Here is a 57671-nt window from a genome sequence, read left to right as displayed (position 1 = left end):
AGAACGCGACCGGTTACTTAAAGTACTAGTATCCATGCCAGGAAGCGATTCCAGCAGCATTGCCGATATAACCGGTATCATCAACGGTAAAATCACTTATCGTTAATCATCTCCCTTAGCTTAAAAAATAAAAAAAATGTTTGTTCCAGGTATTCTTATTACCACGCTTACGTTTCCAGGTGTTGTTGTGCATGAATTTGCGCATCAGCTTTTTTGCCGGTTGTTTGGTGTTGCTATATTTGAAGTAAAATATTTCCAGGTGGACAATCCCGCTGGATACGTGATTCATGAAATACCGCGTAACCCATTACACCAGCTCGTGATCAGCATAGGCCCATTCATTGTAAACAGTCTGCTGGGATTAATTATTGCATTCCCCGCAGCCATCCCGGTAATAACCTTCGAATCGGGTACCGTGTTCGATTATGTGCTGCTTTATCTCGGTATCAGTATTGCCATGCATGCTTTCCCAAGTATTGGCGATGCAAAAAGTATGTGGTCTATTTTATGGCATGGTGAAAGTACGCCGCTGTGGCTGAAAATCATTGCTGTACCAGTAGCTGGCATTATTCTGCTCGGCGCCCTGGGTTCCTTCTTTTGGCTGGATCTTGCTTACGGCATCTTCGTCGCCATTGGATTACCGAAGATCATCATAGCGCTTTGTGCATGAAAAAGGGAGCGATGCAACATCGCTCCCCTATAAATTTATTCCGTTCTAACTGAACAGGTACAATACATCCTCTTTCGTCAGCTTCTTCACAAAACCACTGTCGTCGGAAATAATTTCCTTCACCAGTGATTTCTTACGTTCCTGCAGCTGCAATATCTTTTCTTCCACGGTGTCTTTACAGATCATGCGGTAAGCAAAAATATTCTTCGTTTGTCCGATACGGTGGGTACGGTCAATAGCTTGTTGCTCTACGGCCGGGTTCCACCACGGATCTACAATATACACATAGTCGGCAGCAGTAAGGTTCAGACCCACTCCACCGGCTTTCAGTGAAATAAGGAACACGCGGCATTCGTCGTTGTTCTGGAAGTTCTGAATAGCCTTTTCACGATCAACGGTGGAAGTGCTCCCATCAAAATACTCATAAGGTATTTTGAGATGCTGCATCCGGTCGCGGATCAATCCGAGCATACCCAGGAACTGCGAGAAGATCAGCACTTTGTGGTTGCCGATGTTTTCAGAAATTTCGCGGGTGAGTTCATGCAGCTTCACAGAATGGTTCGGATACTGTTCCGTATCATTCAGGATAGCTGGTGAGTCACAGATTTGCCGCAGCTTCATCAGACCTTGCAGAATGGTCAGCTGGGAGCGTTCCATGCCCTGATCTTCAATAACACCGAGGATCTTGGAGCGATAGGTATTCCGGTAGGCATCATAAATATGCCGTTGTTCCGCATCCATTTCGCAGAAAATGACGGTTTCTATTTTTTCCGGGAGATCTTTCGCTACCTGTTCTTTGGTACGGCGAAGGATAAACGGATAGATTAGCTTACGCAGATGTTCTTTTCTTTCTTCATCCTGGAATTTATCGATCGGCGTAGCAAATTCGTTACGGAAAAAGTCCACGCTGCCGAGCATTCCCGGGTTCAGGAAGTTCATCTGGGCATAAATATCGAAGGTATTATTCTGCATCGGGGTACCACTCAGCGCCAGCCTGTTCTTTGTCTGGAGCAGCTGTGCAGCTTTGGTTACTTTCGACTGCGGATTTTTAATGGCCTGTGATTCATCGAGGATGACATAATCAAACTCCAGTTTCATCAGCAGTTGAATATCGCTGCGAAGCGTACCATAAGTGGTAATGATGGCATCAAATTTACTCAGCTCTTCAGACGATTTCAATCGTGCCGGCCCGTGATGGATATGATGCCTGATATCAGGGGTGAATTTCCTGATTTCATTTTCCCAGTTATAGATCAGTGTAGTAGGACAAACAATCAGCGCCATTGTTTTACCGCCGTGCTTGTTCTTGTAATACTGCAGGAAGGTAAGCGCCTGGATGGTTTTACCCAACCCCATGTCGTCCGCGAGGATACCACCCCATTTGATATCATCAAGGTAGTTCAGCCACTGGAAACCGCTTTCCTGGTAGGGACGCAGGGTGGCTTGCAGGTTTTCCGGCAGGGCAATATTGCGGATTTCATCAAACTGCAGCAGTTTCCGGCGCTTTTGTTCAAGTTCCAATACTACTGCTTCATCATCAATAAATTCGTAGAGTTCATCGATGACGCTGAAGTTATATTTGCTGAGTTTAAGTCCTTTATCTTTTTCTTCCCCAACTTTGAAGAGGAGGGAGTATTTGCGCAGCCATTCTTCCGGCAACAGGCCCAGGGAGCCGTCTGCCAGCTGAACATAGTTCTGTTTGTTGGCCAGCGCATTTTTAATATCCTTGATGCTTACTTTCTGGTCGCCATACAATACTTCAATCTGTGCATCAAACCAGTCGATGCCGGAACTGATTTGTAAATTGGTAACCGGCTTATGCGAGCTGAATTTAAAGTTGCGCAGGTTATCGAACCCGAACACCCGCACATTCATTTCTTTCAGTGCATCGAAGAACAGGAAGAACCAGTTATTTTTCAGCGCTTCTTTAGCACGCAGGTAAAAATAATTGTGGTTATCGTGTTGCGCGAAGTTGGTATGTAAAGTGCGGAGTTTATTTACAAAAGTTTCTTCGGCTTCTTTATTCCGGTGGATAATGAGTACTTTATTTCCTTCCTGCACTGTGATCTTGCTCTCATCATTCCATTCTACTTCCTGGCCGCGGTAAGCGAATCCGGGTTGTATGATAAAGGTTTCGCCCAATTCTTTCAGAAATACCCGTGGCTCGGGCATTACATCTTTCAGTTCTGCCAGCAGTCCTTTATCGAACTGGATATCGTACTGACGGCTCAGCGGCAGCAGGTAGTCTTTCAGGTAAGCGGGCCAGTCTTTGTTAGCGATGCGCAGCTGACCGTTTTGACGGAAGAGTTCCACGTGCAGGGCATCCTGCGGGCTTTCAAACAGATAGATCATCTGTTTGTGCAGGAACAGCAACGGGCTTTCCCATTCGTTTTCAGATACATTCACCAGTTCACCTTCGATGGTCACGTAGCAGTTGATGTCTACATGCGTATCGCCGGTGTTGGTTTTAATGACCAGTTTGAGCCTGTCGGCGCCTATCTGCAGTTGTTGCAGGTTCTTTGTTTTAAACGCCTGCCGGTTGGGCAGTTCAAATACCAATCCATGTTCTGCCAGCTGTGGGAACAGTTTGGCGAGTTTAGGATGCAGGTATTCCAGCATCAGTTCTTTTGTTTCCGTGGGAAGTTCTTCTGCATTTTCGTGCGTTATATTTTCCCAGATACCGGCAAACGGAGAATTTTTGCTGAGGAATTTGCTGACTTCGCTGCCCTGTAATTTTCGTATAGGCGCTATCAGTTCCCGGTCTTTTTCCTTGAACTGGTAGAAGTCAACGTATTTAGTAAGATCCAGTTTGCTGGCCAGTGATACGAAGGCAGTTTGCTCTTCGTTAATTTCGCCGCTTACCAGGTCTATCTTGAAATAAGGGTATAATGTTTCGTTGGCGTTGAAAACCGCTGCCAACCGTTGTGTAATGGTAATGGTTTCTTCCGGTGGCGGGGGAGCTGTAACCGGTTGCCGGCTGCCTGCCGCGGCGCCATCTACCCGCTTGATGGTGGGGTCCAGTACACGTAAAAACGGTTTGCCGTCCATATAGGAGAAGGCAAACTTTCCGTCCAGGTCGTCGGTAAGAGAATAGCCGTATAAAGATAGCAGCTTGTTCTTTTCCTTGTCCCAGTTGCGGAGGGTATCGAAATAAAACGGGCCGTTTTTCTGCAGGAGTTGCAGGAAGAGGGCTGTTTTATGTACACACAGTGCATGTTCTGTTTCATCGCAGGTGCAATGCGTATCAAAAAACCGTTCTTCGTTCCGTTGAATGATCAGCGGGAACTCTTCTCCATTGACTTTCAGCAGGGCTTCTACCTTTTCATCTTTGGCCAGGCTTATTTTGGCGGGATGTTTCTTGGCAATTTCCTCTGCTTCTGCCAGTATAGTACCGGAGGTAAGCAGTTTAATAGATTTGATATCGATAGACTTCATTTTAATCAGCGTATGCTGCTGATCAAACTGTGTGTCGAAGCTCTCGAAATGATTTTTGTCCAGCATTTCCTGGAGCTGGAACAGTGCTGCCGCCTCGTGCCGGCAGATGTCGCCCAGGTTGTAAGGGCATTGGCACCGGATGGACATACCGGTAGTTTCTCCATACTTATTGATGGAAACACGGTAATAATTGGCATGTGTGTCGCTCTTAACGCGGAAGGTAGCTGTTTTCAGCACCGGGTCTGCCTCGATGAGCTCAACGCCCCCGGCCGAAAAAATACGCTTCCCCCTGCGGATCACTTCATCAGTGCCGTTGTTGTAAACATATTTTAGCAAATGGGGTAGCGACATACTATACGTTGTTGCCCGCTTTTTATTATCAGCAAAAGGGTTACTAGATATATCAAAAAAACTTAACAGCTGATAAAAAGGCAATCCACAAAAGTAAGCAGAAAATTTCTAATAACCCGCGGGTCACTCATTAAGAACCCGTTAACCGCTCTCCGTTTACTATGGCGGTGTAACGCGTATTTTTCAAGATAATTTTTTTTAAATATAGAAGCTTGTTTATCAATCGTTTACCGGATACGTTTCAGATATCTTTCCAGTGAAAAGTCGACAGCCTCCCTGGCGCCGGTTTTAATATATTTTCCAAAAGCGCCATACATCGCATCATAGCTTAACGGTTTTATGGCGGCATGCAGGGTATTAATTTCGTTGGCAGATAAAGGAATATTATTCGGATAACTGTACATCACTGATACAGTCTTCCTGTCGGAAGATACCTGTACCACATCACCCACAAGCAAACATCCCTTTCCGGCCGGCGAGTACAACACATTGCCGCCCTCAAAATGACCACCGCACAATATCAGCTGGATGTCGTCCCACAGCGGCAATTCATTGCCCGCCCATAATTTAATCACATCGTCGTGGCGCTGCAGCCATTGGGCATCCAGTTCGTGCACATAAACGGGAATGTTGCCAAAGGCATGACTCCATTCCACAATGGTGGAGAAATAATGCGGGTGGGAGAGGGCAATAGCCTTGATGCCGCCCAGTTTCTCAATAATATTAATCGTAGAGGCGTCGAGGTTAGCTATGCAATCCCAGAGGATATTCCCCGATGGAGTAATCAGTAAATGCGCCCGCTGCCCGATGGCAAAATCCGGCGTTGTGTAAATAGCATAAAGATCGGGCGCCACCATTTCTATAATATTACGGTGGGTTTGCCGCACCTGTTCCAGGGTCGTCCAGGCTTGTCCACCGGGATTTACATACTGCCGTTCATCTTCACAAATAGGGCAGCATGCCGGCGCCTTTTCTGTGGCATCATATTGCACCCCGCAGGTGCTGCAGATATAGTGTGTCATATCATCATCTTTAGAAAACAGAATATAGGATTTTTTGGTCAAAGCGAACAAGCCCGGCATAACAGAACTATTTGTTATTTCATGGATGCTCCAAAACTAGTCCACCTGGCTGACCAGCCCATGAAACGAAGCAGGCAAAAAAAAGTCCAATACAAAACACATTTTATCCATCGACTTCCCACGTCCCGCATCTTATTTTTGCATCACATTTTTAAACTCTTTTCTATGACAAACAACAACAAACTGGCATTCCTTATTCTTCGTATAGGCATTGGCGTATTATTCGCAATTTTTGGTATTATGAAAATTGCCGGCGGCGCCGGTACCTGGGAATTTCTTGGCGGCACCCTGAAAATAGTGGGTATTACTTTCTGGCCGGCGGTTTGGGGTTTTCTGGCTACCATGGCGGAATTCCTTGGCGGCATTGCACTGATCACCGGCTTCTTTGTACGGCCGGCGGCAATCGCCCTACTACTTACCATGGTGGTGGCAACGCTGTTTAAAATCACCAGCGGCGCGCCCTTTGCCGAAATTTCCTATCCGCTGACGATGTTACTGGTAACTATATCTTTCGCGCTGAACAAAGGTATCGCCCCAAAGGAGTAGGGCGCGAGTTTTGTCTTGGCTCAGGATTACGCTGATTATACTGATTTCTGGGATTTTATCCTTTGGATTTTTAAAATGATTAAGGGAGACATAAGCGAAAATATCCGCTTATGTCTCCCTTAATCTTTAAAATCAAATATGATCAAATCTTGGTAATCAGTATAATCAGCGTAATCCTGAGAAAGACAAAATCCGCGCTCACCCTGCAATGAGTTCCCCATCCCTGAACAGTGGCAGCACGTTGGCGCCGTCTGCAGTAAGACAGTAGTGAATATCTTTTTCCAGGCCGTACTGCGCAAGGCGTTTGTAGTGTGAGGCCTGTTTCATGAAGGTATAGATGTCGTGTTTAGCGGAGTGGTAAAGTGTTTCCGCGGCAATGGCGGAGTCGCAGTTTACATCAAAGTGTTCCTTGATACGGCTTACCACGGCGCCGGCAAACAGGGTATCTTCCATGTTTACACGGTCTTTCCAGGCAGCGCATCCGAGGATGACATTTTGGTTTTGTGCCACCAGGTAATCGCAAACGGCGCTGATGTTGGGGAAGGAACCGGTGATGATTTGTATGGCATCTTTAGCCATGTGGAGCAGCTTAGTACCGTTGGTGGTGGTAAGTACCAGCGTTTTATTTTCTACGAACTCGCGTGGATATTCAAAGGGAGAATTGCCGTATGCCAGTCCTTCTGCTATCCTGCCATCTCTTTCGCCGGCGGTGATACCGCTGATCGCGCGGCCGATGTTCACACATTCCTCCACACTGGCAACCGGTATTACCCGGGAAGCGCCGTTGTACAGGGCGGTGCAGATGGTAGAGGTAGCGCGCAGTACATCTATGATAACTACGATGCTGTTTTTTACATCAAACAAATGTAATAATGCCGGAGATAAACATACTTCCAGGCTGGGTTTGTTGCTATCTGTCATTCAGTTATGTTTTGCTTTAATCAAGGATTACCCGCCACTTTTCGCTCTCTGCATAATCCTTAATGGTATTATTTCTTTCCTGCAGGAGCCTGGTCATATATTTTTGCAGGTAGAGCCGCTCAAATACTTTTCCGAACCAGCCATAAGGGGCGCCAAAGTCCATAATATCAATCATCACCGTGGCGTTCTCTATTGGTTTAAAGTAATGTTCATGATTCATATGGGTAAAATCGCCGGCGGTCATCTCATCGGTAAAAAACTCGTTTTGACGCATAGCGGTGATTTTAGTGGTCAGTTCCCTCATTTTTCCCAGGTGCTTTGCTCTCCAGGTCACTGTTTCATTATAGGATATCAGGCCGTTGGTGCGGCCTTTTATCGCATCTTCCTGCCGGTGCGACATACTTCGCTTGTGCAGCGTAATGCTCCTGCTCAGGTCGTAGACCCGCTCCAGGGGAGCATAGATAACGGTAGTTAAATGAATAGTAGGCATAGATATGGTAATAAAATATAAAAATTCCGGTGCACCGAAAACTTTCCAGGCACCGAAATTAACAACTTTAACCGGCTATTCATACATATTCCTAGCTCAGGAAAGGCACTTTTACCACTTTTGCTTTCAGGGCCTTGTCTCTTACCGCAATAAAAATTTCTGTATCCTGTGCTGCAAAAGCCGTTTTCACATAGCCGAGACCGATAGCCTTCTGCATAGAGGGCGATTGAGTGCCCGAAGTTACGCGGCCAATTACATTACCTGCTGCATCCCTGATTTCGTAGTCGTGGCGGGGAATGCCTTTATCTACCATTTCAAAGCCTACCAGTTTTTTGCTAACACCTTCTGCTTTCTGTTTTGCGAATAACTCGCTGGAGGTAAATGGTTTGGTGAATTTGGTAATCCAACCCAAGCCTGCTTCCATTGGAGAAGTGGTATCGTCGATATCATTTCCGTAGAGGCAGAATCCCATTTCCAGGCGAAGTGTGTCACGTGCGCCCAAACCAATAGGCTTCAGGCCTTTAGGAGTACCTTCTGCGAAGATGGCATCCCAAATCTTATTGGCTGCTCCGTCGGTATCTTCAAAATAAATTTCGATGCCGCCTGCACCGGTGTACCCGGTGGCGCTGATCACTACATTTGGTACGCCTGCAAAGGTTCCTTTGGTAAAAGTGTAGTACTTCATGTTTACCAGGTCGGTTTCTGTAAGCGGCTGGAGGATGCTGGTAGCATTGGGTCCCTGGATGGCGAGGAGGCAGGTTTTATCGGAAATGTTGTGCATTTCCACTCCTTTGGTGTTGAACTGGGAAATCCAGTTCCAGTCTTTTTCAATATTACTGGCGTTTACCACCAGCATGTATACTTTATTTTCTTCGATACAATAAACGAGCAGGTCATCTACGATACCGCCTTCGTTGTTTGGCAGGCAGCTGTACTGCGCTTTCCCGGCAGTGAGCTTGGAAGCGTCATTGCTGGTAACACGCTGAATCAGGTCCAGCGCATTTTCGCCCTTTAAAATAAATTCGCCCATATGGCTTACATCAAACACACCGGCGTTGGTACGTACCGCCTGATGCTCATCGTTAATACCAGTGTAGGAAATAGGCATGTTGTAACCCGCAAAGGCAGCCATTTTGGCGCCCAGCGCAATGTGTTTCTCTGTAAAAGGCGTGTTTTTCATACTTTGTTTTTAAAACGGGGCAAAAATAGCGATTTGGAAATTATGAACGGTCAACATAAAACGGCGTATGACTGTTTTAAGACGAAAGGCATACATTATAAATACTTAAAATACAATGATATAGTCAAAAGAATTAACTGCCAATGTGCTTTGGGCCGTCTGTAATTCGTAATTTTGCTGCAACACCCAAAACAGATTCGCTGTGAAAAAGAAGACCTGGCTGTTACCATTGGTAGTTGTAACCATACACGTTCATGCCCAGAAAAAGGAAGACCGCAAAACAATTGGTAACCTGCAAACACACATCAGTTACCTGAGCAGCGACAAGCTGGAAGGCCGCAGTACCGGTGCTCCCGGCGAACAGCTGGCAGCCGCCTATATCTCTGCGCAAATGCAGAAAATTGGATTGACCCCTATGGGTGAGAATGGTTTTTTACAGGCTTTTACGGTAAAAGAAACCCGTGAACCGTCGGCAGACTGTCAGATGAGCATTGGCGGAAACAAGCTGGAAGCAGGTAAACAATTTGTGCCACTACCTTTCAGTGCCGGCAAATCGGCTAAAGGAGAAGCTATTCCGGGGGTGAACGAACCAGATAATATCTGGCTGATCAATGCAGCCGAACTGGATACCGACGGCCGGAAAAGCATGGCAGAACAGTATTTACAGCAAACTCAGACTGCCGAAAAATCCGGCGCCACCGGCGTGGTATTTTACAATGGCAAAGAAACGGCTCCCGAAGTAATGAAATGGCTGGCCGAACGTCCCAAAGCCGCCGGCATCCCGGCTGTATGGCTCAATGCCGACGTCAGCAAAAAACTGAGCGCTGATGATGCAGATGGATTTCCCATCCACATGCAGGTAGCCTTCAAAACTATAAAACGTAATGGTACCAACGTAATCGGCTATATCAACAATAAAGCTCCCAGAACCATTGTGATCGGCGCGCATTACGATTACCGCGGCTGGGAAATCACCGACAAAACGGAAGACAATGCCAGCGGCACCGCCGCCATGCTGGAAATAGCCCGCTTACTGAAAGGTTCCCGTCTTCATAACAACAATTATATTATTATCGCCTTTTCAGGGAAAGAACAGGGACTTTCCGGCTCTTCCTACTTTGCGTCCCACAGTACCGTAGATCTTTCGCAAGTGAACTACATGATTAATATGGATGGTGTCGGCACCCTGAACCCGGGTACGGCACTACAGATCGGCGGTACCGGCACATCGCCCGGATGGTCGGCCATTGTTCAGGAAGCTGCCGGCAAAGAGCTGCCACTGGTATATGATTCCAGCGGTATCAGCAACTCCGATCATGCATCTTTCTACAAAAAAAATATACCGGTACTCTATTTCTGCAAAAATACCTCCGCAGACAAGGTGAACTACGATGGCACCCTGCATGTGCTAAAGCTGGTGTACAACATCATCGACAAAACAAATAACAGGGATAAACTCGCGTTCAGCAGCATCCAGTGAGGTGCCCGAATTAGGATCGCTTCAAAATTTGCAGGTTACATATAAGTGCGAAATGTATATTTTCGCATAAATACGTCATTCGTAAAATTTCAATTTATCCCTGTAAATGGACGAGAAACTGGCGCTTATATACCGGTATTTCCAGCTGCTGGAGAGCTTTTCAGCAGATCCCGTTGAATTTGCCAGGATCTTTCATCCAAATATTATTCAGACTGAATATCCAAACCAGCTCTCGAATGAAATTAAACAACGGAACTTTGAGATCATGCTGGAAAGCATGGTTACCAATAAAATAATTTTGAAATCGCAGCACTTCAGTGTGCTGAAAGTAGTGGAATCAGGAAATACCCTGGTGGTAGAAGCCAAATGGACAGGGGAAATAGGCGTGGATGCCGGGCATTTCCGCCGGGGACAAATAATGAAAGCATTCATTTGCACCATCATAGAATTCCGCGACGGGAAAATTTACCGGCAACGCAACTATGATTGTTACGAACATTAAAGCTATGAGATTATGAAAAAAATATTATCACTACTGGGAGTTGCTTTGTTGCTGTTTGCGTGTAACCATACCCGTAACGATGAGCGCACCACCGACAGATCGGCCTATGACGTTATCACCGAAAAATGCTACGTGTACCGCGAGTTCAAGCCGGCCTCCAACCCGCTGACAGATTCCGTACTGCACTTGAGAAAGGAGCTGACGGATTACCTGGATCAGCACCAGTATAAAAGACATATGGCGGGAAAAGACAGCTTGCTTTTCCACCGCGAAAACGGCCAGGAAGTGATCATTGAGCTGCCCACCCCGCAGGATATCTGGGAACAAAGCACCATCATTGTTTTTGATCCGCAGAAAAATCCTTTGTTCGTAAATTTACACAAAGGCACTGCCCAACTGGAACATTACATTCAAGCAAAATAATCAGATAAGAGTTTGCCGATCATACAAAACATCAGACTAACTGTAGATGCAGTCGTATTTGGATATATTCCCAAAGAAGGCATCGTGGTGCTGCTGATCAAGCGTACCATTGAGCCCTACCTGCACAGCTGGGCGCTGCCCGGCGGCTTTGTGCTGGACGATGAAGCGCTGGAAGCAGCTGTTACCCGTGAGCTGCTGACAGAAGCCGGCGTAAATATCAACTACCTCGAACAGCTATATACTTTTGGTTTACCCGGCCGCGATCCGCGTGGAAGGGTAGTATCCATTGCTTACTTCGGACTGGTAAATCCCACCAATTTCAAACTGGCGGCCAGTTCCGATGCTGAAGACGCCAAATGGTTCAATATCAAAGACCTGCCAACGCTGGCTTTTGATCACGCTGCCATTATTGATATTGCCGTACAACGCCTCCGCAACAAGATCCGTTACGAGCCTATCGGCTTTGAACTGCTGGATAATAAATTCCCCATCGCCGACCTGGAAAAACTCTACGAAACCCTGCTGGACCGGCCTATCGACCGCCGCAATTTCCAGAAGAAGATTAATCATCTCGGGATATTGATTGCCCATAACGAAAAACAAAAACAGGTATCGCAGGGTAGGCCCGCGAAGCTGTTCAGCTTTGATGAAGCCAGGTATTTTAAGCTGAAGAAAGAAGGAATGACGTTTGAAATATAGACCCGGAGCTTCGTGCTGACCGATTAGGGATTGAACTGCCGGACACTTCCCCTACATGCCATTTTCCCTGCAATAATCCCTATATTAATATCCTGTAGCGACCGCATTTCCTATTTTGTGTATTTTTTACAAGAAATATTTTGGAAATACAGAAACGGTTTCTATATTTGTGTAACAATTACACAAAATAGCTCGGATATGCAAAACACAAAGCCCACAGGAGTTATTATCGCCCGGTTCCAAACGCCTTCTCTCCATGAAGGGCACCTGGAACTTATCCGCCAGGTGAAACAAAAGCACAACCGCGTACTTATCATACTCGGCGTTAGCCCGGTGAGAGGCAGTCGCAAAAACCCACTGGATTACTATACCCGTGAACGGATGATCAAACAGCAATTTCCGGAAATCATTGTACTGCCCCTGAGTGATCAGAAAAGCGATGATGTATGGTCACAGAAACTGGATGAACTGCTCAGCAACAACTTCCCGCACGAAAGCTTTTTGCTGTACGGCAGCCGCAACAGCTTTATGGATACCTACTCCGGCAAATATAAAACAGAAGCCCTACCTCCGGTACAGGATTATAACGCCACCGCCATGCGGGAAGCGATATCTGACAAGGTGTTTGATACGGAAGAATTCCGCGCCGGTATCATCTACAATACTTACAATCTCTTTCCTTCTGTATATGCTACCGTAGATATTGCATTGTTCAGGAACGATAAGAAAGAACTGTTGCTGGGCCGCAAGCCAAACGAAAACGTATGGCGTCTCCCGGGAGGTTTTTCCGACCCAACAGACGACAACTTCGAAATGGCCGCCGCCAGGGAGTTACAGGAAGAATGCGGCGCCGTGGAAACCGGCCCCATGCAATATGTAGCTTCCCTCAGGGTAAACGATTGGCGCTATCGCAGCGAAGTAAACAAAATCATCACCACACTGTTCAGTACGGACCTTATTTATGGCGAACCCACCGCTGGCGACGACTTACAGGAAATCCGCTGGATAACGGTAACGGATATACCTGGTTTAATTGCCAAAGGAGAGATCAATGATACACATATCCCCCTGCTGGCAAAACTGACCGAAAAATATATTGACTAAGACTAAAACTTTTGAGACATGACAAAGGAAAATCTCATCCTCCTGGCCGATGCTTATAAATATTCCCACCATAAACTGTACATTCCCGGTACACAATTCATTTACTCTTACCTGGAAAGCCGCGGCGGTAAATTTGAAGAAACTGTTTTCTATGGCCTACAATACTTTCTGAAAGAATACCTGAGTGGCGTGGTATTCACCAAAGAAAAACTGGACGAGGCCGAAACCATCCTCACAGAAGTGTTTGGCCGGAAAGATGTATTTGACCGCAGCCGCTTTGAATACATCATCGATAAATATGGCGGTAAACTCCCCGTTCGTATCAAAGCAGTGGCAGAAGGCACGGTAGTGCCTGTACGAAATGTGCTGATGACCATAGAAAACACCGACCCGGAATGCTTCTGGCTCACCAACTTTCTTGAAACACTGCTGATGCAGGTGTGGTATCCCTGCACCGTGGCTTCCGTATCCAGGGAAATAAAAAAAGTAGTAAAGAAATATTATGAAGAAACAGCCAGTGCAGCTGCCTTCGGCGGTATCGACTTTGTGCTGAACGACTTTGGATTCCGTGGCGCCAGCTCTGTTGAAAGCGCTGGTATCGGCGGAAGTGCCCACCTGGTAAGCTTTGCGGGCAGCGACACCATCCCCGGCTCCGTATTTGCAAAGAAATATTACGATGCCCCTGCCGCACCCGGTTTATCTATCCCGGCTACCGAACACTCCGTTGTTACGCTTCTTGGGGAAGAAGGAGAGCTGGAAATATTCAAACATATATTGGATAGCTATCCTACCGGTACCATCGCCTGTGTATCTGATTCCTACAACATTTTCAGGGCCTGTGAAGAATACTGGGGCACTGCTTTAAAAGAACAGATCCTCAAAAGAGAAGGCACGCTGGTAATCCGCCCTGATAGCGGTGACCCGGTACAAACCCTGCTCCGCATCTTCACCATCCTGATGGACAAATTCGGCTATAGTACCAACGAAAAAGGATTTAAAGTACTGCCTCCGCAGGTACGGGTGATTCAGGGCGACGGCATCAGTTACTCATCTATCCCCGGCATACTGGAAGCCCTGAAGCAGGCCGGCATCAGCGCAGAAAACCTGGTGTTGGGTATGGGAGGCGCCTTACTGCAACGTGTAAACCGTGACACCCAGGAATTTGCCCTCAAATGCGCTTACGCTGTGGTAAACGGGAAAGCCATCAATGTTCAGAAGATGCCCGTGGAACTGGATGCCAGCGGCCAGTTACGCACTTCTTTCAAAAAATCAAAAGCCGGAAAACTCAGACTCATAAAAGACAACAATACTTTCAAAACCGTGTCTGAAGAAGATGCACCTGCATCTGCCGACCTGTTACATACGGTATTTGAAAACGGTGAAGTAACGCTCAGCTACACCTTTGATGAAGTCAGAAAAACCGCAACACTATAAAGTATTCTTATTTCTTCCAACAGTGTTTTCCTCAGGAGGGTGTATCAGATCTACGATACACCCTCTGTTATTTTTGCATAATACGTATACAAAAAATCATCGCATTCCTTAACTTCATGGCATGTATTTACTCATCCCCGGCCGGCATCACCTGCTAACAGATTTTCAGTTCAAATACCTGAACCGCCTGATCAAATGTAAACTGGAAGGCGAAAAAGACGTATATGGCCAACCGTTAGTCGCACAGGAAATAGAAGGCGTGATCTTCGCAGTTACCTCCGCCAATCATTTAGGTACCAAACGGAACCCGGTGCCATTCTACCTCCGCGCCATGATTATCCAGGAATTTTCCAACTCCCTCGATGTGCCGGTATACGTGTATGGTATCGACGATGTAGGCGTGATCAATGATTTTACAGAATATACGGTAAAGACTATACGGCATTCCAGTGAAGGGATTCATTCCCTCACACCGGCCAATACCCTCGTTATTTGCTCCACTGCAGTAAAGGAGATGTACATCAAACATGGCTTCACCATACTGCCGGCAGAATGGGACCCGGAAAGCAACCAGTTCACACAACCCATGCCCTGGGATATTGTAAAGCTGGTAGCGCAAGCCGGCGACTGGCGAAAAAACAAAACCATTCTCGACCAGATGCACCCAGCCTCTTTCAAAATCTGGTCGCTCTACAATGTAGGGGACAAGGTGCAACATATCCTGAAAGACCCTATCATTGGCGCAGACGGCGATCTCACTGCCACACGTGACTACAACGTATACGTAAAACAAATGGACGACATCGCCGCCCAGAAATACCGGGAAACAGCTCCCTATATTCAGCCTGGCAACATCGGCGATATCGGCTGCGCCGTTGGTTCGTGGATAAAAATGGCCTGCGAGGATGATCGCCTGCATGAATGCGACTTCTACGGAATAGAGGTATCCCGTCATCTGTATGATATCTGTCTTCAAAGAAAACATAATGGTGAATTCGCCAACCCCTCCGTGTTCTTCTCGCAAAAAAATGCGGTGACCAGCCTCGTATTTGAAGCCGGCAGCATGAATACCATTCATACTTCCTCGCTCACCCATGAAATAGAATCATACGGTAGCCGGGAAGACCTGATCGCGTTTATACGTAACCGTTGCAATGAACTGGTTCCTGGAGGAGTATGGATAAACCGCGATGTAGTAGGACCGGAAAACAAAGACGAAATCATTTTGCTCTGGCTCAATGAAACCGATGGGGAAAATGATATCGCATTGCCTGAAAATGCAGGTACACATGAACTGGCGGCCTGGCTGGGAAAGCTGTCGACCAAAGCGCTGTTCACCCAGTTCGCGAAAGACTTTCGCCGTCAGGAAGGCTTTCAATTGCCCTATGAATGGATAACCATAGCAGGACAAACCTATGCGCAGCTATCCATGCAAAATGCGTGTGAATTCCTGTTCAAAAAAGATTATCACGATAACTGGCTCAGTGAGATGCATGAAACGTTTTGTTTCTGGAATTATGAAGACTGGAAAGCTGCCCTGGAAGAAGCCGGCCTGCGGCTGGATAATTTGTCTGCCACCTGGCGTAACGAGTGGATTGTGAATAACAGGCTGGAAGGTAAGGTACAATTGATGCGCCCGTGCAAAAATGGTGTACCCTTACCTATCCCTTTTCCTGTTTCGCATATGCTGCTTTTAGCAAGAAAATAATCTGTCACCGGGAAGTGGCTGTAAATCACTTTCCGGTACATCTCATAATCCATAGTCTTTCAGTGGAATTATTTTCGGCTGGTTATCCGCCACCAGCATATTTTCTGTCTGTTGATCGTTTTTTGGGAGAAGTGTCAGGAATAAATGTATTTGCTGCAAATATAAACTGTGGAGAGATAAATGGGGTTGTGAAAAGGAAAGAATTTATTGTTAAAATCAAAGAATTCCACAATTACTATAATGATGCAAATTGCCTGATATTATCGATAATAAATTTAGTTCGTCCTTTTTCCGAAAAATCCATATTTGCATCTATCCATTCATCCAGATAAATATTATTTATTAATTCTGTAAAAGATTTATGGAGATAATCTCTCACATCTTTATCTGCATTGTTTAATTCCTGCCAAATTGTGGTCCGATTGTTAAGAACATAAACAATATCCTCAAAGTCAGAACTTGTTCTTCCATCAGCTTTCCCTCGGTTTTTAAAAGCCTCCAGCTTGGTAGCAATGAAGTATTCAGGCTTAAATATCCTGATGATATAGTTTACATTCCCTTCAGGCTCCAATTGATAATCCATTGCAGTGGCAAATCCCTGCTTATACCACTTATTGGAGAACCCAAGAATTTCATCTGAAGTAGGCATCACATCTACAACGATACCGAGTACCTTATAACGGCATATTATCTTCGACTCCTGGTCATTGGAAAATCCCTTTTCTCTAAGTTTATCTTCCAATTGTTGATACCCTTTATAATTCAACAACTCAATCAAAATATCAACATCATTTGTCGGCCTTACTTCCTCTCCCTTCCTATCGGCATATAAAGAGACCGTCGCGCCTCCCACAAATACAACTTCCCGTTTTAATTCCTCCAAAGCGTTATAAACTGCTTTTATCCTGGTGATGTTTTCCCTATGACTCATATTAATATGATTTTTTTGAGCTCTTCTATAGCCAGCTTTTTTTCCCTGGATTTACCCACACGGATTATGTCGATACTTGCCAAAGCTTTATACAACTGGGCGTCTTCTTTTACAGCTTTCACTACTCCCTTATGTAATGGTTCAATTAGCATCCCTCTCATTGAGCCTTGATCATCCGGCCAGACATAATTGGATTCACTGGCAAAATGATTTTTATAAAACGGATGTGAGTGAGCAGTAGGAGTTCCTGTAACAACCTGACCAGGTATCTGCGGAAAAACATAATGCAGTCCATATTGAATAAACTCCATTAATGAGATACGAAATACTTTCCTCCTCGGCTCGTCTATTAAACCGGCGATACAACTGCGGTTTAAAGACTCCGATATTTCTGAAATACTAATAGACAAGGCATTTGACAGATCCCTGTACTGCCAGTTATCCTGCATTGTTAATATCTTCAATAAGATTACTACGTCCTGGGGACGCATTCCATTATGACCTCTCATATCTTAAAGATACGACTTTTGTTCATTGTTCGCAAATCGCGAACAAAGAACAAAATTGAGGGTCGCGTGAAAATAATAATACACCAAATGGCAGGTTTCGTACCTCTCAAAAAAAAGAAAGCCGGAGTATGATTACTCCGGCTATTACCTAAACCTACAACTGTTACACTGTTAGTAACATATCTTTAATTCGAATGAATTTCATTTAAAGGCACTTCTTCATAAGAAGCCACCATACGTTGCCTGATGTAACGTTTGCTGGACAACCTGCCCATTCCCAGCTTCGCCATACCCATATCCACAATCATGTATACCACCGGCACCACAATCAGGGTAAGGAACATAGAGCTCATCAATCCTCCGATGATAGCCCAGGCCAATCCATTTTTAATGGAGCCCACACCACCTGTTGCCAATGCAATAGGCAACATACCGATCACCATTGCGATGGTGGTCATCAGGATAGGACGCAAACGCGCGTGGTTGGCATGAATCAGCGCCTGGTAAGTACTTTGGCCCTGCTCCTTCATCTGGTTGGTAAAATCCACCAGGATGATCGCATTCTTCGCCACCAACCCGATCAACATAATGATACCCATGATGGTAAAGATGTTCAGCGTATTGTTGGTGAGTGCCAGTGCCAGTAATGCACCGATGATCGCCAGCGGAATAGAGAACAATACCACGAAAGGATAGATGTAGTTGTCGTACAACGCCACCATGATCAGGTATACCAGCACAATGGAGATCAGCAATGCCGCGCCCATGGTACCAAAGGAGTCGCCCTGGTTTTCTGCATCACCGCCAAAAATGTAGTTTATGCCGGCGGGCTTGTCCATTTTTGCCAGCTTGTCGGAAAACTCCTGGGTAACTGTACCTGACGGACGACCCATTACCTGCGCCTGCACAGATACAGAAGTGTTTTTATCCCTTCTTTCCAGGTGACTGGGTCCTGAGCCTTCTGTTATCACAGCAAACTGCGACAGCTTGATCAGTTGCCCCTTGTCGTTGATGAACTGTATATTGGATACATCTTCCAGGTTCTTACGGTTGAAATCATCAAACCGGATGTTGATATCGTACTCATAATCCCCCTGACGGAACTTTACTTTAGAGTCATCGGCTGTACCACTGAAAGCGGTTTGCATGGTACCACCCACGGCATCAAGCGTGAGGCCCAGTGCGGCCATCTTATCCCTGTCTACCTGCACATTAATTTCCGGGTTACCATCTTCTACCGACAGTTTTACTTCTGTAGCACCACTGATAGTTTTGAGCGTATCCATGGCTCTTTTAGCGTAATTCATTACGCTGTCCAGCTCCGTACCCATTACCACCAGCTCTACCGGCGCCCGCTCTGCGGTACCGAGGATACTTACATCCGTGGTTTTTACCTTTACACCAGGTAAGATACTTTTCAGTTCTTTTTTGATCTTGGCGGCATAGATATCTGAAGCATCCAAACGATGTTCCGGCCCCACCAGCATTACGGTGATCTCTGCTTTATATGCGGTTGACTGCGCGTTACCAAAACCATCTTCACTGGTTTGACCTACCGTTGTGATCAAACGGGTAACTTCCTGTTTCTTGTTAAGATATTTTTCTGCTGTACGTGTAGCCAGGTTAGTTTGTTCTACAGACGCATCCTTCGGCATTTCCAGCATTACGATGAACTGTCCGCGGTCGCCCTTGGGAATAAACTCTCCACCGATGTAGCCTTTACCTACCAGCATGAAAGAAGCTACCAACAAACCAACCGCCACGGCTATGGTGATCCTTTTATGACCCAGCGCCCACTTCAGGATACTGGTCATCCAGTTGGTGAACTTCTGCAGCTGTGCTTCAAACCAGAGAATGAATTTCTCAAAAATGTTCTTACCGGTAATATGTTCCAGCTTACCAAAGCGGGATGATAACAGCGGCACAATCATAAAGGACGACAACAAGCTAAGCATCGTGGAAATCATTACCACCACGCAAAACTCACGCAGAATCTTTGATACCAGCTCATTAGTTAAAGAGATGGGCAGGAACACCACCACAATTACCAGCGTAATGGAGGTAACGGTGAAGCCTATCTCTTTTACACCATCAAATGCAGCACGGACACGGTTCTTACCCATTTCCATATGCCGGTAAATATTTTCCAGCACCACAATCGCATCATCCACGAGAATACCTACTACCAGCGACAAGCCCAATAACGACATGAGGTTGAGCGAGAAGCCCATTAGCTTCATACCGATGAACGTAGCAATGAGGGAAGCCGGAATGGAAATCATTACAAACAGCGCACTACGGATACTGTGCAGGAACAACAGCATCACAACAGCCACCAGCACTACTGCGAGGATAAGGTCATGTATTACCGAGTCGGCAGATTCCAGCGTAAAGTCGGAGGAATCGTTTGCTACCAGCATTTTCAGGTCGTTCGCAGCATAGTCTTTTTCAATTTTGCTGATAGCCTTTTTCATTTCTTCACTCACGGTTACCGCGTTGGCATCCGTTTGTTTCTGCACTTGCAGGGCAATCGCACTAACACCATCTACGCGGGCAATACGATCCGCATCTTTCTGGGCATCCTGTACATCGGCAACGTCGGTCAACCGCACCTGTGTGCCATCCTCAGTTGTTTTCAGCACGAGGTTACGCAGCTGGTCTACGTTTTTATATTTACCGGCCAAACGGATCAGGATCTGTTCGTTGGCTGTTTTCACCTTACCGGTTGGAAAGTCAAGGTTGGCGTTGGTGATCAGCTGACGCAATTGCAGGATGGATAAGTTGAAAGCCTGTAATTTTTTTGGATCTACGTTTACCTGGATTTCGCGCTCCTGGCCACCAATCAGTGATACCTGGGCTACACCCGGTAACCGGGATAATAATGGTTGCAGCTTCTTATCTACCAGGTCGTAAAACTGTTTGTCATCCATTTTAGCGGTGGCAGACAGCGTCATGATCGGAAGGTCATCCAGGGAAAATTTGTTGAGCGATGGCGGCTTGGCATCACCCGGCAGATCTGCCAGGATAGCGTTTACCTTGCGTTGTGCATCCTGCAGGGCAATATCCACATCCGCATCGTTGTTCAGCTCAACGGTAATAACAGACAAACTTTCAGAAGATTTGGAAATGATCTTTTTGATCTTTTCCATAGATGCTACCGCATCTTCAATCTTCTTGGTAATCGTACTTTCCACTTCATTGGGAGAGGCGCCGGGATATACCGTAGAAATGGTTACGATAGGGGAGCTGAACTTTGGCAACAGCTCGTAGTTCAGCGATTTATAACTCATCACGCCCAGGAGGGTGAGGATGGTGAACACCACCACTACGATCGTAGGTCGCTTAATTGATACTTCAGTAATCTTCATGTTGCAAAAATTTGGTCAAACACCAGATACATTTTCCTCGCTTACTTTTTGCCGTTCTGAGCCACTACAACAGCACCTTCAGTCAGGTTAATCTGACCGCTGGTGATCACAGTGTCACCTTCGTTCAGCCCTTCCCGTATTTCCACCTGGTCGCCAACAATGCGGCCGGCCACTACTTTGCGTTTCTTTGCCACATTACCATCCATTACATAAATGGTATTGCTGTTTACGCCACCTACAAATGCGGTGCGTGCAATGAAAATTGTTTTAGCCGCATTCGGATCTACGAAATGTGCAGTACCATACATACCTGCTTTCAGGTCTTTTCCATCAATATTGCGGACTTCCATCTCCACCGGGTAGTTGAGGGAGTTATCACCTTTTGCAGCAATAAAGGTAATAGTGCCTTCATACTGGGTTTCAGGGAATACGTTGGAAGTAACCTGTACTTTCTGGCCGGTTTTGAGTGTTACCACTTGTCCTTCCGGTACAGATACGGACAGTTTCAGCCTGGATACATCCACGATGTCGAACATTTTATTGCCTACAGAGAGGTAAGCACCCTGTTCTATATATTTTTTATTGATAATTCCGGAGATAGGCGCTTTCACATAAGTATCGCTTACGCGACGGCTGGCAGCCTCATAGCGCGTTTTCGCAATGTCGTACTGCAGGCGCGCATCATCCATTTGTTTCTGCGTAACGCCTCCGGTCTGGAACGCACTTTCGTATCTTTCCTTATCTACTTTCAGCTGGTTGAGGTTAGCTTTTGCAGATTCGAGGTCGGTATTTAAAAGCTGACCATCAATGTAAGCAATGGGTTGTCCCTGTCTTACCACGCTGCCTTCATCCACCAGCAGTTTGGTAATACGGCCGGCGGTTTCGGCGAGGTACGTCAGTTCGCGTACCGGCTGAAAGTTACCATTGGCCAGAAATCCCTGGGAGAAATCATTGCGGGATACTTTCTGTACCAGCACCGGGATGTCGCCGATATTGCTTTGTTTTACGAATTCTGTTTTAGCCTCGTTCGCTTTTTTGTTAGCGCTGAGTTTCCACATGATCAGTACTACTGCACCTACTGCCACCAAGCCCCAGATTATAAACTTTTTCATCTGCAAAATAGTTTGTGTGTTCTATCGTTGTTTTTCGTTTATACGTTTAGTTCAGGAGGTCTTTCAAACTTCCTTTGCTTTTTATTATCTCCAGCTCTGCCAGTTTGTATTGCAGCAGGGCTTCGTTATAACTGTTTTGTGCATCTGCCAGCGAAGTTTCTGCGTTCAGCAGATCCGTCAGGCCCGCCAGGCCCAGTTTGTAGTTATTCTGAGTAGAATAATACACTTCATTGGCGAGGTCCACGTTCTCTTTTTGCGTGGTGATGGTAGATAAGTTACTACGTACCATCAGCTTGGCGTTTTCGTAGTCGGTGTTGAGGGTCAGTTCTGTGTCTTCCAGTTGCTTGCCCAGCTGACGCAGGGTTACGTTGGCCTGACTCACTTTGGAGCGGCGGCCAAAGCCATCAAAGATGGGTACCTTCAGCGATACGCCGATGGCTGCTGCACCAAACCAGCTGGTAGAGTTGGTAGGATCTTTCGAAAAAGCCCATTGCTGACTCATCCCGTTGTAAGAGTATCTTCCGAACAACGACAGCGAAGGATAATTTTCTGCCTGGTAAGCTTTCTTCTGGAATAACTGCAGTTCTTCCTGTTTCTTCAATAATTTGTATTCCGTTCTGTTGGCGAGATTCATGTCGTCATACTGCAGCACGCCGGCAGCTTTGTTTTCAATGTCTTTCAGTGAAGCCGGCGGCAACAGGAAAGTTGACTGCAGTGGCATACCCATTACCTTTTTCAGGTTGTTGGTTTGCGTTGCGTATTGATTCAGCAACTGTGTACGTTGCGTCATATTATTGATGAGGTTCACCTTGATACGGTCCAGGTCAATTTTTTTGGCGAGACCGTTATCAAATTGGGATTTGGTGGCGCTTACCAGCTGCGTAAGCTTTTCAATATTGCTGTTGATGGTAAGGATCTTTTCCTGTGTTACCAGCAGCTGGTAGTAGAGCTGTGATACATTATAGATCACATTTTCAACAGATTGTTCCGTTTGTATCTTATAATATTCTTCTCCTGCCTTCGAAGCTTTCAAACCGGTAAACACGGCCTGATTAAAGATTTGCTGGCTGAGTTCTGCGCCAACGGTAGCATTGTATTTAACACCAAAAGCCACCAGTATGGAACTATCCGGTTTGCCAAATACAGCACCAGGGATGAGCGATTTCTGCAGCATCAGGTTGTCTGTATAAGAAGCATTACCATTCAGTTGTGGCAGGGCCTGGGAGCGGACTTCCTGGGTTTTGTATTTCCCCATTTCTTCGTCCATTTTGGTTTTTGCCAATTGTTTATTGTTGTTCAATGCAAACCTCAGCGCTTCCTGTAAGGTCAGTTGCGTTTGGGCATAGCCGTTATATACCCCTATCCCCATGAGGAGGACAAGCGTTAACTTTAATCGCTTCATAAAATAAATCTTAGCGTAGTAGTTTTATTCTTCTTCTTTTATTTGCAGGTACTGGTTTACCAGTTTATGTCCCCGGATAGTGGCAATTCCCAATATAAAGTGGGCGGTTACCTGTTCCATTACCTCATGCATTTCAAACTGATCTGCGGGGTATTGCTCCGGGTCAAAAGCTGCCTCCAGCTGCAGCTGGCGCATGCGTGCTACAATATCTATATGAAGGTTCTGGCGGTATAGGCCTTCCGCCATTCCTCTTTTTAAATTCTTTTTGATGTTACAAAGCATGTTATCCGACTTAAAACTCTCAATACTGCGCCAGGTGTCCGGATGATACTTCTGGATTTCGTGCAGCATTACCGGGTTCAGGGTTTTAGCCAGATTGGTGATGTACTTCATGTTACGCACCAGTTCTTCGATGGCATTGTCTGTGGTTTGCAAACACTCATGGAAGTAGTTAATATGGTTTGTCAGCAGTTGTTGCATCCCTTCGTCTATCAGCGCCTGTTTGTCTTCAAAGTGCTCGTATACTGTTTTCTTGGAAATCCCACAGTCGCGGGCGATATCAAACATAGTTACCCCTTTCACACCGTATGTTCTGAACATTTTCAGCGCAGTTTCCAGTATCCTTTCCCTCACTACCATGATTTCCGTTTATGCTTTTATTCCTTTTATGAAAATTTCGAGTAACTGTTTTTGTTTTTCTATTACCTGGTCCATCATTTCTTCATCCAGCTCCGTGTCTTCCCGGATATGATCCGGTACAGAAAAGCGCAATCCCATAGCAGCCAGTACCAATAGTTCCGCGGTTTTTTCAGGATCTTTTACTTTAAATTCTCCCGAGGCAATACCTGCTTTAATGATGGTGGTATGGATATTAAATTCCCGTTGTTTTGCCTTCTTCTTTTCTTCGAGGAAGAGCGCCGAGTTATCCTGTAATATTTTAAATATTTCCAGCCGGCAGAATTTGCTGATAAAATCTTTCCGGAGATCAATGATATTATATAATGCTTCGGCAGCCGATTTCACCTGAACTGCTTCCTTCTCCATCTGCTGAAAATATGCTTCTGCAATTTTTTCCAACACGGCAATGTGCATCGCCTTTTTATCGGGGAAATAGTAATACAGCGATGCTTTGGAGCAGTGAAGATCATCTGCTATTTCGTTCATCGTTGTTTTAGAAGCGCCATAATGAGTAAAACGCTTCAGAGCCGCCTCCAGGATCTTATCCCTCATTTCATCTTTAGCTTCTGTGTGCATTAACTTTTTGACTTTTTTAGTTTCAAGGTCAAAATTAGGGACTTTTTTTGAAATAGTAACTAAAGTTGACCTTTTAACACCCATTTAACTTTTCGAAGATAAAAGTCAGAAAGTCAGGGTGGGGAGATATAAGCGAGTAATCGCCGCGGAGGTTGTCTTGAGCACTGATTACGCTGATTATACTGATTTTTCTTTTTTGGATTTTTTTGATTTTCTTTTAGCTTTTAAAAAATCTAAGGGAGATATAAGCGAACAAATCCGCTTGTATCTCCCTAGAAACAAAAAAGGAGATATGAGCGGAACCCACTCATATCTCCTTAAACCTATAAATCAAAAAAAGAAAAATCAGTATAATCAGCGTAATCAGTGCTCAAGACAACCTCCGCAACAATCCGCTATTTCAGTTTTTCGAGTGCAGCCTGCAGTTTCTCAAACATTGCCGGGATCTCTTCTTTCACGCAGGTACCTACGCTGAGGCGGTACCATGGAGAGTTTTTAGCGGATCCGAAAGCATAGAACGGCACCAGGGCTATTTTAGCTTCATTCAGGATGTAGGAGGTAACAGCAGCCTGATCTGCAAGCGCAGTGCCATCAGCCGTTTGTTTGCCTACCAGGTCAAATTTAACGGTGAGATAGATAGCAGCCTGCGGAGCAATGGCTTCTACTTTATGACCTGCATTTTTCAGTTTATCGAAGCCTTCGTAGATTTTCACCAGTCTTTCTTCGATTTCGCCTTTAAAGTGTTGCAGGTATTTATCCACATTTTCTTTCTGTACCAGGTAGCGGGCAGCAGCTTTTTGTTCTGCCATCGGGCTCCAGGCGCCAACGTGGGAAAGGATGGATTTCATTTTACCAATTACGTGTGCGGGTCCTAACGCCCAGCCAACTCTTACGCCGGTAGCAGCGAACGCTTTACTCATACCGTCGATGAAGATGGTATAATCCCTCATTTCCGGGCGGAGGGTAACCGGATTGTGGTGGTGTGTTTCACCAAAGGTGAGCACCCAATACATCTGGTCGAACAATACATACAGGGGCTTTTCATCAGCGCCTCTGCTTTTGTTTTCGGCCAGTACCAGGTCGCAGATCTCTTCCAGCTGTTGCTTACCGAAAGCGGTACCGGTTGGGTTCTGCGGAGAGCAGAGCGCCAGCAGGGTAGCACCTTTCAGGAGCGGCTTCAGTTCAGCAGCCGTAGGCATGAAGAAGTTTTCTGCTTTGGTTTCCAGCACTACGTGTTCCGCTTCCAGGAAGTGGGTATAGTGATTATTATTCCATGATGGTGTAGCGTATACTATTTTCTCGCCACGGTCAACGATGGTTCTGAAAGTAGCATAAATGATAGGACGACCGCCGCAGGAAATAACGATTTCCTTTGCAGGATCGTAGGAGAGGCCCTCACGCTCAGCTATAAAACCACCTACTGCCTGTCTTAACTCCGCGATACCATCGGCAGGAGGATAATTGGTCAGGTGCTCCTTATAGGCTGTTATGATTTCCTGTTCAAATTCAACCGGGATAGGAAATACCTTCGGGTCAAAATCGCCAATCGTGAAGTTGTATATCTTCTCACCCTTGGCCTGTTTCTCCTTTATTTCAGCTGCTAACTTAATGATTTCGGATCCAATCAACGTTTCGGCTAAATGAGACAGTTTCATAACCTGCTTTTTTTTGTTGGTTTGTAATAATTTTTCAGCGCGGCAAAAGTAACCGATTTGAAGATAATTTAAAAGAATAGGTAAATTCTTTTCACTTCCATTAATAAATGGCCATAGTTATTGCATCTCATCTAACCAGAAGGGGTATTTTTATTCTTTCTATCTAGTATTATACTAAAAAGAAATATATGGATGACTGCAAATCGTTGTGTAAAACCACGTTATCTTAGTGTATAAGATGTGATGAAATTAGGGAGAACGACAAAACTTTCTATCTTTGTTTACAGTACATTTGACCTTTTATGTGAGGTGCCAGGAGAAAATCAGGGCGGCATGCCCTAAAGGTTACCCTTCAACAAAAAATGATAAGCAAACTTATATAAACCATGAAATTTATTGTTTCTTCCTCTACTTTATTAAAACAATTACAACAGATCAGCGGGGTTATCAATTCAAACACAGTATTGCCTATACTGGAGGATTTTATGTTCCTGATTGACAAAAACGAACTGACTGTAGTTGCAACTGACCTGGAAACTGTTATGCGGGTGAAGCTGGAGGTGGAAGCCAAGGAAAGCGGTCGGATCTGTATCCCGGCAAAGATCCTGATGGATTCCCTCAAAAATCTGCCCGACCAGCCACTGACTTTCCACATTGACCTGAACTCCTACGCAGTAGAAATCACTTCAGACAATGGTAAATATAAAGTGATGGGGGAAAATCCGGAGAACTTCCCGAAAGAACCCGCTGCGGATGATACCACCTCCTTTACCATGGCTGCTACAGGTCTTGTTACCGCCATCAATAAAACCCTGTTTGCGGTGAGCAACGATGACCTGCGACCTGCTATGACAGGCGTATTCTTCGAGCTGGCTCCTGACAGTCTTACTTTTGTTGCCACCGATGCACATCGCCTGGTGAAATATGTAAGAACAGACGTAAAATGCCCGCAGGCAGACACCTTCATTGTGCCTAAAAAACCGCTGAACCTGCTGAAATCAGCCCTGCCTGATAACGAAACTGAAATTAAAGTAGCTTATAGCCAGAACCACTTCTTCGTGCAACACGAAGGCGCACAGATGATCTGCCGCCTCATCGATGCCCGTTTCCCTGACTATAAGGTAGTAATACCAAAAGATAATCCTTACCGCCTCACCGTGGTAAAAAGCGATTTCCAGAACGCGTTAAAACGTGTGGGTGTGTTCGCCAATAAAAGCACCAACCAGGTTGCTTTAAGCATCACCGGCAGCGAACTTCAGTTGTCTGCCCAGGATGTGGACTTCTCCTTTGAAGGTAACGAACGCATGAACTGCCAGTATACCGGTGATGATATGCAGATTGCTTTTAATGCGAAATTCCTCATCGAAATGCTGAATGCAGCGGAAGGAGACGAAATCTCCATCGACCTGGCCACTGCCACCAAAGCAGGTATCCTCAGACCATCCGAAAAAGAAGAGAATGAGGACCTCCTTATGCTGGTAATGCCGCTCATGCTGAACAACTAAACTGCGGTTGTTAGCTAAATGCTAAAAAGATAAATACTTATAGCTAAAAACTTATACATAAAGCAATCTCTGACAAAGAGGTTGCTTTTTTCTTTGCCTGTGGCCTAAAAGAGGCCTTTTTATATTCCCCAAATAGTTGTAATTTTTCTCCGGAATCAGTGGTTGGAACACACCCGAGGATTCAGGACAGTAACGCAAGGGTAATAACAGTAACGGATATATGTTTACTGCGTATTACAAGATCACATCCCCCATATCCACTGCAGAGATTTTGTTGGCCTGGTTAAGGAGAACCACAGCATAGCGTAAAAAGACCGTTATATATATTTTACCATGATATGGTAAGTTTTTTTGAAAATATTCCGTCAGTATACCGTACTGCTATCCTGGTGAGCGGACTATTGCTGTTATGGATCATTGAGGGCATGGCGCCCCGGTTCCGTTTTAGCAGCAACCGCTACCGCCATGCCGGCACCAATCTCTTTTTTACATTAACCACGGTGATTGTAAATACAGGGCTGGCATTTCTTATTGTAAAGGCTTCCCGGTGGACCAGCGCCCAGCAGTTCGGCATCCTGTACCTGACGCAACTGCCGCTATGGCTACACACCATACTGGCATTATTACTGCTGGATTTTATTGGGGCCTGGCTCATACATTGGGTACAGCATAAAACGGCCTGGATGTGGCAGTTTCATAAAATTCACCACATAGATACACAGATAGACGCCACCACCGCCCTCAGACACCACCCGGTGGAAAGCCTATGGAGAGTAATAGCCCTTTTTGCCGCTATTATGATTCTCGGAGTGCCCTTCTGGATGATTATGTTATACCAGACCATATCGGCCTTAATGTCGCAGTTCAATCACGCTAATATCCATCTGCCCAAATGGCTGGATAACGCGCTTAGCTGGATCATTGTATCACCGGATATGCATAAGGTACATCATAGTCATTACCAGCCCGAAACAGACGCTAATTATGCCAATATATTTTCTATATGGGATCGCCTCTTCGGCACTTTTGTAAAAGTACCGGATACACTGGCGATCAGATACGGACTGGATGAATACCAGGACGCCCGCTACCAGGAAATAGGATCCCTGTTAAAAGTGCCCTGGGAACACGATAATCCCGTGATGAAGGAAAAGGTCAGTAGTCAGCATAAATAAAATACCTGTTTTGCAAACAATTATTCCTTCACCTGTTCTTTAAAATTCGAATATATGCAACACTCAACAGCATTAACAAAAACAGCCTGTATATCAGCGCTCATTATCGGTGTACTATCGGCAGCATTCGCTTTCAGTACACACACGCCTTCCTATGCAGTTACCGCAGGCTCAGTAGCTATAGTAGTTGGTCTTCTTTCCCTGTATATAGGAAGAAAAAATATTGACGATATGCAGCTCGCTGCTGCCGGCGTATTTATGGCGGTAGTAGCCTGCCTGGTAGGACTCTGGCAGCTATATAATTAATTGCTTCTATGGTATTTTTCCACGTAGCCTTCGGCGGCTTTTACAGGAAACAATACCAGTGAGGTGTCTGACAGTTCTTTTATAATAGTTGTATCCACGATCGTGGAGGTATCTTTTACGCCTTCAGAATGATTCCACAACAGCAGGGTGTCGTGTGTCAGTAACCATTTTTCGTATACCAGTGTGTACATGTTAATGGATCTGGCAGTTCCGTTCTTTCTAAGCTGAAAACCCTGCGTTTCCTTATCCAGGCCCGCTACGGGCTGTATCCACTTTCCTATGAGCTTAGCTGCGTCAATATGCAGCGTATCCGCAACAGCAGCAATGCTGTCAGTAATGCCGGCATTACTGCTGTCTGCGATTATACTAACCAGGCTACTGTCATCCTGTAATTCTTCCTGCTCCGCCTCCTTCTTACTCCCTTTACAGGCAACCGCCAGTATCAATAAACACATTAAACTGAATCGTACCATAATTTAAAAATACACAATTCATCATTTGTAATGTAATTTTTAAATATTTCCATTACTTTTACATCTACACTTTAGGGGTGTTTATCCAATATGAAGGATAAACTGAGATGATACCCTCAGTACCTGAAGCAGTTCATACTGCCGTAGGGAAAAGTAACTGAACCTTTCTCATCTTTCCACATCCTTAAAGTTTATTGTTTCACTTAAATTCCAATTAACATGGAAGTGCATGTAAACAATAAACTTTATGCGGTGCAGCCGGGAACAACCATCGCTGCACTCTTACAGTTTATTCAGATCTCTGCTCAAAAAGGCATTGCAGTGGCCGTCAACAACCAGGTGATACCGAAAACCTCCTGGGAAAACCAACCACTATCTGCAGCCGATAATATTACTATTATCAGGGCTACCCAGGGCGGCTAAACCCTGCATTTCATTTTTCGTATAGTCTTTTCCGTGATGCATCATTACGGACCGGCATTTCTATCTCTAAAAAAACCAGACATCATGAATAATCAGCCTGTGGCACTCAGCCGCACACCCTTTCCTGCTTCAGAAAAAATATACGTGGACGGAACTATCCACCCGGTAAAAGTAGCCATGCGCAAAATAACGCTCACGGGTACACGCATTCATGGGAAAAACGGGGATGCCGTTCCTAATGCACCCGTTGTTGTATACGATACCAGCGGCGCCTTTTCCGACCCCAATATCCATATTGATGTGGCCACCGGTATTCCGCGCATCCGTGAAACATGGATCAGCAGCCGGAAAGATGTGGAGCAACTCGCAGAGTATACCAGTCCCTTTGTAAGAGAACTGATGAAAGAAGGAGGCAAGATGCCTTTGATGAGCCACACGCATAAACCGTTGCGCGCCAGACCAGGTCAAAATGTAACCCAGTTGTACTACGCACAACAAGGCATCATTACACCCGAAATGGAATACATTGCTATCCGGGAAAATCAATGCGCCGACAAACTGTTTGAGCAAAACAATCCCCTCTGGGACCAGCATAAAGGCCAGAGCTTTGGCGCCAACACACCTGTAAAGTTTATCACCCCTGAATTTGTACGCCAGGAAATTGCCGCCGGCAGGGCCATCATCCCCGCCAATATTAACCACCCGGAAAGTGAACCCATGATCATCGGCCGCAACTTTCTTGTGAAAATAAATGCCAACATCGGCAACTCCGCGGTTACTTCCAGTATAGAAGAAGAAGTGGAAAAAGCAGTATGGTCTTGCCGCTGGGGTGCAGATACCATTATGGATCTTAGCACCGGCAAAAATATCCACGAAACCAGGGAATGGATTATCCGTAATTCGCCCGTGCCCATTGGCACCGTACCCATTTACCAGGCACTGGAAAAAGTGAACGGAAAAGCGGAAGCCCTTACCTGGGAAATTTTCCGCGACACATTGATTGAACAGGCAGAACAAGGTGTGGACTACTTCACTATCCATGCCGGCGTGCTACTGAGATATATACCGTTAACGGCAAAACGTGTAACCGGTATTGTTTCCCGTGGAGGCTCCATCATGGCTAAATGGTGCCTGGCGCATCACAAGGAAAATTTCCTGTATACACATTTCGAAGAGATTTGCGAAATCATGAAAGCATACGACGTTTCATTTTCACTGGGAGATGGATTACGCCCTGGCAGTATCGCCGATGCCAACGATGCAGCGCAGTTTGCAGAACTTGAAACACTGGGGGAACTTACCAAAATAGCATGGAAGCACTCAGTACAGGTAATGATTGAAGGCCCGGGCCATGTACCCATGCACCTCATCAAAACCAATATGGATAAGCAACTGGAGCACTGTCATGAAGCGCCTTTCTACACACTTGGCCCTTTAACCACCGACATCGCACCTGGCTACGATCATATCACTTCAGGAATAGGCGCCGCCATGATAGGCTGGTTTGGCTGCGCCATGTTGTGTTATGTAACGCCAAAGGAACATCTTGGGTTACCAAATAAAGAAGATGTACGGCAGGGTGTGATCACCTATAAGATCGCTGCGCATGCTGCCGACCTGGCGAAAGGCCACCCGGGTGCGCAACACAGGGACAATGCGCTCAGCAAGGCCCGCTTTGAATTCCGCTGGGAAGACCAGTTCAACCTGGCCCTGGATCCGGAAACGGCCCGCTCGTATCACGACGAAACACTGCCTGCAGACGGCGCCAAGGTGGCTCATTTCTGCTCTATGTGCGGCCCCAACTTCTGCTCCATGAAAATCACGCAGGAAGTACGTGACTTCGCCGCGCAAAAAGGTTTGGAAGAAGAGGATGCCATGACTGCCGGTATGAAGGAAAAAGCCGCAGCTTTTGCAGAACAGGGCGGCGAAATCTACCTGTAGATACGCCATTTAAATACAAAATATTTGATCTGGATCATCACATCACCTGAACGTATACACGAAGAAGTGGATATCCTTGCAAGCTTACTAGCAGCAGGAGTGGAGCGGGTACTGTTAAGAAAGCCCGGCTGGTCGGCCGGGCAGTATTCCGCCTTACTGGATAAGCTACCGCCGGAGTGTTACAACCGCGTTCTTATCCGCGATCATGGTGCGCTCGCCGCCAGGTATGGCCTCGCAGGCGTACACTGGAGCGGGGAGGGGATACAACAGTTAATAGCAGATGCTGTGATCAGTAATGAAGAAACGGCGCTGGCTGCCCGTAAAACGGAACCACTAACCCGTTATCTATCTCCGGAAGATTTTAAGGAAAACAGCACAGGTATTCATTCAATGGAAGATATAACGCTAACGGACAAACGCTTTCAAACATTGTTACTGAGCCCGGTATTTAACAGTATCTCCAAACCTGGCTATCACGGCCGGATGGAAGGGGTGCTGCCTGATAAAAACAACCGGCGGGTACTTGCGTTGGGAGGTGTGGATCACAGCAATATACATTTATTAAAACCATGGCAATTTGATGGCGCAGCTTTGCTGGGAGCCATCTGGAAAACACCGGTGCAAGCCGTGGAAAATTACTGCCGTATTCAACAGCTATGGAACAAGAGCGACCTTACGTGATGAGCTTTGCCGGTCTGGATCCCAGCGGGGGCGCAGGTTTACTGGCAGATATCAAAACATTTGAACAACACATGGTAAACGGAATGGGCGTTTGTACTGCCATCACGGTGCAAACACCCGAACAATTTATATCAGTAGAGTGGATACCGGTAACGCATATACTGGCGCAGGCAAAACCGCTGCTATGTAATACCCGGCTGCAGTATTGCAAAATTGGCATCATGCCGGATATACAGTCTTTACTGGAGCTGGTAAGACAGGTAAAACAATTATCGCCCGGTATACGTATCATCGTGGACCCGGTATTAAAAGCGTCGGCAGGCTTCTCTTTCCACGGCAGCATTCACCAGCAGGCCTGGAAAGAACTGCTGGCGGAAATTTACCTGTTAACACCTAATTACGACGAAGCATTGTTGTTAACAGGCCTTACGGATGGGGAAGCTGCAGCGAGGCAATTGTCTGCTGGCTGTGCGGTACTGCTAAAGGGAGGTCATCATAAAAACAAACCGGGATACGATATACTTTATACCGGTGATGTGATCCATACCTTTCCTCCTGTACAGAAAGAAGTATTTCCAAAACATGGCTCTGGCTGTGTACTATCGGCCGCTATCACTGCGGGTTTAGCACGCGGCGTTTCACTACCAGAGGCATGTGCTAACGGTAAGGTATATACGGAAAAATTATTGGCCAGTCATTCATCATTAACAGGATACCATCACATATGATCAGCAACTTACATTACATATCGCAACCATCGCATACCGATAATATACTCGCCGCCTGTGACGCCGGCTGCAAATGGATCCAGCTTCGTATCAAAAACGAGTCCCCGGCCACCGTATTGCCGCTGGCAGAGCTGGCAAAAAAAATCTGCGATCGTTACCAGGCGTCTCTCATTATCAACGACTACCCGGAGATCGCGGTAGCGGTAGATGCAGCGGGCGTACACGTAGGCAAACTGGATATGACCGTTGCCGCGGCCCGTGCCATTACCGGCAGCAACATGATTGTTGGCGGCACGGCTAATACCCTTGAAGATATCCTGCAGCATGTGCAGGATGGCGCCAACTACGTAGGTGTTGGTCCGTTCCGGTTCACTACCACCAAGCAAAATCTCAGCCCCATATTGGGACTGAGCGGTTATCAATCTATCCTGCAATCTTTAAAAGAAAAAAATATAGGCATTCCCGTTATTGCCATTGGCGGTATCCTGCCGGAAGATATCCCGGCATTGATGGAAACCGGTATTCACGGTATTGCCGTCAGCGGAGTGATTACACATGCAACAGATAAACGGGCCGTTGTGAACCAGATTCATCACCAGTTAAAAGAATTATCCACATGGAGCCATTAATTATTGCCGGCAGGGAATTTCATTCCCGTTTGTTTACCGGTACCGGTAAATTTTCTTCTCCCCAGGTGATGGAAAGTGCGCTGCTGGCCTCTGGCAGTGAGCTGGTTACCGTGGCGCTGAAACGGGTAGAAATGGATAATAAGGCAGATGATATGCTACGGCACCTGTCGCATTCAAGAATACACCTGCTTCCCAATACCTCCGGCGTGCGTACGGCCAAAGAAGCCGTATATGCGGCACAGTTAGCCCGTGAAGCGTTGGAAACAAACTGGATAAAACTGGAAATACATCCTGATCCCCGCTACCTCATGCCCGATCCGATAGAAACTTTGCTAGCGGCGGAAGAGCTGGTGAAACTGGGTTTCGTGGTACTTCCTTATGTGCATGCGGACCCGGTATTATGCAAGCGGCTGGAAGATGTGGGCACGGCGGCGGTGATGCCGCTTGGCGCTCCCATTGGCAGCAATAAGGGATTGAAAACCTTCGATTTCCTGGAAATCATTATTGCACAAAGTAATATACCGGTAATTGTGGACGCAGGTATTGGCAGTCCTTCCCATGCCGCGCAGGCAATGGAAATGGGCGCCAGCGCCGTGCTGGTAAACACCGCGATAGCCGTGGCCCGTAACCCGGTGGAGATGGCCGCCGCATTTAAAGCAGGAGTGGAAGCGGGGCGCATGGCCTACGAAGCTGGCTTACCTGCCAGCAGCCAGCATGCAGTGGCCTCCAGTCCGTTGATCGCATTTCTCGATGAAGCATAACTATTTTATCATCTTATTAATCCTTCCGTATGTTTAAAAGCATATTTGATCAGTATGACTGGAACGAGGTAAAGGCCGGCATCTATGCTAAAACAGCCGGGGATGTGGAACAGGCCCTGCATAACCAGCGCCGTTCACTGGAAGATTTTGCGGCACTTATTTCCCCGGCGGCGGCGCCTTACCTCTCCCAAATGGCGGCTATCAGCCAGGCGCTTACCCGCCAGCGGTTTGGGAATACCATGCAGTTGTATATCCCGATGTATTTATCGAACGAATGCCAGAACATCTGCACCTATTGCGGATTTAGTCTCGATAACAAAATAAGGCGGAAAACCCTCAGCCCTGCGGAAATCCTGCTGGAAACAGCTGCTATCAAAGAAATGGGGTTTGAGCATGTTTTGCTGGTAACTGGAGAAGCTAACCAGCTGGTAAGCACCGACTATTTTAAAAAGACCTTGCAACTGCTCCGGCCGCATTTTGCCAATATTTCGATGGAAGTGCAGCCGATGGACGAACAGGATTACCGGGAACTCGCGGAACTGGGATTGCATGCGGTGTTGGTGTACCAGGAAACGTACCACCAGGACGACTATAAAAAACATCACCCCAAAGGACGAAAGTCGAACTTCGACTACCGCCTGGAAACGCCCGACCGGCTGGGGCGGGCCGGCATTCACAAAATGGGGCTTGGCGTGCTGATAGGGCTGGAGGACTGGCGTACCGACAGTTTCTTTACCGCGCTGCACCTGGCCTACCTTGAAAAAAAATACTGGCAAACAAAATACAGTATCTCCTTTCCGCGGCTGCGGCCATTTTCAGGCGGGCTAACACCGAAAGTAGTAATGAATGACCGGGAGTTGGTACAGCTAATCTGCGCCTACCGGCTCTTCAACCAGGAAGTGGAGCTTAGTATTTCTACCCGGGAAGAGGAAAAATTCCGGAATAACATTGTGCATCTGGGCGTGACAGCCATGAGCGCCGCGTCAAAAACCAATCCTGGTGGCTATGTGGTGGATCAGCAGTCGCTGGAGCAATTTGAAATATCTGACGACCGGAGCGCCGCCGCTATTGCCGGCATGCTACGGAAACAAGGATTTGAACCGGTTTGGAAAGATTGGGATCCTGCCTTCTCAGGGGAAATAAAAAAGGTGGTTGGTTAGACCACCTGGTAGTTATTATTGTTGTTTTTCATGGGGAGGTTAAAAGTAATACAAGAGATACTTCTCTCAATCATTTCAAAGATAGTATAGGACTTTGAATTCCAAAAGCCCCTGGCTAAACTGAACAAAATGAACAGCAATACTGCCATTGAACAGAACCGGTTCCTGTTTGCTGTTTTCATGGGCTTATTTCACAAAAAATCTCCCATATCCAATATAAAAAAAGGGCTGCTTCAAACGATGAGGAAGCAGCCCTGTACCGAAAATCCCGTAGTTGCCATATTACTTATTAATATAAGTATGATTGGAATTTCATGAATCTAAAAGTAATATGGCTATCCTGAACAACCGCTTAACGGGTTGATTTGAACAAAAAGAACAGACGGTAGCTGTCTGCACAGCATGTTATTGACTTACTACGTCGCGGTAGCTCTTGATAGTATCGTGTGCTTCCTTGAGGTTTGCCTGTTGATTGCCAATGATTTCCCTCATACTATAGGGCATGGCTACATCCATACTAAGCGCATCGGCGTAGGCGCGCTGTACGGCATCTTCCCCATATTCACAGGAGGAAAAAAGGGAATACCGGTCCCTTCCTGTAAAAGTAGTTTTTATGGCCATCCACGTGCGGTATAGTTTCCCGCTGACAGTAGTATCAGTTTCCGCATCTGCGCCCTGCGCTCTCAATAACAGGTTTAGTTCTGCTACATATTTTAAACTGTCGTTGATCATATGTTGAAATAACGCCTTCACATCTGCGTCATCACTGGCGTCCTGTGCTTGCTTATATCCTTCTATCCGGTCATTGTTGATTTTTACGAGATCGCTTAAAAGTGTGACCAACTTTTCCTCTTGTAACATGATCAAAAATTTATGGTTAAAAAAATAGTCTGATAATATAACCATTTTATTTCCAAAAATGTGTCCATACTGTAAAACCCTTTAGCACAAAGTATTTCCGGATGGAGAGCCTGCTATTTCCCGTCCTTTTTTTTCTCGGATGGTGGAGAAGGTTCCACAATGGAGCGGTGTCAGCAATGGGAAATAGCTGTATACAAAGCGATTATCTTATTGGCATAAATTTTCTAGTATAATAAGCGAACTAAATCCTTAAGACATGAACAGCCTTCTTTATTTAATTGCCGTAATTCTCATTATAGGATGGATACTTGGATTCTTTGTTTATTCAGCCGGTGGTTTAATACATGCCTTACTTGTGCTGGCTATTATTGCCATCCTTGTAAATATAATCAGAGGCAGGGCCTTATAGGATTACGCTGCACGTTATTCTTCCCTGTCTAATTGGTGATTCGTTACCAATTGGACGGGGATTTTTTTTGTTATCCCTTCCATTTCCGTCGTGCTGAAAATATTTTACCCTTTTTAAAACCGCTTTTTGTCGCACCCCGTATATGGTCGTCAGGTGCCTGTGCGAGCATACCTTCAGGCATCTTTAAAACCCGCTACTGTTAAGCAACAGGGCATTGTGATCATGTATTATCTATTCACGTAAAACTTTCTCTTATGCACATTCTCAAGAACCCCTCTCAGGAGGAGGGTAAGGAAGTTATGCCTAATCTGCAGCGCCGCAACTTTCTGAAATACCTCGGCATGGGCTCTGCATTTGTTACTGCTGCTACCATTGCCGCCAGTTGTAATAAAAAAGATGATAACAATATGGGAGGATCCGGTGTGAGCCTGGGTTCAGGTGACGTAGCCGTGCTAAACTATGCTTATGCCCTTGAGCAGCTGGAGGCGGCCTTCTACACACAGGTGGTGCTTACACCCTATGCAGGTATTTCCGACACGGAACTTGATTTTTTCAAAGATATCAGGAATCATGAAATAGGGCATCGTGAATTTTTCAAAGCCGCTTTATCAACCAATGCCATCGCTGGCCTGGAGGTGGACTTCAGTTCCATTGATTTCACCAAAAGGGCCAGCGTACTGGCAACAGCCAAAGCATTTGAAGACCTGGGTGTTTCCGCCTACAACGGCGCAGGGCAGTATATTTCATCCTCTTCAACAGGACTAGTGTATCTCGGACTGGCCGGCAAAATAGTGTCGGTAGAAGCTCGTCATGCAGCCTATATCCGGGACCTGATTGAGCCAGGATCATTTGCTGCCGGCGATGTAATAGATGCAAACGGACTGGATAAAAGCAGGACGCCGATAGACGTTTACAACATTGCCAAAACGTATATCAAAACCAGGATCAATACAAACACATTACCTAAGTAAGCAACTGCTGTTATTATTTCATCTGTTTAAATCTGATTATATGGACCTGTTCAATATTTTCAAGGAAATCGAAAAAATCGATCCTGATGTATACGACCGGCTGGATTCCCGCCGCAATGCCATGAAACAATTTACCAATATCAGCGGTAAAATTGCACTGGCAGCTATCCCGTTTGCACTGGGCAGCATGTTTAATAAAACATATGCGCAATCTACCGGCACTTCGGTAGCAGACGTATTGAAATACGCCCTTACACTGGAATATCTTGAAGAGGCTTTTTATGTAAAAGGGGTAGCCACGCCCGGCCTGATACCTACTGCGGCTGCAACTGCCGCCCTTACCACCATCAGGAACCATGAAACCGCTCACGTTATTTTTTTGAAAACTGTGCTCAGCAACATGGGTGGCGCGCCTGCCAGTCCTGTGTTCGACTTCACCGCCGGTGGCACCTTCCCGGCCGTTTTTACCGATTACAATTTCTTCCTCGCTATCGCACAAACATTTGAAGATACCGGCGTTCGCGCCTATAAAGGCCAGGCAGGAAATTTATCAGGAAATAATACGGTGCTCACAGCGGCACTGAACATACATTCTGTGGAAGCACGCCATGCAGCCCATATCCGGATGATGCGCAGGGCATTGGGTACGCTGGGTGCTTCCCCTGCACTTAAACCCTGGATTACGCTGAACCAGAGCGGCATTGCTACTGCCGCGGTAAATCCTTCCTATGCGGGAGAGGAGTTAACCATGCAGGCAGGGGTGGACATTGCCGCATTGGGTGGTAACATCGGGGCTAACAGCGCATCAGAAGCATTTGATGAACCATTGTCGATGGCGCAGGTATTACCCATTGCTTCTTTATTTATAAAATCTTAAGTACGCTATATAGTTGGTCAGATGTAGAAAAGGCTGGCTCTTTCGGGCCGGCCTTTCCGTGCACATAACAAATCCTTCATGCAGCGCGGCGATCTGAATGCAGGAGATTTCCTAACTTGCCGTCATGAAAAAATACCTGCTTTTTCTGATCCTTCCTATACTGGTGGGCATCTTCAGCTGTAACACTACCCGTAAAGCGGCTACCGCTGTCAATACCATCGGCCAGCTAAAATTTATCGGTGAATATATTGTTCCATATAACCTTCCTTTCAATGGTACGGTAACCGGTGGTTTATCCGGTATCGATTACGCCCCTTCTACCGGGCAATATTATCTTATTTGTGATGACCGCTCCGCACTGAACCCGGCGCGTTTTTATACCGCCCGGCTTTACTTTTCCGATAAATCATTCGACAGTATAAAGTTCACAGGTGTTACCCCTTTATTGCAGCCCAACGGACAGCCATATCCCGATACCAAAACCAATCCCTCGCTTACGCCCGACCCGGAAGCGATGCGGTATAATAGTAAAAAGCAACGACTGGTGTGGAGCAGCGAAGGTGAACGCATTGTAAACGAAAAAGATACCATTCTTACTAATCCGGGTATTTATGAGATCCGTATGAACGGACAATACCTGGATTCATTTACACTGCCATCGCAATTCAGGATGCAGGCCACAGAGACCGGGCCACGCCGAAACGGTGTATTTGAAGGACTGGGATTTACCCCCGGTTATAAATACCTGTATGTGAGCCTGGAAGAACCCCGTTATGAAGATGGTCCGAGAGCCGAAGTAGGGCAGGGCGCCTATACCCGTATCCTTAAATTTGACAACAACACCCGGCAGCCGGTGGCGCAATATGCGTATAAACTGGAGCCGGTGGCGTTTCCCGCCATTCCTGAAAATGCGTTCAAAGTGAATGGCATTTCAGATATCATGGTGTTGGACAATAATAAAATATTAACCATTGAAAGGTCATTTTCCAGTGGCGTAAAGGATTGTACCATTAAAGTGTTTATCACCGATCTTAGCAATGCTACCGATATCAGTGGTATTAATTCCCTGCAGGCGGATACCCGTTTTAAACCGGCGACCAAAACGTTACTGCTGGATTTTGTGCGTCTTGGAAAATATATAGATAACATTGAAGGCGTTACTTATGGTCCTGTTTTGCCTAACGGGCATCGGAGCCTGGTGTTTGTAGCAGATAATAATTTTTCTGATAAGGAAGAAAACCAGTTTTTCCTGTTCGAAGTTATCCCGTAAAACAATAATGACCACTGGTTGTTTATAATCAGAAAACCCCCGATATGAAACACTTGCCACTATTGTTGCTGCTGGTAGTCCTGGCTGCCTGTCAGCATTCCGGCGCCAAAACCGGCCAGCCGGATAGTATAGCAGTAAACTCTCCTTCAGACACTGCCTCCGGCGTTACTTATTCAGGAATGTTGCCTTGTGCTGATTGTGAGGGCATTGTTACAGAGCTGACCCTCCAAAGGCAACCGGATGATCATTTCACGTTAAGAGAAACCTACAAGGGAAAGAACCAGACCTTTGCCAGTGAAGGCATTTATACCATTGTGCATGGTACCGCTGTTGACCCGGGAGCTACCGTGATTCACCTCAATCCCAATAAAGACAGAAACCTCCAGCGCTATTACCAGCAGGTGAATGAAAACGAACTGTTGTTACTGGGCGCCGACCAGAAAACTATACAAACCAGCCTTAATTATACCCTGAAAAAGGTACTTTAATATTAAAGGAAGATAGAAGGAAGATGGGGAGCCGGTTTAAAATAAACCAGCTCCCCGCATTATATCAAAAAAGTCGCTTAAATTTAGCGGTGACCTGTGACCTTTTATCATTCTAACTTATTATGAATCGAATTCGGGGCTATCTGATTTTATGTTTATTCTTCTCTATACATACCTATGCCAAAGCGCCGGTAGACAGTCTTCTGAAGGAGCTGAACAAGGTGATGGCGAAATCGGCTGCTTATGATTCCATTAAAATCCGTGGGATTGACAGCATAAAACGTACCCGGCAGGCGGCTGGCAATGATCCTGCGCGCCAGTACCTGATTTGCCGGCAGCTATATAATGCTTACAAGGTATTTAATTTCGATTCCGCATTTACATATGCCCAGCAGCTGCAGGTATTGGCCGGCCAGTTGCATGATCCGGTATTGTTAACCGATGCCCGGATTAAGCTGGGATATGTTTTATTGTCATCGGGCATGTTTACAGAAACCGCTGCTTTTATTAATACCATTGACCCTACCGGCGCCCCGGATAGCATCCGGGTGGAGTTTTTCCTGATGAAGAGCCGGTTGTATTTCGACCTGGCAGACTATAACCAGGATAAGTATTATACCCCCGCCTATATTAAAGTGGCCAGTACATTTGTGGATTCTGCCCTCCACCTGATGAGGCCCAACTCTGTTGAGTACCGATACAACAAAGGATTGCAGCTATTCAAGCTGGGTAACATTCCGGCAGCGCTGGACATTTTCCCGGATCTGAACCAGCCTGGTATTTCAGGACGGCAACTAGCCATATTGGCCTGCACCCTGGGCTCTATTTATGATGCAGCCGGTAATAAAGATACCGCCATCAGCCTGATGGCCAGGTCGGCCATTGCGGATCTGCAGACTTCCACCAAAGAAACGATGGCCGCCTACAGCCTGGCTACCCTGCTTTTTGAAAGGGGCGATGTAAAAAATGCATCCCATTGTATTGAGCGGGCTATTTCGGAAGCGGTGTTTTATGGTGCAAGGCAAAGAAAGGTAATGGTAAGTAGTATTTTACCAATAATTGAGCATGAACGGATCATTACGGCAGAAGAAAGAACCAAGTCGCTGCTGATCTATGCCGCTATTGTGACCCTGTTGCTGGTTGCGTTGGTGATACTGGCCATTACGGTGTTCCGGCAGGTACAAAAATTAAAAACCGCGCAGCGCATTATTACCGCAGCCAATCTTAAACAACAGGAAATCAACAACCAGTTGCTCGAAGCCAATAAAATCAAAGAGGAGTACGTGGGGTATTGCTTTAACATCAATGCTTCCTACATCGGCAAAATAGAAAAGCTAAAACAGAATCTTGAGCAAAAATTAACGGATAATAAGCCTTCAGAGCTAAGGTTCCTTGTAAATAATATCAATATCCGCCAGGAGAGAGAGGAGCTTTTTACCAGCTTCGACCGGGTATTCCTTAAAATATTCCCACATTTTGTGGCTGAGTTCAATGCACTTTTTGACAAAGAGAACCAGGTGATCCTGAAAGAAAACGAACTGCTGAATACAGACATCCGGATTTTTGCGCTGATCCGTATCGGTATCAACGACAACGAAAAAATTGCCCGTATTCTGGAGTATTCTGTGAACACTATTTATGCCTATAAAACCAGGATCAAAAAGCGCGCGCTGATTCCAAGCGAAGAGTTCGAAACCCATATTATGAGCATTAAAGCCCTGTAAAAAGCGGGAAAAACCGTCTCATGCCATTAATATGGTAATTATTTATATATAATCATAACCATTTGATTATCAAAATTATCTGTGAGATAATTTTGGTTTATTCGGCTTTATTTTCTATATTTTAACTGTAAAACTTGTTACCCTGCTGATTGATTTTTTACTTTGAATCAGTAGAATGATAATACCAAAACTCTAAATTCTAACAGGAGAACTAAAAACCACTAAAGAAGACAGAACGACCAAGGTCGATTTAAAAAAACAAACATTATCCACGTTGACAAATTGCGGGCATCCCCGGCAAACAACGCCTTATTTCCATTATTAAAATTTAATGAAAAACATTTAATCCACGGAAGCAGTATTACATAACTGCTCAAAAAATCCACTTTATGTTTAAAACAAGATCCATCAAGAATCTTTTTTTGTGCTCATTGCTTTTGGCAATACAAGGTATAGTAGGTGCACAGAACAAGACCATTACCGGTAAGGTCACTGACAGGAACGGCGTTGCTATCCCAGGCGCTACTGTTCAGATAAAAGGTACCAAAAGCGGAACATCCGCCGATGCCGATGGGGTTTTTAAAGTAACTGCACCACCTGAAGCCTCCGCGCTGATCATCACTTTTATAGGATATGCCACCCAGGAAGTGAGCATTGCTGGTAAAACAACTATAAACGTACAGCTGGCACAGGAAAATACAACCCTCACCGATGTGGTGGTAGTAGGTTATGGTACCTCCCGTAAAAAGGACATTACCGGCGCTATTGCCCAGGTGAAAGCCGCCGATTTTAATAAGGGTATCACCTCCGCTCCCGATCAGCTGATCCAGGGTAAAGTATCCGGATTGATGATACTGAATAATAACGGTGCTCCGGGCGCCTCCGCCACAGTAAGGATCAGGGGTGTGTCTTCTGTCCGTACTGGTAACCAGCCGCTTTATGTGGTGGATGGAGTACCCCTGGATGGCCGTGTGGCCCGCCCTTCCCTGAACCTCACTGGATTGGGACAAACACCGGACGCCAACCCACTCAACTTTATCAACAGTAATGATATTGCGACCATGGAAGTATTGAAAGATGCTTCTGCCACCGCGATATATGGTTCCCGTGGTTCAAACGGCGTAATCATTATCAATACCAAAAAAGGAGTAGCCGGTCCTACGGTAGTAGACGTAAACTACTCTGTAGGTATGAGCAACATCATGAGAAAGCTTGATGTACTCAATGCAGATGAATACCGTGCTGCCTTAAAAGAATACGATCTTACCGGTGACGGCGGCGGCAGCTCCGACGGACTTGGCTCTATCCTCAGAACCGGCGTTACCCAAAATGTACAGGTAGCGATGAGCGGTGGAAGTGAAACCAGCCGCTACAGGGCATCCTTTGGTTTACAGGACCAGCAGGGTATTGTGAAGAAAACAGGCATGAAGAAATACACCGCATCTCTCAGTGGCCAGAACAAATTCCTGGAAAGCAAACAACTGGGAATTGACTACGGCATCATGGCGGCACAAACGAGTGAACAATTGGCGCCTATTTCCAATAACGCCGGTTTCACCGGAAGTCTGATCGGTCAGGCATTACAATGGAATCCAACAGTTCCATTGACCAAACCCGACGGATCCCTGAACATCCTTGCTAAAAACCAGGCGATCAACCCAATGAACATGTCGCAGGGTTATAACGATAAAGCCAACATCAGCTATATCCTGGCAAGTATTTCCCCGTATTTCAAATTCAATGACAACTGGGAATACCGCATGATGTACAGCGTAAACCACCAGGTTGGACAAAGAAGGGCTTCCCTGGATTCTTCCATTAACATCGACCAGGTACTGGGAGAAGGTATTGCCGCTTATAATACCGCAGAGCTGACTACCCAGTTATTCAATAATACCCTGAACTACACCAAAGAGTTTTCCGGTGGCTGGAACCTCGGTGCAATGGTGGGCTATGAATACCAGAAATTTGCTTACTCCGGTGTAGGTATCGGCGCGAGAGGTTTTCCTACTAACGCGGTAGATTACACGGACATCTTCCAGACACCAGAACAGGTGAATACCAACATCAACTCTTTCCGTAATCCAAGCTCAGAGCTGCAGTCTTTCTTTGGCAGGGTAACTATAAATGCAAAAGATAAATATCTCCTCACTGCGACAATGAGGGCAGATGGTTCCAGCAAGTTTGGCTCCAACAACCGTTATGGATACTTCCCTTCCTTTGCAGCCAAATGGAATATTTCCAACGAAGGGTTCATGAAGGATAACACCTTCTTCAGCAACCTGGGATTAAGAGCCGGTTATGGTATCACTGGTAACCAGGAATTTCCTGCCGGTGCAGCACAAGCTCAGTACGGTTTAACTACCGGCGGCAAAGCCAGTCTCATCAACGTACCAAATCCGGACCTGAAATGGGAAGAATCCAAACAACTGAACGTTGGCGTTGATTTCGGATTCCTCAAAGGCAGGATTAGCGGTACTGTGGATTACTTCCTGAAAAACACCACCAACCTGTTGTTCAGCTTCCCGGCTATTCAACCGGCGCCGGCCTCCAGTTACTGGATCAACTTACCGGGTAAAGTAATGAATACCGGTGTGGAACTGTCTCTTAAAGGAAATATCATCCAGTCTAAAAACTGGTTATGGAACCTGGGTGTAAACGGCACCTGGCTGAAAAATGAAATGTCTGGTTATTCCGGTCCTACGGTTAATACCGGTTCCATCGACGGACAAGGCGTATCCGGTGTAACCTCACAGCGCCTGGCGAACGGCTACCCGTTAAATACATTCTATCTCCGCAGATTTGAAGGCTTCGACGATAAAGGGGTGAGCATTTATTCCGATAACGGCAACACCCTTTATTACATGACAAACCCGAATCCGAAAGTATTACTGGGTATCAACACAGAAGTAGCCTATAAAAAATGGAGCCTTTCTGCCAGCTCTCACGGCGCCTTTGGTTTCCAGGTGTATAACAACACTGCCAACACGGTATTACCCATCGGTAACCTTGGCTCCAGGAACATCGCCAAAGCACTGGTTGGTAACGGCGAAGCACAAACGAACTCTCCCGCCGCTTCTTCCCGCTACCTGGAAAACGGTAACTTCCTGAAACTGGATAACCTGACCATCTCCTATAACCTAGGTCCTGTGGGTAAGGTTTTCAAAGCTGCTGCCGTATCCCTGACTGGTCAGAACCTGTTTGTAATTACAAAGTATACTGGATTTGATCCGGAAGTAAATACCGATAAAAACATAAATGGTGTAAGCTCATTTGGTATAGAGTACTCTCCATACCCAACTGCAAGAACCTTTATGCTTGGTGTACAGTTTACCTTATAATCTACTTCTAAAAAAAGACCACAATGACGACTCAACATATAATTAAAACAGCCATAGTAATAGCCAGTGCCATTGGTTTCACGGCTTGTAGTTTAAATGAAGACCTGGGGAGCAACCTGAATCAGCAGCAGGCCGATTCACTGATCAAAGCATCCCAGCTGCTGGGATCTGCTTACGATAACCTGCAGAATGCCTACCAGGATTTTTCGCAGACATGGGGCATGTCTGAAATCAGTACCGATGAAGCGCTCGGACCCACACGTGGCGGCGACTGGGATGATAACGGTGTATGGCGCGCCCTTCACCAACACCAGTGGACACCGGATCACTCACATATTCAGAATACCTTCAGCGCCCTGTTGCTGGAACAGTTCAGCGCTACCAATGTATTGAATTTCCATCCTTCACCAAGACAGGAAGCAGAAGCACGTTTTCTGCGCGCCTTCTCAATGTTTGCGGTGATTGACCTGTACGGTCAGGTACCCTACCGTGAGCCGGGCGAAAACCTGCTGAAGGCGCCAAAAGTTTTCAAGGCTGCCGAAGGATTGGACTTCATTGTCTCTGAACTGAATGCCATCCTGCCCAACCTGCCAGACAGGGTTACAGCCAAGGATGCTTATGTAGCCAGCCAGGATGCGGCCCGCTTCCTGCTGATGAAGATATATCTGAATAAAGGCGCTTTCCTCAACAGAAAAGCACCCACCTTCGATGCGGCAGATATGCAAAAGGTGATTGCCCTGGCCGATCAGATAACCACCAGTGGTTATACCCTCCAGGCGAAATATTTCGACACTTTCGCAAGGGATAACGATGCAAAATCCACCGAAAATATCTTTACCCAACTGAATGGCCCCGGGGTTAGTAATAACCGTAGCGGCAATAACGTTTACTGCCGTTGGATGTGTACCCTGCACTACAGCCAGAACCCCAGCGGATGGAACGGGTTTACCACTTTATCTGATTTCTACGATTCATTCGAAGCAACGGATACCCGCAGAGGCGGTGACTACCCAGGCGTTACAAATGTTTCCGGTTTGAAAGTGGGTTTCCTTTTGGGGCAGCAATATGATCAGACCGGTAAGAAGATCCTGGACAGAAGCAACCGCCCGCTTATCTTCACCCGCGAAGTGGAATTGAGAGCCACCGGCACACAAGTGGAAATGTCTGGTATCAGGGTAGTGAAATATCCTCCTGACATGGGTTCCAGCGGTAGCAATGCCACCAACGACTTTGTATTTTTCCGTTATGCAGATGTGGTGCTGATGAAAGCTGAGGCGCTGATCAGAACCGGCAATACAGCGGCAGCGCTCCTGATTGTAAATGACCTGCGTTCGAAACGCGGCGCTACGCAGTTCACCAGCATTGATCTCACTAAAATGCTTGCTGAAAGAGGCCGCGAATTATATTGGGAAGGCTGGAGAAGAATGGATCTGATCCGCTTTGGTAAATACCTGGATGCATGGCAGCTGAAAACTGTAAGTGATCCAAAATACCTGCTGTTCCCGATTCCAACCAGTGATCTTGCTGTAAATCCAAACCTGGTACAAAACCCGGGCTACTGATAATTATTCTTTTGTTGCGGGCAGGGCTATCCGGCCCTGCCACCGCAGCAAATCCTTCTCCCAAAATATATTTTATACCTGCTACGCATTACACAGCTAATGCGACAGGGGAGTTTTTTGCGTAGCAATTCAATTATTCTTATGTATACAAAAGCTCTGCTAAGGCGCTCAGGATGGATTTTACTGCTTTCCTGCCTGTCGGCCCAGGCACAAAACCAGGTAAAAAAGATCGGTAAAATAAATACGGTCAGCATCTCAGGGCAACAGATAAAAATCAGTGCAGAAAATGCGTTCGCGGAAATCACCGTGTACAGTCCTTCCGTGATCCGTGTAAGAATGGATCAGCATCCGCTTGCAGCAGATTTTTCTTATGCGGTAATTGCCAAACCAGCTACCACCCGGTTACAGACTACACAAAACAACAGTGAAATCAATGTAACCACGGATTCCCTGCAACTGCGTATTTCCAAAAATCCGTTTGCCATCCGCTTTCTTACCCCTTCGGGAGAAGTGATTAATGAGGATGAAGAAGGATTAACTACTTCCTGGATAGGTGATGAAGTAACTACCTACAAGAAAATGCAGGAAGGGGAACGGTTTATTGGTCTGGGTGAAAAAACCGGTAATCTCGACCGTAAAGGGGAAGGCTATACGAACTGGAACTCCGATAAGTTTGGCTATGCTGCCAACCAGGATCCCATATACGCCACCATCCCTTTTTACGTGGGTATACATCATCATCTCAACTACGGTATTTTCTTTGACAATACCTTCCAGAGCGATTTTAACTTCGGCGCCAGCAATAACCGCTTTTCTTCTTTTGGCGCAAGGGGAGGAGAGATGAATTACTATTTCATCTATCACCCACAAATGGCGGATATCATTACGTCTTATACCAATCTTACCGGCCGCATGCCCATGCCGCCGCTGTGGAGTCTCGGATACCAGCAGAACCGCTACAGTTACTACCCCGATACCGAAGTATTGCGGATTGCGCAAACCCTGCGGGAGAAAAAAATCCCGTCAGATGGTATTACCCTCGACATCCATTACATGGACGCCTACAAACTGTTTACCTGGAATAAAGACCGTTTCCCCAATCCCCAACAGCTCAGTAAGCAGTTGAATGATATGGGATTTAAACTTACCGTAATTGTAGATCCGGGCATAAAAGTAGAAGAAGGTTATGCTGCTTATGAGAGCGGAAAAAAAGAAAACATCTTTATCAAATACAGCGATGGACAAAATTATACGGGGCAGGTATGGCCCGGCTGGTGCCACTTCCCGGACTTTACCAGTGGAAAGGGCCGCGACTGGTGGAAAGAGCAGATAAAATCGTATATGCGTGAGGGTGTGCGCGGTATATGGAACGACATGAATGAAATTGCCACCTGGGGCCAAAAGATGCCTAACAACGTGATCTTTGATTACGAAGGGCACCCGGTAACCCACCAGCAGGCGCACAATATATATGGTCTTGAAATGGTTCGCGCCAGCTATGAAGGCTCCAGGGAGGAATTAAAGAAACGTCCGTTCCTGTTAACCAGAGCCGCTTACGCAGGCTCACAGCGCTACAGTGCTATCTGGACCGGCGACAACCGCGCGGAAGAAGATCATATGCTGCTGGGAGTTCGCCTGATGAACAGTTTGGGTGTTAGCGGCATGCCTTTCTCAGGTATGGACATAGGCGGTTTTACCGGCAACGCTACCGTGAGCCTGTATGCCCGCTGGATGCAGATCGGCGCCTTCATTCCTTATTACCGTAACCACACAGGGGTAAATACCAAGTCGTCCGAACCATGGGCATATGGCGAAGAGGTGCTGGAAATTTCCCGCAATTATGTAAACCTGCGTTACCGCTTGCTTCCTTACCTCTACAGTTCCATGTTTGAAGCAACACGTACCGGCATGCCTGTTATGCGTACGCTGGCGCTCACCAATACCTTTGACGCCAATGTTTACGACACCCGTTTCCAGAACCAGTATGGTTATGGAAATGCCTTTATGATAGCGCCTTTTGAAAGCACAAAAGAATTCGGCTCCATCTATTTCCCGGAGGGAAAATGGTATAACCTTTATAACGACACCATCACTGCCGGGAAGCAGGAAGTTATTACCTCGCTGAATATAAAATCCCTGCCGGTATATGTAAAAGAAAGCAGTATCATCCCGATGCAATCGTTGATACAAAATACATCCGAAAAGCCTTCAGATACGCTTTTCCTGCACATCTACAAAGGTGATAAACAAAATACCTTTGTTTATTATGAAGATGATGGAGAAACTTTTGATAACGAGAAAGGAGTGTATTATCAACGGACTATCGCTTATCATCCCGCGGATAAAAAAATTATCCTGGAAAAAGTAAGTGGTAGTTATGCCTCGAAATTTCACTACATTAAATTATTACTCCACGGATTTGGGGACCAAAAAAGTATAACCGTTAATGGTAGTCCGCTATCGTTAGTGTCAACTGGTTATTCTTTCCTTTCACCTATATCACGCTTTGATCCGCAAGGATCCTCGATTCCCGCAGAGCGTTGCACTGTACAGCAGGCAATCTTTGATAATGGTAATCAGCTAATTAACGTGGATTTGTAATAATAAGAACGGCCTCCTGGATTTTCCGGGGGGTCTTCTTTATATTTGGGCATGAAATACTTGCCTTTTCTGCTGTTGCTGTTCTTTTCAGCCTGTATATATAGCGCCCGTCAGCATAGTACAACGGTTACGATTGCAGATGATACCATCCCTTCTGATATAGACTCTCTAATCCATCTTTACAAAGCATTTGAACAGGACACCCTGGAAATTTTACCCGGCGCTTTTGGTGATCCTGACACCTGGCATTTTAAGGGTACTGCCATCGACAGCCAGTTACAGCCGTTACTGAGCGATCGCAGGTATAATGAAGATTATCTTTTTTACGCCTGCTATAAATTCAACCTGGATGCCAATACAATTGGACTGGTTACCTGGTCCCCTTCTGAATACGAATCTTCTTCCGTTAAACTGTTTGCTTATCATAAGAAAACCAAAACCATCACTTTTGAAACTGAGCTGGCAGAAGAATTTGGCGACGCCGGTGATGTGCTGATAAAAAAGTCCTGGCTGTATCATTCCCCGGACAGTAGCTGGCAGGCGATCCTGGAAAATTTTAACTCCAGTCAGTATGGGGTTCCTGAAGATACCGTTGCCGTAGCATCGTATGACTACTATCATTTAACCTGGAATGGCAGCAAAATAGATACGCTCAGCACCGATAGTTCCGCTTTGGTGCAGGTATATAAAATGATGCCGGTAAATAAAAAATAGCGCTTGTTTGCTACCGCTTTTTACTATTATATTTGGGATGTCCTGCGCCCTTACCTTCACTTTCACCTTAAAGCCGTCAATATGAACTTTAGTATTATCACTCCGGCAGATGCAGCATATGATCAGTGGAACGATCGTGGTGCGAACCTGAGATGGAAGGGGCATCCTTCGGGGATCATTCCTGTAACTACTGTCGATGAACTGAAAGACGCGCTGCAATATGCAGTGGACAATAGCAAACGGGTAGTGGTACGCGGTGGCGGTCATTGTCTTGAAAATTTTGTGGGTGATCCTGCTGTAGAAATAGTGATTGATATTTCCGCCATAAAGGGAATCCGCTATGATGAAGGAATGAACGCGATTGAAGTGATGGCGGGTGCAACATTGGGAGAGGTGTTTGAAACACTGGACCGCGAGTGGGGTGTTTTACTCCCGGCCGGACAGCATCCCGCCATCGGGATAGGAGGGCATATATCCGGAGGGGCTTTTGGTTTTCTGCATCGCCATCATGGGCTGGGAGCCGATTACCTGTATGCAGTAGAAGTGCTTTGGGTAAATAATGAGCGGCAGGTGGAAAAGGTGATTGCTACAAGGGAAGAAACAGATAGCAACCGTGAACTCTGGTGGGCGCATACAGGAGGTGGTACCGGCAATTTCGGGATTGTTACCCGTTATTGGTTCCGGGCACCCGGTGTAACAGCGCGTGATCCTTCCCTGTTACTACCCAAGTCGCCGGAAGTACTGGAAACAATGGAGATGGAATGGGATTGGGATCAGATAGATGAGCGGGTATTTAAACAATTGCTGGACAATTTCGGAGAATGGGGTAAGATGCACAGCAGTACGGACACGGAAGCCGGCAGGCTGTTTGCCACGCTTTACCTCTCCAATAAGGCGACTGGTAAAATTATGTTGAAGGCTGTGTTATCCGATTGTCCGGAAGAAATAGCAGAAGAATTTGCAGCCGCTGTTTCTGCAGGCATGGGTATAACAGGAAGAGCCATACGAAAGCCGATGCGTTGGGTGGAATTTGCATTACAGCCTTTTCCGGATATTTTCATAGACATGCGGGTTGCTTTCAAAGTAAAAGATGCCTTGTTACGTGCGCCCTATACAGCCGCACAAATCGGAACCATATACCGGCATCTGACGGAGCATAATGATGTGCCGGGGGGATCTGTTGGCGTCGCTTTTTTTGGTGGCAAGATGAATGCTGTAGCGGCGGATGCTACCGCATTCCCACAGCGGGACTCGATTTTAGCCACTGCCTGTACATCCGGCTGGTTAGATGCGGCAGACGAAGAAAAGTCTGTTGCATGGACGCGTAATATCTACAAGGAGCTGTTTGCAGCAACAGGCGGAGCACCTGTACCCGGAGAGCAAACAGGCGGATGTTTGATTGCGCATCCGGATGCTGATATGGCGGATGAACAATTTAATAAATCAGGTGTGCCGTGGCACGTGTTTTACTACCAGGATAATTATGAGCGGCTGCAGCGTGTAAAAGGAAAGTGGGACCCGCGCGGAATATTCCGGCACAGACTGGGTGTGGAAGGGATATAAGCATCTATTTAAAATTCCTGGCTTCGGAAAATAACGTCGCGGATATTTCATCCGTTTTTGACGGTGGTTGCATTAGCGGAGTTGTTGTTTTTGAAGGAAGTAGCTGACGTAAGAATTTGGATAAGTCGTAACAACAAGATACAATAATGTGAACCACCTCACCTTCGCGTTGCAGGGTCCCCTCCACCATCAGCAACCTGGCCTGCAGGATTTCTTTACGATACTTATCAAACAGTTGTTGAAAGACCACCAGGTTACTGCAACCTGTTTCATCTTCAATAGTGATAAAGCAAACACCTTTAGCGGTGCCTGGTCTTTGGCGTACCAGTACAAGACCCGCTACCTTCACTGCTGCGCCATTTTTTACGCCATCCAGTTCTTTTGCGGAGAGGATATGCAGCAGCTGTAATTTTTCCCGGACAAAGCATACAGGATGTGCTTTTAAAGATAAAGTGGTGGCGCTGTAATCGTGCACTACATGTTCTGATACTGTCATTTCAGGGAGCTGTACCTGGGTTTCTGCAGCGCTTTCAGATGGCTGGCCTGTGAAAATACCAACGGGTCGGTCGTGAAGTGCGGAGACCTCCCAGAGCGCCTGACGGCGGTCAAGTCCCATCGACCGGAAGGCATCTGCATCTGCCAGTTTCTCCAGCGTGATCAGTGTAACACCTGCATCCCGCAGTGCATGGATGGTGATATAGCCTGTATCCCGGCAGTCAATTAATGACTGTACATCTTCCTGGCCAATGCCTTTTATCTGGCGAAAGCCGAGGCGCAGTGCGCATAATTTACCTGTTTTTTCTTCCAGTATATTATCCCAGAGAGAAAGATTTACATCTGCCGGTCTTACTTCCACACCATGTTTACGGGCATCAATAACAATTTGTGCCGGCTGATAAAAGCCCATGGGCAAACTGTTTAATAAAGCGCAGGCAAAAACATCCGGGTAATGACATTTGAGCCAGCTGGAAACGTACACCAGCAAGGCGAAGCTGGCGGCATGACTTTCGGGAAACCCATAACTTCCAAACCCTTCCAGCTGCTTAAAAACACGCAGGGCGAATTCGGCGTCGTATCCATTTTTTACCATGCCCTTTACCAGTTTTTCCCGGAACCGGCTTACCTGTCCGGCTGCCTTGAATGTGGCCATACTTCTCCGGAGTTCATCTGCTTCCGATGCCGTGAAGCCGGCGGCCACCATGGCAATTCTCATCGCCTGTTCCTGGAACAGCGGAACACCTAACGTTTTACCCAGGATGTCTTCCAGTTCCGCCGAGGGATATGTAACGTCTTCTTCTTTATTACGACGGCGCAGATAAGGATGCACCATATCGCCCTGGATGGGTCCAGGCCTTACGATAGCGACTTCAATAACGAGGTCATAAAAGCAGGTGGGCTTTAGCCGTGGCAGCATGGATTGTTGCGCACGGCTTTCGATCTGGAATACGCCGATCGTATCGGCATGGCCTATCATTTCATATACCTTCGCATCATCCTGCGGAACACTTGCCAGGGTAAGAGGACGATTGTGATGTGTTTTTGCCAGGTCGAAGGCTTTGCGGATACAGGTAAGCATGCCGAGGGCGAGCACATCTATCTTAAGAAATCCAAGAACATCGATATCATCTTTATTCCATTCAATACAGGTTCTGTTTTCCATGCGTGCATTCAGAATAGGACACAGATCGGAGAGGGCGCCCTGTGTGATAACAAAGCCGCCGGTATGCTGCCCCAACTGACGAGGAAAACCGATGAACTGCTGCGTGAGTTCCAGCATCTTCCGCAGATGCGCATCACGGGGATCAAATCCCTGTTCTGCAAGCCCTTCCCCTTCCAGCCATTCGGCGGTAAAATCCCATACGGAAGCAGAAAGACGATTGATAGTATCAACAGATAAGCCCATTGCTTTTCCTACATCGCGGATAGCCCCCTTTTGTCTTTGTTGGGTAACAGTGGCTACAATCGCCGCGCGGTGGCGACCATACTTTTCATAAATGTATTGAATCACTTCTTCCCTGCGTTCATGTTCAAAATCCACATCAATATCAGGGGGCTCGTTACGGGCGGAGGAAATAAACCGTTCAAACAGCAGGTCGATTTTTGTAGGATCTACAGCAGTGATGCCCAGGCAATAACAAACCGTGGAATTTGCTGCTGAGCCGCGGCCCTGGCAAAGGATTCCCTGCTGCCTCGCAAAACGGACGATGTCATATACGGTGAGGAAATAAGATGCGTAATTCATCTCTTTTATAAAAGAGAGTTCATAGTGAATCGCAGTAGTAATTTTTTCAGGGATATCATCTCCGAAGTACTCCCTGGCGCCTTCCCATGCTAAATGCGTAAGTTCTTCCAGGGGTGTGCGGCCGTTGCTGGTAATTTCTTCGGGGTATACATATTTAAGTGTATCAAGAGAAAAACAGCAGCTTTCTGCAATCTCTTTTGTACGCAGGATCGCATCAGGATATTGCCGGAAGAGGCGTAACATTTCCTGTTGTGGCTTTAAGTATCTTTCGGCGTTTTCATGTAAACGATAACCCGCGGTATAAATAGTACATTTCTCCCTGATACAGGTTACGATATCCTGCAGCTGCCGGCGTTCGGGGATATGATAATGTACATCGCCGGTAGCCACTAAAGGAATATTATATTGAGAAGATAACTGTGAAAGACGGTGTAACTTTTTAAAATCATCTCCCTGATAAGAGCGGGTGGCAGCAAGATAGAGGTTTGCTCCCAGCGCCTCCCGGTACTCCTTCATGGCTAGGCTGAAGGTGGCATCAAATTCAAATCTTGAATTCAGGGATGCGGGTGATAATGCAATAAATTTCATACCGGTGGCATGTTCAAATACATCTGTTTTGTATAAGTGACATTGTCCTTTTTCTGCTCTCAGATTGCCTTTGGTGAGCAATGCAGAAAGGCGTCCGTATGCCTGTGTATCAGTGGGATAAGCAAGTAAGGAAGGTCCGTCCAGCAGATCGATCCGGCAGGCGGGTATGATGCGTATACCGCTGGTTTTTGCAGCTGCATGTCCGCGGACAATACCGGCGAGACTATTTCGGTCTGTAATCGCTATTTCTTTATAACCCAGGGCTGCAGCCTGTTCTACCAGTTCCCCCGGGTGTGACGCGCCTCTTAAAAAGCTAAAGTTGGTAGTGACCTGTAATTCTGTGTAGCTCATATCTCCTCTTTTTCTCACGCAAAAAAACCATGAATAAACCAGGCGTGGGGTTTATCACCGGTATAATGCCCCAGCCTGAACAACCAGTAGCGGCTGCCAACATCATCTTCCACTACATAATAATCCCGGTGCTGTCCTTGTTGCAGCCACCATTCACTTTCAATCCGTTCAGGGCCATCCGCTTTCTTTACTTTATGCACTTTCCCTTTATAACGGAAATGCATTGGTGGATAATCGGGTATGGGCGCCGCTACCTCTATAGGTTCAGGTTTGGAAAGCAGTTGAATGGGACGGGGCCTGTCTGTTTTCCATGAAGTAGCTGTTTTTTCAATAAGACTGGCAACAGGTTTAACGGACCACTCCGGCCAGTGATGTTCAGCAGGCAGATAGCGGCGAACAGTTCCTTTGCCAGTCCTACCTTCCAGCCGGTCGATCAACTCCGCGATACTCACATCTTCCAGTCCCCCTGCTGCATTCCAGAATGTTTCCTGCAAGGGGCGCACCTCTTCCACTTTAGGTGCTTCCAGTACAAATAATTCAATCCCCAGATCCGGTTTGATCGTTGGTATTTTCGACTCAAACAATTTGAACAGGTGGTTGACATTATGTGATGGATGCCCGGTGCCGATCTCCAGTTGCTCTACCGCTCCATCTACCTTATAGCATTTCAGCACAGCGTTCCGGAGTCCTTTTTCTTCTTGGGAAAGGCGGTGGCAAAGGGCTTCCAGCAATCGCCTGAGCGCAATTTCAATACCGGTACCCGTTACAATAGGCTCCAGGCATGGCAGCCGTTCCTGGTAGGGTTCAACCGGCAGCAGGGGTTGAATTACTTCATCTTCCTGTCCGGTGAACTGATCAAGCCGGAGTAGCAGCTCCTGGCCAAAGCGCCTGCGGAGCACTGTTCTGGGCATCCCTATAAAGCTTCCTGCCTCGCGCAGGCCTAATTTCATTAACCTTTCGCAGATAGCGGGTTCCAGTCGTAATGCAGCCGGAGGCATATCCATTAATGCAGCAGACTGCTCACCGTTGGGAATCACAGCCAATGTTTGACTGAACCGCGGTATGGCCCATGCTGCGCCAATCGTATCGGCCATGCCTGCACGCACCTGGTATCCAATATGCGTAAGTTTGGTCACTATATCTTTCAGATATAATTCTTCGCTGCCCCAAAGGTGTGCACAGCCGGTAACTTCCAGCAGCAGGCCATCGGGGGGATCTGTTGCGGTTACAGGTGTAAAGCGGATAGCCCATTCCCCGAGTGCGTTTAATATGCGGTTCAACTGCCCGGGCTTATCATCAATTACCTGCAGTGCGCCGATGAGCGCGCGTGCATCGGCCACGGCCATTCCCTTTGTGATGCCTTGCAACTGCGCGGCTCTGCTGGCTGCTGTTACAATCATCCGGCCATGATCGGGAGTAGCCATCACAAACGCTTCCTGTTGCAACGCCGGGCGGCAACGGATTAACCAGTCGGTCATCAGATGAGGAAACCATATGGAAACAAAACGCCTGGCCATACTACCCGATTTTACGAATCAGTTCCGGCGGCGCGGAAGACAATTGCTCATCCATCAACCTGAACCTGCCGGCAGACCATTCTATTTGCCAGGTGCCAGGCTTACCATTCCGGATCTTCAGCAGTTCAACATTCCAGCGGGGATAGCCAACACCAGGCAACCCATCTTCCGGTTCGCTGGCTAATGGTGTAATGCGCCAGCGGGAAACACAGGCAGTGGTATTAACAGCAGTGGATTCCCGGCGAATAATAAACCCTGTTACCCTGCTTTGTTCTACAGCGAGTTGCAGGCGGCGGGAGGCGGTAAAACCGATATCTCTTACTTCCCCGATAACTGCGGCGAGTCCTTCACACTTCAATGCTTCTTCCATTGCCCAGAGTACATCTTTCTCCCGTTTCAGGTCTACAAAAATGATCCGTTCAGGCTCGATACCAAAGGTTTTCAGGGCAGGAGGAAAAAGCGTGCGGCAGGTGCTGATCCATATACAGGCGCCGCCGCCCTGCATTAACGCATTCAATAAGCCTCCGATAAACCCGGTGGCGGCAGCAGTATGT

General features: G+C 46.5%; 49 protein-coding genes and 1 riboswitch (2 of these 50 cut by a window edge). Of the genes, 31 read left to right on the top strand and 18 right to left on the bottom strand.

Annotation, left to right across the window (positions count from 1 at the left end; translation table 11 throughout):
• Nucleotides 1–106 carry the final stretch of a tetratricopeptide repeat protein gene (locus AB6805_RS08635; protein WP_370909031.1) on the top strand. It extends 926 nt beyond the left edge of the window, so the window shows 106 of its 1032 coding nt (coding positions 927–1032); the start codon falls outside the window, past its left edge; its stop codon occupies nucleotides 104–106.
• Between the two features lie 30 nt (nucleotides 107–136).
• Nucleotides 137–670 carry a DUF3267 domain-containing protein gene (locus tag AB6805_RS08630; protein ID WP_370909030.1) on the top strand — a complete coding sequence of 178 codons (534 nt, stop codon included), beginning with the start codon at nucleotides 137–139 and terminating at the stop codon, nucleotides 668–670.
• Between the two features lie 45 nt (nucleotides 671–715).
• Here the strand turns inward: AB6805_RS08630 and AB6805_RS08625 are convergent, their stop codons facing one another.
• Both AB6805_RS08625 and AB6805_RS08620 read right to left on the bottom strand, forming a co-directional pair.
• Nucleotides 716–4456 carry an SNF2-related protein gene (locus tag AB6805_RS08625; protein WP_370909029.1) on the bottom strand — a complete coding sequence of 1247 codons (3741 nt, stop codon included), beginning with the start codon at nucleotides 4454–4456 and terminating at the stop codon, nucleotides 716–718.
• Between the two features lie 227 nt (nucleotides 4457–4683).
• On the bottom strand, nucleotides 4684–5478 hold the full coding sequence (locus tag AB6805_RS08620; RefSeq protein ID WP_370909028.1) for an MBL fold metallo-hydrolase: 795 nt from the start codon (nucleotides 5476–5478) through the stop codon (nucleotides 4684–4686).
• 225 nt (nucleotides 5479–5703) lie between these two features.
• Here AB6805_RS08620 and AB6805_RS08615 point away from each other — a divergent pair, with 225 nt between their 5' ends.
• Nucleotides 5704–6084, top strand: coding sequence for a DoxX family protein (locus AB6805_RS08615; protein ID WP_370909027.1), 381 nt, complete (start codon nucleotides 5704–5706; stop codon nucleotides 6082–6084).
• Between the two features lie 198 nt (nucleotides 6085–6282).
• On the opposite strand, the gene AB6805_RS08610 is transcribed toward AB6805_RS08615, so the two are convergent.
• From AB6805_RS08610 to gcvT, 3 genes are all read right to left on the bottom strand, one after another.
• Nucleotides 6283–7005, bottom strand: a complete 723-nt coding sequence (locus AB6805_RS08610) for a 2-phosphosulfolactate phosphatase (RefSeq protein WP_370909026.1) — start codon at nucleotides 7003–7005, stop codon at nucleotides 6283–6285.
• A 16-nt stretch (nucleotides 7006–7021) separates the two neighbouring features.
• Nucleotides 7022–7495 (bottom strand): cell division protein, encoded by a 474-nt coding sequence (locus AB6805_RS08605; protein ID WP_370909025.1) that lies wholly within the window; start codon nucleotides 7493–7495, stop codon nucleotides 7022–7024.
• 91 nt (nucleotides 7496–7586) lie between these two features.
• A complete protein-coding gene (gene gcvT, locus AB6805_RS08600; RefSeq protein WP_370909024.1) occupies nucleotides 7587–8675 on the bottom strand; it encodes a glycine cleavage system aminomethyltransferase GcvT in 1089 nt (362 codons plus the stop codon).
• Between the two features lie 202 nt (nucleotides 8676–8877).
• Between gcvT and AB6805_RS08595 the strand changes: the two genes are divergently transcribed.
• The 7 genes from AB6805_RS08595 to AB6805_RS08565 all read left to right on the top strand — a co-directional run bounded on the left by AB6805_RS08595 (nucleotide 8878) and on the right by AB6805_RS08565 (nucleotide 16025).
• Complete coding sequence (locus AB6805_RS08595) at nucleotides 8878–10155, top strand: M28 family peptidase (protein WP_370909023.1); 1278 nt, start codon at nucleotides 8878–8880, stop codon at nucleotides 10153–10155.
• A 106-nt stretch (nucleotides 10156–10261) separates the two neighbouring features.
• Entirely contained in the window at nucleotides 10262–10657 is a 396-nt protein-coding gene (locus AB6805_RS08590) for a nuclear transport factor 2 family protein (RefSeq protein WP_370909022.1), read from the top strand.
• A 12-nt stretch (nucleotides 10658–10669) separates the two neighbouring features.
• Nucleotides 10670–11080 carry a hypothetical protein gene (locus AB6805_RS08585; RefSeq protein WP_370909021.1) on the top strand — a complete coding sequence of 137 codons (411 nt, stop codon included), beginning with the start codon at nucleotides 10670–10672 and terminating at the stop codon, nucleotides 11078–11080.
• A 12-nt stretch (nucleotides 11081–11092) separates the two neighbouring features.
• The gene (locus AB6805_RS08580; protein ID WP_370909020.1) at nucleotides 11093–11779 is read left to right on the top strand and encodes an NUDIX domain-containing protein; all 687 of its coding nucleotides are present in this window, start codon (nucleotides 11093–11095) and stop codon (nucleotides 11777–11779) included.
• Nucleotides 11780–11977: 198 nt separating this feature from the next.
• Nucleotides 11978–12883 carry an NUDIX domain-containing protein gene (locus tag AB6805_RS08575; protein ID WP_370909019.1) on the top strand — a complete coding sequence of 302 codons (906 nt, stop codon included), beginning with the start codon at nucleotides 11978–11980 and terminating at the stop codon, nucleotides 12881–12883.
• Between the two features lie 18 nt (nucleotides 12884–12901).
• Complete coding sequence (locus AB6805_RS08570; RefSeq protein WP_370909018.1) at nucleotides 12902–14317, top strand: nicotinate phosphoribosyltransferase; 1416 nt, start codon at nucleotides 12902–12904, stop codon at nucleotides 14315–14317.
• A 121-nt stretch (nucleotides 14318–14438) separates the two neighbouring features.
• Nucleotides 14439–16025 carry a transferase gene (locus tag AB6805_RS08565; protein WP_370909017.1) on the top strand — a complete coding sequence of 529 codons (1587 nt, stop codon included), beginning with the start codon at nucleotides 14439–14441 and terminating at the stop codon, nucleotides 16023–16025.
• Between the two features lie 235 nt (nucleotides 16026–16260).
• On the opposite strand, the gene AB6805_RS08560 is transcribed toward AB6805_RS08565, so the two are convergent.
• From AB6805_RS08560 to AB6805_RS08525, 8 genes are all read right to left on the bottom strand, one after another.
• The gene (locus AB6805_RS08560) at nucleotides 16261–16956 is read right to left on the bottom strand and encodes a hypothetical protein (RefSeq protein ID WP_370909016.1); all 696 of its coding nucleotides are present in this window, start codon (nucleotides 16954–16956) and stop codon (nucleotides 16261–16263) included.
• Nucleotides 16953–17465, bottom strand: coding sequence for a hypothetical protein (locus tag AB6805_RS08555; protein WP_370909015.1), 513 nt, complete (start codon nucleotides 17463–17465; stop codon nucleotides 16953–16955). The genes AB6805_RS08560 and AB6805_RS08555 overlap by 4 nt, the downstream gene beginning before the upstream one ends.
• Before the next feature lie 185 nt (nucleotides 17466–17650).
• Nucleotides 17651–20833, bottom strand: coding sequence for an efflux RND transporter permease subunit (locus AB6805_RS08550; RefSeq protein WP_370909014.1), 3183 nt, complete (start codon nucleotides 20831–20833; stop codon nucleotides 17651–17653).
• 41 nt (nucleotides 20834–20874) lie between these two features.
• Nucleotides 20875–21945, bottom strand: coding sequence for an efflux RND transporter periplasmic adaptor subunit (locus AB6805_RS08545; RefSeq protein ID WP_370909013.1), 1071 nt, complete (start codon nucleotides 21943–21945; stop codon nucleotides 20875–20877).
• A 46-nt stretch (nucleotides 21946–21991) separates the two neighbouring features.
• Nucleotides 21992–23347, bottom strand: coding sequence for a TolC family protein (locus AB6805_RS08540; RefSeq protein ID WP_370909012.1), 1356 nt, complete (start codon nucleotides 23345–23347; stop codon nucleotides 21992–21994).
• Nucleotides 23348–23371: 24 nt separating this feature from the next.
• Nucleotides 23372–23986: a TetR/AcrR family transcriptional regulator gene (locus tag AB6805_RS08535; RefSeq protein ID WP_370909011.1), complete on the bottom strand. Its 615-nt coding sequence runs from the start codon at nucleotides 23984–23986 to the stop codon at nucleotides 23372–23374.
• A 9-nt stretch (nucleotides 23987–23995) separates the two neighbouring features.
• Entirely contained in the window at nucleotides 23996–24601 is a 606-nt protein-coding gene (locus AB6805_RS08530; RefSeq protein WP_370909010.1) for a TetR/AcrR family transcriptional regulator, read from the bottom strand.
• Nucleotides 24602–24996: 395 nt separating this feature from the next.
• Entirely contained in the window at nucleotides 24997–26256 is a 1260-nt protein-coding gene (locus tag AB6805_RS08525) for a pyridoxal phosphate-dependent aminotransferase (protein WP_370909009.1), read from the bottom strand.
• Nucleotides 26257–26642: 386 nt separating this feature from the next.
• Between AB6805_RS08525 and dnaN the strand changes: the two genes are divergently transcribed.
• The 3 genes from dnaN to AB6805_RS08510 all read left to right on the top strand — a co-directional run bounded on the left by dnaN (nucleotide 26643) and on the right by AB6805_RS08510 (nucleotide 29242).
• Nucleotides 26643–27761: a DNA polymerase III subunit beta gene (gene dnaN / locus AB6805_RS08520; RefSeq protein ID WP_370909008.1), complete on the top strand. Its 1119-nt coding sequence runs from the start codon at nucleotides 26643–26645 to the stop codon at nucleotides 27759–27761.
• 338 nt (nucleotides 27762–28099) lie between these two features.
• Complete coding sequence (locus tag AB6805_RS08515) at nucleotides 28100–28936, top strand: sterol desaturase family protein (protein WP_370909007.1); 837 nt, start codon at nucleotides 28100–28102, stop codon at nucleotides 28934–28936.
• Between the two features lie 54 nt (nucleotides 28937–28990).
• Entirely contained in the window at nucleotides 28991–29242 is a 252-nt protein-coding gene (locus tag AB6805_RS08510; protein WP_370909006.1) for a hypothetical protein, read from the top strand.
• Here AB6805_RS08510 and AB6805_RS08505 read toward each other — a convergent pair.
• A complete protein-coding gene (locus tag AB6805_RS08505) occupies nucleotides 29239–29715 on the bottom strand; it encodes a lipocalin family protein (RefSeq protein WP_370909005.1) in 477 nt (158 codons plus the stop codon). The two genes, AB6805_RS08510 and AB6805_RS08505, sit on opposite strands and share 4 nt — an antisense overlap.
• Before the next feature lie 63 nt (nucleotides 29716–29778).
• Nucleotides 29779–29882, top strand: a riboswitch (TPP riboswitch).
• Nucleotides 29883–29934: 52 nt separating this feature from the next.
• On the opposite strand from AB6805_RS08505, the gene thiS reads away from it, so the two are divergent.
• From thiS to thiH, 7 genes are all read left to right on the top strand, one after another.
• Nucleotides 29935–30138, top strand: coding sequence for a sulfur carrier protein ThiS (thiS, locus tag AB6805_RS08500; protein ID WP_079471618.1), 204 nt, complete (start codon nucleotides 29935–29937; stop codon nucleotides 30136–30138).
• An 84-nt stretch (nucleotides 30139–30222) separates the two neighbouring features.
• Nucleotides 30223–32079, top strand: a complete 1857-nt coding sequence (gene thiC / locus AB6805_RS08495) for a phosphomethylpyrimidine synthase ThiC (protein ID WP_370909004.1) — start codon at nucleotides 30223–30225, stop codon at nucleotides 32077–32079.
• Nucleotides 32080–32103: 24 nt separating this feature from the next.
• On the top strand, nucleotides 32104–32760 hold the full coding sequence (locus tag AB6805_RS08490; protein ID WP_370909003.1) for a thiamine phosphate synthase: 657 nt from the start codon (nucleotides 32104–32106) through the stop codon (nucleotides 32758–32760).
• Nucleotides 32736–33488 (top strand): hydroxymethylpyrimidine/phosphomethylpyrimidine kinase, encoded by a 753-nt coding sequence (locus AB6805_RS08485; protein ID WP_370909002.1) that lies wholly within the window; start codon nucleotides 32736–32738, stop codon nucleotides 33486–33488. Before AB6805_RS08490 ends, AB6805_RS08485 begins: the two co-directional genes overlap by 25 nt.
• Nucleotides 33485–34117 carry a thiamine phosphate synthase gene (locus AB6805_RS08480; RefSeq protein WP_370909001.1) on the top strand — a complete coding sequence of 211 codons (633 nt, stop codon included), beginning with the start codon at nucleotides 33485–33487 and terminating at the stop codon, nucleotides 34115–34117. Before AB6805_RS08485 ends, AB6805_RS08480 begins: the two co-directional genes overlap by 4 nt.
• Complete coding sequence (locus AB6805_RS08475; RefSeq protein WP_370909000.1) at nucleotides 34105–34878, top strand: thiazole synthase; 774 nt, start codon at nucleotides 34105–34107, stop codon at nucleotides 34876–34878. The genes AB6805_RS08480 and AB6805_RS08475 overlap by 13 nt, the downstream gene beginning before the upstream one ends.
• A gap of 29 nt (nucleotides 34879–34907) precedes the next feature.
• The gene (gene thiH / locus AB6805_RS08470; RefSeq protein WP_370908999.1) at nucleotides 34908–36038 is read left to right on the top strand and encodes a 2-iminoacetate synthase ThiH; all 1131 of its coding nucleotides are present in this window, start codon (nucleotides 34908–34910) and stop codon (nucleotides 36036–36038) included.
• Between the two features lie 405 nt (nucleotides 36039–36443).
• Here thiH and AB6805_RS08465 read toward each other — a convergent pair whose 3' ends face one another.
• Entirely contained in the window at nucleotides 36444–36899 is a 456-nt protein-coding gene (locus tag AB6805_RS08465) for a PA2169 family four-helix-bundle protein (RefSeq protein WP_370908998.1), read from the bottom strand.
• A 256-nt stretch (nucleotides 36900–37155) separates the two neighbouring features.
• Between AB6805_RS08465 and AB6805_RS08460 the strand changes: the two genes are divergently transcribed.
• The 11 genes from AB6805_RS08460 (at nucleotide 37156) to AB6805_RS08410 (ending at nucleotide 52419) form a co-directional block, all read left to right on the top strand.
• Nucleotides 37156–37308, top strand: coding sequence for a lmo0937 family membrane protein (locus AB6805_RS08460; RefSeq protein ID WP_142684433.1), 153 nt, complete (start codon nucleotides 37156–37158; stop codon nucleotides 37306–37308).
• A 254-nt stretch (nucleotides 37309–37562) separates the two neighbouring features.
• On the top strand, nucleotides 37563–38279 hold the full coding sequence (locus AB6805_RS08455; protein ID WP_370908997.1) for a ferritin-like domain-containing protein: 717 nt from the start codon (nucleotides 37563–37565) through the stop codon (nucleotides 38277–38279).
• Nucleotides 38280–38319: 40 nt separating this feature from the next.
• Entirely contained in the window at nucleotides 38320–39156 is an 837-nt protein-coding gene (locus AB6805_RS08450) for a ferritin-like domain-containing protein (RefSeq protein WP_370908996.1), read from the top strand.
• Between the two features lie 124 nt (nucleotides 39157–39280).
• Nucleotides 39281–40426, top strand: coding sequence for an esterase-like activity of phytase family protein (locus AB6805_RS08445; RefSeq protein ID WP_370908995.1), 1146 nt, complete (start codon nucleotides 39281–39283; stop codon nucleotides 40424–40426).
• A 44-nt stretch (nucleotides 40427–40470) separates the two neighbouring features.
• The gene (locus AB6805_RS08440) at nucleotides 40471–40914 is read left to right on the top strand and encodes a copper resistance protein NlpE (protein WP_370908994.1); all 444 of its coding nucleotides are present in this window, start codon (nucleotides 40471–40473) and stop codon (nucleotides 40912–40914) included.
• Nucleotides 40915–41036: 122 nt separating this feature from the next.
• Nucleotides 41037–42638 (top strand): DUF6377 domain-containing protein, encoded by a 1602-nt coding sequence (locus AB6805_RS08435; RefSeq protein ID WP_370908993.1) that lies wholly within the window; start codon nucleotides 41037–41039, stop codon nucleotides 42636–42638.
• 389 nt (nucleotides 42639–43027) lie between these two features.
• The gene (locus AB6805_RS08430) at nucleotides 43028–45979 is read left to right on the top strand and encodes a SusC/RagA family TonB-linked outer membrane protein (protein WP_370908992.1); all 2952 of its coding nucleotides are present in this window, start codon (nucleotides 43028–43030) and stop codon (nucleotides 45977–45979) included.
• 23 nt (nucleotides 45980–46002) lie between these two features.
• On the top strand, nucleotides 46003–47541 hold the full coding sequence (locus tag AB6805_RS08425; protein WP_370908991.1) for a RagB/SusD family nutrient uptake outer membrane protein: 1539 nt from the start codon (nucleotides 46003–46005) through the stop codon (nucleotides 47539–47541).
• Between the two features lie 141 nt (nucleotides 47542–47682).
• Nucleotides 47683–50142 (top strand): TIM-barrel domain-containing protein, encoded by a 2460-nt coding sequence (locus AB6805_RS08420; protein ID WP_370908990.1) that lies wholly within the window; start codon nucleotides 47683–47685, stop codon nucleotides 50140–50142.
• Between the two features lie 51 nt (nucleotides 50143–50193).
• The gene (locus AB6805_RS08415) at nucleotides 50194–50856 is read left to right on the top strand and encodes a hypothetical protein (protein ID WP_370908989.1); all 663 of its coding nucleotides are present in this window, start codon (nucleotides 50194–50196) and stop codon (nucleotides 50854–50856) included.
• Between the two features lie 81 nt (nucleotides 50857–50937).
• Complete coding sequence (locus AB6805_RS08410; protein WP_370908988.1) at nucleotides 50938–52419, top strand: FAD-binding oxidoreductase; 1482 nt, start codon at nucleotides 50938–50940, stop codon at nucleotides 52417–52419.
• Between the two features lie 4 nt (nucleotides 52420–52423).
• On the opposite strand, the gene AB6805_RS08405 is transcribed toward AB6805_RS08410, so the two are convergent.
• The 3 genes in view from AB6805_RS08405 to AB6805_RS08395 are tightly spaced (at most 14 nt apart) and all read right to left on the bottom strand, a layout consistent with a single transcriptional unit that may run on beyond the window.
• Nucleotides 52424–55600, bottom strand: coding sequence for an error-prone DNA polymerase (locus AB6805_RS08405; RefSeq protein ID WP_370908987.1), 3177 nt, complete (start codon nucleotides 55598–55600; stop codon nucleotides 52424–52426).
• Nucleotides 55601–55614: 14 nt separating this feature from the next.
• Nucleotides 55615–57117 (bottom strand): DNA polymerase Y family protein, encoded by a 1503-nt coding sequence (locus tag AB6805_RS08400; RefSeq protein ID WP_370908986.1) that lies wholly within the window; start codon nucleotides 57115–57117, stop codon nucleotides 55615–55617.
• A gap of 1 nt (nucleotide 57118) precedes the next feature.
• On the bottom strand, nucleotides 57119–57671 hold the 3' portion of the coding sequence (locus tag AB6805_RS08395) for an ImuA family protein (RefSeq protein WP_370908985.1). It continues 179 nt past the right edge of the window; only the last 553 of its 732 coding nucleotides appear in the window; its start codon lies off the right edge, out of view — the gene reads right to left on this strand; the stop codon is at nucleotides 57119–57121.

This window comes from Chitinophaga sp. RCC_12 (genome assembly GCF_041360695.1).
Classification (GTDB): Bacteria; Bacteroidota; Bacteroidia; order Chitinophagales; family Chitinophagaceae; genus Chitinophaga.
The sequence above is the reverse complement of the archived record's forward strand: the minus strand, read 5'-3'. Positions and strand labels throughout refer to the sequence as shown.

What these genes read in the sequence shown, in the direction of transcription:
- AB6805_RS08630 (WP_370909030.1), top strand. Translation starts at nt 137, where the DNA reads ATGTTTGTTCCAGGTATTCTTATTACCACGCTTACGTTTCCAGGTGTT.
- AB6805_RS08625 (WP_370909029.1), bottom strand. Translation starts at nt 4,456, where the DNA reads ATGTCGCTACCCCATTTGCTAAAATATGTTTACAACAACGGCACTGAT.
- AB6805_RS08620 (WP_370909028.1), bottom strand. Translation starts at nt 5,478, where the DNA reads ATGACACACTATATCTGCAGCACCTGCGGGGTGCAATATGATGCCACA.
- AB6805_RS08615 (WP_370909027.1), top strand. Translation starts at nt 5,704, where the DNA reads ATGACAAACAACAACAAACTGGCATTCCTTATTCTTCGTATAGGCATT.
- AB6805_RS08610 (WP_370909026.1), bottom strand. Translation starts at nt 7,005, where the DNA reads ATGACAGATAGCAACAAACCCAGCCTGGAAGTATGTTTATCTCCGGCA.
- AB6805_RS08605 (WP_370909025.1), bottom strand. Translation starts at nt 7,495, where the DNA reads ATGCCTACTATTCATTTAACTACCGTTATCTATGCTCCCCTGGAGCGG.
- gcvT (WP_370909024.1), bottom strand. Translation starts at nt 8,675, where the DNA reads ATGAAAAACACGCCTTTTACAGAGAAACACATTGCGCTGGGCGCCAAA.
- AB6805_RS08590 (WP_370909022.1), top strand. Translation starts at nt 10,262, where the DNA reads ATGGACGAGAAACTGGCGCTTATATACCGGTATTTCCAGCTGCTGGAG.
- AB6805_RS08585 (WP_370909021.1), top strand. Translation starts at nt 10,670, where the DNA reads ATGAAAAAAATATTATCACTACTGGGAGTTGCTTTGTTGCTGTTTGCG.
- AB6805_RS08575 (WP_370909019.1), top strand. Translation starts at nt 11,978, where the DNA reads ATGCAAAACACAAAGCCCACAGGAGTTATTATCGCCCGGTTCCAAACG.
- AB6805_RS08570 (WP_370909018.1), top strand. Translation starts at nt 12,902, where the DNA reads ATGACAAAGGAAAATCTCATCCTCCTGGCCGATGCTTATAAATATTCC.
- AB6805_RS08565 (WP_370909017.1), top strand. Translation starts at nt 14,439, where the DNA reads ATGTATTTACTCATCCCCGGCCGGCATCACCTGCTAACAGATTTTCAG.
- AB6805_RS08560 (WP_370909016.1), bottom strand. Translation starts at nt 16,956, where the DNA reads ATGAGTCATAGGGAAAACATCACCAGGATAAAAGCAGTTTATAACGCT.
- AB6805_RS08555 (WP_370909015.1), bottom strand. Translation starts at nt 17,465, where the DNA reads ATGAGAGGTCATAATGGAATGCGTCCCCAGGACGTAGTAATCTTATTG.
- AB6805_RS08550 (WP_370909014.1), bottom strand. Translation starts at nt 20,833, where the DNA reads ATGAAGATTACTGAAGTATCAATTAAGCGACCTACGATCGTAGTGGTG.
- AB6805_RS08545 (WP_370909013.1), bottom strand. Translation starts at nt 21,945, where the DNA reads ATGAAAAAGTTTATAATCTGGGGCTTGGTGGCAGTAGGTGCAGTAGTA.
- AB6805_RS08540 (WP_370909012.1), bottom strand. Translation starts at nt 23,347, where the DNA reads ATGAAGCGATTAAAGTTAACGCTTGTCCTCCTCATGGGGATAGGGGTA.
- AB6805_RS08535 (WP_370909011.1), bottom strand. Translation starts at nt 23,986, where the DNA reads ATGGTAGTGAGGGAAAGGATACTGGAAACTGCGCTGAAAATGTTCAGA.
- AB6805_RS08530 (WP_370909010.1), bottom strand. Translation starts at nt 24,601, where the DNA reads ATGCACACAGAAGCTAAAGATGAAATGAGGGATAAGATCCTGGAGGCG.
- AB6805_RS08525 (WP_370909009.1), bottom strand. Translation starts at nt 26,256, where the DNA reads ATGAAACTGTCTCATTTAGCCGAAACGTTGATTGGATCCGAAATCATT.
- dnaN (WP_370909008.1), top strand. Translation starts at nt 26,643, where the DNA reads ATGAAATTTATTGTTTCTTCCTCTACTTTATTAAAACAATTACAACAG.
- AB6805_RS08515 (WP_370909007.1), top strand. Translation starts at nt 28,100, where the DNA reads ATGGTAAGTTTTTTTGAAAATATTCCGTCAGTATACCGTACTGCTATC.
- AB6805_RS08510 (WP_370909006.1), top strand. Translation starts at nt 28,991, where the DNA reads ATGCAACACTCAACAGCATTAACAAAAACAGCCTGTATATCAGCGCTC.
- AB6805_RS08505 (WP_370909005.1), bottom strand. Translation starts at nt 29,715, where the DNA reads ATGGTACGATTCAGTTTAATGTGTTTATTGATACTGGCGGTTGCCTGT.
- thiS (WP_079471618.1), top strand. Translation starts at nt 29,935, where the DNA reads ATGGAAGTGCATGTAAACAATAAACTTTATGCGGTGCAGCCGGGAACA.
- thiC (WP_370909004.1), top strand. Translation starts at nt 30,223, where the DNA reads ATGAATAATCAGCCTGTGGCACTCAGCCGCACACCCTTTCCTGCTTCA.
- AB6805_RS08485 (WP_370909002.1), top strand. Translation starts at nt 32,736, where the DNA reads ATGGAACAAGAGCGACCTTACGTGATGAGCTTTGCCGGTCTGGATCCC.
- AB6805_RS08480 (WP_370909001.1), top strand. Translation starts at nt 33,485, where the DNA reads ATGATCAGCAACTTACATTACATATCGCAACCATCGCATACCGATAAT.
- AB6805_RS08475 (WP_370909000.1), top strand. Translation starts at nt 34,105, where the DNA reads ATGGAGCCATTAATTATTGCCGGCAGGGAATTTCATTCCCGTTTGTTT.
- thiH (WP_370908999.1), top strand. Translation starts at nt 34,908, where the DNA reads ATGTTTAAAAGCATATTTGATCAGTATGACTGGAACGAGGTAAAGGCC.
- AB6805_RS08465 (WP_370908998.1), bottom strand. Translation starts at nt 36,899, where the DNA reads ATGTTACAAGAGGAAAAGTTGGTCACACTTTTAAGCGATCTCGTAAAA.
- AB6805_RS08460 (WP_142684433.1), top strand. Translation starts at nt 37,156, where the DNA reads ATGAACAGCCTTCTTTATTTAATTGCCGTAATTCTCATTATAGGATGG.
- AB6805_RS08455 (WP_370908997.1), top strand. Translation starts at nt 37,563, where the DNA reads ATGCACATTCTCAAGAACCCCTCTCAGGAGGAGGGTAAGGAAGTTATG.
- AB6805_RS08450 (WP_370908996.1), top strand. Translation starts at nt 38,320, where the DNA reads ATGGACCTGTTCAATATTTTCAAGGAAATCGAAAAAATCGATCCTGAT.
- AB6805_RS08445 (WP_370908995.1), top strand. Translation starts at nt 39,281, where the DNA reads ATGAAAAAATACCTGCTTTTTCTGATCCTTCCTATACTGGTGGGCATC.
- AB6805_RS08440 (WP_370908994.1), top strand. Translation starts at nt 40,471, where the DNA reads ATGAAACACTTGCCACTATTGTTGCTGCTGGTAGTCCTGGCTGCCTGT.
- AB6805_RS08435 (WP_370908993.1), top strand. Translation starts at nt 41,037, where the DNA reads ATGAATCGAATTCGGGGCTATCTGATTTTATGTTTATTCTTCTCTATA.
- AB6805_RS08430 (WP_370908992.1), top strand. Translation starts at nt 43,028, where the DNA reads ATGTTTAAAACAAGATCCATCAAGAATCTTTTTTTGTGCTCATTGCTT.
- AB6805_RS08425 (WP_370908991.1), top strand. Translation starts at nt 46,003, where the DNA reads ATGACGACTCAACATATAATTAAAACAGCCATAGTAATAGCCAGTGCC.
- AB6805_RS08420 (WP_370908990.1), top strand. Translation starts at nt 47,683, where the DNA reads ATGTATACAAAAGCTCTGCTAAGGCGCTCAGGATGGATTTTACTGCTT.
- AB6805_RS08415 (WP_370908989.1), top strand. Translation starts at nt 50,194, where the DNA reads ATGAAATACTTGCCTTTTCTGCTGTTGCTGTTCTTTTCAGCCTGTATA.
- AB6805_RS08410 (WP_370908988.1), top strand. Translation starts at nt 50,938, where the DNA reads ATGAACTTTAGTATTATCACTCCGGCAGATGCAGCATATGATCAGTGG.
- AB6805_RS08405 (WP_370908987.1), bottom strand. Translation starts at nt 55,600, where the DNA reads ATGAGCTACACAGAATTACAGGTCACTACCAACTTTAGCTTTTTAAGA.
- AB6805_RS08400 (WP_370908986.1), bottom strand. Translation starts at nt 57,117, where the DNA reads ATGGCCAGGCGTTTTGTTTCCATATGGTTTCCTCATCTGATGACCGAC.